Origin of the sequence: Streptomyces tritici, from assembly GCF_048500665.1 — a bacterium.
Classification (GTDB): domain Bacteria; phylum Actinomycetota; class Actinomycetes; order Streptomycetales; family Streptomycetaceae; genus Streptomyces; species Streptomyces tritici.
In genome coordinates this window covers 2,736,303-2,793,973 of the sequence record NZ_CP183183.1, presented here as the reverse complement: position 1 = coordinate 2,793,973, position 57,671 = coordinate 2,736,303, and the positions used below count along the sequence as shown (strand labels likewise).

Here is a 57,671-nt window from a genome sequence, read left to right as displayed (position 1 = left end):
CCACCAGGAACTCACCGCCCACCCCGGCCGGCTGATCGACCTCGACCCCGAACCCGGCCAGGACGAGGCCGCCGCGCTGCTCCGCGAGCTGCTCGTGCCCTGCGACGGCACACAGGACGAGGTCGCCCTGCGCGGCGGGCGGCGGCTCGTCAGCCGGCTCGTCCGGCCCGAGGGGCTGACCCGGCCGCTGGCGCCGCGGCTCCGCGCCGACGGGGCGTACCTCGTCACCGGGGCGTTCGGCGCGCTCGGCCGGCTGCTGTGCCGGGCGCTCGTCCGGCGCGGCGCCCGGCACCTGATCCTCGTCGGCCGGACCGGGCTGCCGGACCGGGCCACCTGGCGGGCCCTCGACCCGGACGCGCCGGCGAGCTCCGGAGCGCGGTTCGTCAAGGAGCTGGAGGCCCTCGGGGCGCACCCCGTGCACGCCGCGCTCGACATCGCCGACGAGGCGGCCCTCGCCGACTGGCTCGCCGGGCGCCGGGCCCAGGACGCCCCGCCCGTACGCGGCGTGTTCCATCTCGCCGGGCAGGTCCGGGACACCCCCGTACGCGCCATGGACCGCGCGGCCTTCGACGCCGCCTTCACCCCGAAGGCCGCCGGCGCCTGGCTGCTGCACCGCCTCCTGCGCGACGAACCCCTCGACCACTTCGTGCTGTTCGCCTCCGTCGGCTCCCTGCTCACCACCGCCGGCCAGACCAACTACGCCGCCGGCAACGCCTTCCTCGACGCCCTCGCCCACCACCGCCGGGCCCGCGGCCTGCCCGCGCTCAGCCTCGACTGGGGCCCCTGGGCGACCGGCATGATCGAGGAGCTCAGCCTGGTCGAGCACTACCGCACGGTCCGCGGCATGACCTCGCTGACCCCCGCCGCCGGCACGGCCGTCCTGGAGCGGGTCCTCGGCCAGGACCGCGCCCAGCTGCTGATCGCCACGATCAGCGACTGGAAGGCGTTCCTCGCCTGGTATCCGACCGCGCCCCCGCTGGTCGCCTCCCTCGCCGCCGAGGCCGCCCGCGCCGCCGCGGCCGGGGCGGACGGCGGCGAGGGCGCCGACGAGCCCGCCGCGTACCTGGCCCGGTTCCGCGCCGCCGCCGACGAGGAGGAGCGCGCCGCGCTGGTCGCCGCCCGGTTCACCGGGCCCGCCGCGTCCGTGCTGCGGGTCGCGGAGGACCGGATCGACCCCGGCACCGGCCTCGGCGCCCTCGGCCTGGACTCGCTGCTCGCGATGGAGCTGCGGGCCCGCGTCCAGGCGGCCACGGGCGTCGCCCTGCCGGTCGTGGCCCTGCTCAGCGGCGCGCCCGTGCGCGAGCTGATCGCCCAGCTGCACGAGGCCACCGAGGCCCTCGCGGCCGGCGCGTCCGGCCCCGGGGCACAGGTCGACGTCGAGGTGCACGAGGACCCCGACCGGTACCCGCTCACGCAGAACCAGAAGGCGCTGTGGTTCCTCAAGCAGCTCAACCCCGACGGCCACGCGTACAACATCGGCGGCGCGGTCGAGGTCCGCACCGCCCTGGAGCCGGAGCTGATGGCCGCCGCGGTCCGCGTGCTCGTCGACCGCCACCCGGTGCTGCGCGCCAACGTCGTCCTGGAGGACGGCCGGCCCGTCCAGCGGATCTCGGCCGGCCGGGAGCCCGACTTCGCGGTGTTCGACGTCGAGGGCCTGGAGTGGGAGGAGATCCGCGAGCTGATCGTCGCCGAGTACCGCAGGCCGTACGACCTCGCCGAGGACCCGCTGATGCGGTTCCGGCTGTTCCGGCGCGGCACCGACCGATGGGTGATCATGAAGGCCGTCCACCACATCGTCTCGGACGCCGTCTCCACGTTCACGTTCATCGAGGAACTCCTCGCCGTCTACGAGGGCCTGCGGGCCGGCCGCCCCGTCGGACTGCCGCCGGTTCCCGCCCGGTACCTCGACTTCCTCAACCGGCAGAACCGCTTCCTGGCGTCCCCGGAGGCCGACCGGATGCTGGAGTACTGGCGCGGCGCCCTGCCCGCCGAGCTGCCGCCGCTGGCCCTGCCCACCGACCGGCCGCGCCCGGCCGTGCAGACCCACAACGGCGCCTCGGAGTTCTTCGTCCTCGACGAGGAGCTGAGCGCCCGGGTGCACGCCCTGGCCCGCGCCCACGACGTCACCGTGTTCATGGTGCTGCTCGCCGCCTACCACCTGCTGCTGCACCGGCACTCCGGGCAGGACGACATCGTCGTCGGCAGCCCCGTCACCGGCCGCACCGACGAGGAACTGGCCTCCGTCTACGGCTACTTCGTCAACCCGCTGCCCCTGTACGCCGACCTGTCCGGCGACCCGACCGTCGCCGAGCTGCTCGACCGGGTCCGGCGGACCGTGCTCGGCGGGCTCGACCACCAGGAGTACCCGTTCGTGCTCCTCGTCGAGAAGCTGGGCCTGCCGCACGACCCGAGCCGCTCCGCGGTCTTCCAGGCGATGTTCATCCTGCTCGCCCACAAGGTGTCCTCGGAGCGGTACGGCTACCACCTCGACTACATCGAACTTCCCGAGGAGGAGGGCCAGTTCGACCTGACGCTGTCGGCGTACGAGGACGAGTCCGAGCACCGCTTCCACTGCGTCATGAAGTACAACACCGACCTGTTCGAGCCCCGGACCGTGCGGCGGTTCGCCCGCCACTACACGGCCCTGCTCGACGCCCTCACGCGCGCCGACGGCGCCGCGCCGGTCGCCGGGCTCGACATGCTCGGCGCGGACGAGCGGCGCGCCATCCTGCACGGCCCCGCCGCGCGCGGCCCCGTCGTCGCCCAGGACCGCCCGGCGCACGCGCTGTTCGCCGAGGCGGCCGCCCGCACCCCGGACGCGGTCGCGGTCACCGTCCCCGGCGCCGCGGCCCGCCACGTCACGTACGGGGAGCTGGACCGTGCCTCCGCGGCGCTCGCGGCCCGGCTGCGGGCCGGCGGCACGGGCCCCGGCGACGTCGTCGCGGTCTGCCTGCCGAAATCGCCGGAGCTGGTCGTGGCGCTCCTCGCGGTCTGGCGCGCCGGCGCCGCGTACCTGCCCCTGGACCCGGAGCACCCGGCGGACCGGCTGGCGTACATGGCCGGCAACGCGGGCGCGGGCCTGGTCGTCACCGACGCGGCGGGACGCGGGAAGCTGGCGGACCTGCGCGCGGAGTTCGTCACGGACGTCTCCCTCGACGCGCATGGGGACGCCCCGGCGGCCGGCGCCCCCTCGGCCGACGCGCCCCACGCCCCGGACGCCCCTTGCGACCCCGACGCCCTCGCCTACGTCATCCACACCTCCGGCTCCACCGGCCGCCCCAAGGCCGTCCGGATCGCCCACCGCTCCCTCGCCGCCCTGTACGGGGCCTGGCGGGAGGTGTACGGCCTGGACACCGACCCCGGCACACACCTGCAGATGGCCGCGGTCTCCTTCGACGTCTTCACCGGGGACCTCGTCCGCGCCCTGAGCTCCGGCGGCCGACTCGTGCTCGCCGACCGGGACCTGCTGCTCGACACTCCCCGCCTGTACGAGGCCATGACCGCCGAGGGCGTCGACTGCGCCGAGTTCGTGCCCGCCGTCGCCCGCACGCTCATCCGGCACTGCGAGGAGGACGGCCGCCGCCTCGACTTCATGCGACTGCTGATCGTCGGCTCCGACACCTGGAAGGTCGCCGAGTACGAGCGGCTGCGCCGCCTCGCCGGACCGCACACCCGCGTGGTCAACTCGTACGGACTGACCGAGGCCACCATCGACAGCGCCTGCTTCGAGGGCCCCGTCGACGGCCTCGACCCGAACGCCGCCGTCCCCATCGGCACCCCGCTGCCCAACTGCGTGCTGCACGTCCTCGACGCCCACCGGCGGCCCGTCCCGCCCGGCGTCGTCGGTGAGCTGTGGGCCGGCGGGCCCGGCCTCGCCCTCGGCTACGCGGGCGACCCGGAGCAGACCGCCGAGCGGTTCGTCGAGCTGACCCTCGACGACCGGCCCGGCGCCGCGCCCGAGCGGCTCTACCGCACCGGCGACCTGGCCCGCCGCGACGACCGCGGCCGCCTCCACCTCCTCGGCCGCGCCGACGCGCAGATCAAGCTGCGCGGCCACCGCATCGAGCCCGGCGAGATCGAGGCCCTGCTCGCCTCCGCCCCCGGCGTCGCCGACGCGTACGTCACCGTCCGCACCGGCACCGGGGGAGAGCCGGCGCTCTGCGGCTACGTCGTCGCCGACGACGGCGCCCGCCCCGACCCCCGGGCGCTGCGCCGCCACCTCGCCACCCAGCTGCCCACGTACCTGATCCCCGCCCGGCTGACCGTGCTCGACGCGCTGCCGCTCACCCCGAACGGCAAGGTCGACCCGGCCGCCCTGCCCGCGCCGGCCGACGAGCCCGCCGCCGACGAGGAGCACGAACCGCCCGTCACGCTCTACGAGGAGCGGGTCGCCGCCCACTGGAAGGCCGTCCTCGGCGTCGAGCGGATCGGCCTGCGCTCCGACTTCTTCGCCGCCGGAGGCAGCTCCATCACCCTCATCGAGCTGATCCACCTCCTGCAGAAGGAGTTCGGCATCGCCCTGCCGGTGGGCCTGCTGTTCAAGGTGACCACGCTGCACGGCATGGCCCGCACGGTCGAGGACGTCGTCACCGGCCGCACCGAGGGCGCCCTGTCCCACCTCACGTTCAACTCCGGAGCGCCGACCCCGCTGTTCTGCTTCCCGCCGGCCGGCGGCCACGGCCTGGTGTACCGGCACTTCGCGGCCCGCCTGCCCGAGTACGAGCTGCACGCCTTCAACCACGTCGACGGCGACAAGGCCCTGCGCTACGCCGACCTCGTCGAACGGCTCCGCCCCGAGGGCCCGTGCCTCCTGCTCGGCTACTCCCTCGGCGGGAACCTCGCGTTCGAGGTCGCCAAGGAGCTGGAGCGGCGCGGCCGGCGCGTCCCGCACGTCGTGATCCTGGACTCGTACCGGATCACCGAGACGTACGGGCTCGCCTCCGAGCACATCGAGGCCTTCGAGCACGAGCTGCGCGACCACCTGCGCCGCCACACCCGCTCGGAGACCGTCACCGAACAGACCCTCGCGCAGGCCAGGGACTACCTGGAGTACTGCGGCCGCACCCCGAACCACGGCACGGTCGACGCCGCCGTCACCGTCATCTCCGACGAGGCGAAGGCCGAGCTGTACGGGGCCGGGCAGCGCGGCAGCTGGCACGCCGCCTCCACGACCGCCGCGCGGCTGGTCCGCGGCCGGGGGCTGCACGCGGAGATGCTCGACGAGAAACCCGCCGAGCGGAATGCGGCCCTGGTCCGGATCGCGCTCGACGGCGACACCGGCCACCTCGCCGGCGCGGGGGGTGCGGCGCATGTCGCGTGAGCACCGCCCCGTCTGGGAGCGGCGGCCCGGGCGCGCCCCGGGCGAGCCGCCGCGGGTGATCGTCGTCGGCGCGGGCATCGGCGGCCTGTCCACGGGCGCGTACGCGCAGATGAGCGGCGCCGAGACCCGGATCTTCGAGCGGCACGTGCTGCCCGGCGGCTGCTGCACGGCCTGGTCCCGGCAGGACTACGTCTTCGACTACTGCATCGAGTGGCTCACCGGCACCGGGCGGAACAACGACGCCGCCCGGCTGTGGCGGGAGCTGGGCGCGCTCGACGGCAAGACCGTCGCCCACTTCGAGATGTTCAACACCGTCACGGACGAGACGGGCCGCTCGGTCACCTTCTACAACGATCCCGACCGCCTCGAAGCGCACCTGCTGGAGCTGTCCCCGGCCGACGCCCGCCCGATCCGGGCGTTCTGCCGGGACCTGCGGCGCTTCATCGGCATCAACCTGTACCCGTTTCTCACCCCGCCGCCGCTGCAGTCCCCGCGCGAGAAGCTGCGGACGCTGCGGGCCGTGCTGCCGTCGTTCGTCACCTTGTGGCGGACGGCCGCGACCCGGATGGAGACGTTCTGCGCCCGGTTCCAGGATCCGCTGCTGCGGCGCGCCTTCCCGTTCATCTTCTTCCAGGACCACGAGGTCTTCCCGCTGCTGCCGTACCTGTTCAACATGGCCAGCGCCTACCACCACAACGCCGGCTTCCCGCAAGGCGGTTCGCTGGGCCTGGCCCGCTCGGTGGAGGAGCGGTACCTCGGTCTCGGCGGGCGGATCGACTACCGGTCCCGGGTGGAGCGCGTCCTCGTGGAGGACGACCGCGCGGTCGGCGTGGAACTGCGCGGCGGGGAACGGCACTACGCCGACCACGTGGTCTCCGCCTGCGACGGCGCGACGACCCTGCAGGGCCTTCTCGGCGGCCGGTACGCGAGCCCGCGCACCGACCGGCTGTTCACGGAGCTGGCCGAGGAGCCGGACCAGCTCTACCCGGGCGTGGTCTCCGCGTTCGTCGGCCTGAAGGACGAACTCGACCCGGCCGCCCGGCACAGCACCACGTACCTGCTCTCCGAGGCGGACGCCCGGGCGCTGCCCGGGTGCATGCAGAACAGCCTGGTCGTGCAGCTGCGTTCGCGCTACTCCGACGGCTTCGCCCCGCCGGGCAAGTCGGTGGTCCACTGCACGTACTTCTCGGACTACGCCTCCTGGAAGCAGCTGCGGCGCACCGACCGCAAGGCGTACTGGGCGCGCAAGCAGGAGGTCGCGGACTTCGTCCGCGGCTTCCTGGAGCGGCACCACCCGGGGATCGGGCGGGCGATCGAGGTGGTCGACGTGGCCTCGCCGACGACCACCGAGCGGTACACGGGGGTGCGCGGCGGCAGCATCCTCGGCTGGAAGTCCTTCACCCCCGCCGACGACGTGATCACCGGCCTGATCAACAAGGACCGGCTGCGACTGCCCGGCCTGGACGGCTTCACGCTGGCCGGCCAGTGGTTCGGCGGCGGCAGCCTGATCCGGGCCGCGGCGAGCGGCCGGTTCGCCGTCCAGTACCTGTGCCGGGACCTGGGGCTGGAGTTCCGGGCCTGGGAGAGCGGTGGGACCGAGCCGTGGCATCCGGGGAAGCTGGGGCGGCTGCCGCAGCTGGAGAAGCGGAGGGTGACATGAGGCGGGCGCGGGCGCGCGGCCCGCGCCGCAGGTCCATGATCATCGTCGGGGGCGGTCTCGGCGGCCTGTCCACCGGCGCGTACGCCCGGATGAACGGCTACCGCACCCACGTCTTCGAGATGCACGAGCTCCCCGGCGGCTGCTGCACCGGCTGGGACCGCGGCGACTTCACCTTCGACGCCTGCATCAGCTGGCTCCTCGGCAACGGACCCGGCAACGAGATGCACCGCATCTGGCTCGAACTCGGGGCGCTGCAGGGCAAGGAGATGCGGCACTTCGACGTCTTCAACACGATCCGCGGCCGGGACGGCCGGGTCGTCCACTTCTACTGCGACCCGGACCGCCTGGAGGCGCACCTCCTGGACCTGTCCCCGGCCGACGCCCGCGCGATCCGCTCCTTCTGCGCTGGTCTGCGGCGGTTCGTCACCGTGCTGCCCAGGTACCCGTTCCTGAAGCCGGTGGCGCTGATGTCGAGGCGCGAGAGGTGGCGGATGCTGGCCGGGTTCGTCCCGTACTTCAACCTCTTCCGCACGTCGATGTCGGTCCTGATGCGCGACTACTCCGCCCGCTTCCAGGACCCGCTGCTGCGGGAGGCGTTCAACTACATCCTGTACGAGAAGCAGCCCAACTTCCCGGTGCTGCCGTTCTACTTCCAGATGGCCGCTCAGCACCTGCGCACGGCCGGCGTGCCCGAGGGCGGTTCGCTGGGCCTGGCCACGTCGATCGAGCAGCGCTACCTGCGGCTGGGCGGTGACATCACGTACAACGCCATGGTCGAGGAAATCCTCGTCAAGGACGACCGGGCCGTCGGAGTCCGGCTCTCCGACGGCAGCGAGCACCACGCCGACGTCGTCGTCTCCGCCTGCGACGGCCCGACGACGTTCCTGAAGCTGCTGGACGGCCGCTACCTGGAGGGCGGGTACGAGAAGCTGTACCGGCGGACCCTGCACGAACCCGGCATGGTCTTCCCCGGCTACGTCAGCGTCTTCCTCGGCCTGCGCCGCCCGTACCCCGACGCCGTGCCGACCACGACGCACCTGCTGGACGAGGTGACGGCGTCCCGGCTCACCGGCCTGAAGCACCCCAGCTTGAACGTCCAGTTCCGCAGCCGCCACTACCCCGAGCTGTCCCCCCGCGGCACCAGCGTCGTCTACGCCACGTACTACTCCGACACCGCCCCCTGGCGAGACCTCGCCGAGGGCCCGGACCGCCTGACCCGGCAGCGGCGCGGCACGGAGCTGCACACGCTGCCGGTGAAGCGCGGCAAGGCGTACACGCTGGCGAAACGGGGGGTGAGGGACGCGGTCGTGGACTTCCTGGAGGAGCTCCACCCGGGCCTGCGGGCCTCCATCGCGGTCAAGGACGTCGCCACCCCCCTGACCCAGATCCGCTACACCGGCAGCTGGGAGGGCACGTTCCTCGGCTGGCAGCCCTTCGTGGAGAGCGGCGAGGCGATGGAGGAACTGGTCAAGAAGCACGGCCCGGTGCTGCCCGGCCTGGAGAACTTCTACCTCTCCGGGGTGTGGGCCACCACCGGCGGCCTGATCCGCGCGGCGGCGGCGGGCCGGCAGGTCATGCAGTTCATCTGCCGCGACGACGGCATCGACTTCCGGGCCGAGATCGACACGAGCGCGCCGCCGCCGACGCACGTGGACATCGCGGTCGGCCCGTACGCACGAGAGGAACCGGGACAGCAATGACGACGCAGCAACGCCAGGCGGAGCGGGCACAGGACCCACGGCATCAGGACCCCCTGCCCTACCCCTTCTGGACGAAGGAGGGCCTGGGGCTCCCGGAGGACTACCGCCCCCTGCACGGCCGCCCGCCGGTCCGGGTCCGCCTGCCGTACGGCGACGAGGCGTGGCTCGCGACCCGGTACGAGGACGTCCGCGCGGTCCTTTCGGACCCCCGCTTCAGCCTGGCCGAGGCGGTCCGGCGCGACCAGCCGCGGATCGGCCCGATGCCGCGGGCCGGCGGCGGCCTGATCGCGCTCGACGCCCCGGACCACACGCGGCTGCGGTCGCTGCTGGCCAGGGAGTTCACGGCCCGCCGGATCGAGCGTCTGCGGGAGCGGGTGCGGGAGGTCGCGGACGCCCTGCTGGACGCGATGGAGGTGACGGGGCCCCCGGCGGACCTGGTGGAGTCCCTGGCGTTTCCCCTCCCCATGACCCTGATCTGCGAACTGGTCGGCGTCCCGCAGGAGGACCGCCCGGCGGTCCGCGCCTGGGCGGACACGGTGTGCTCGGGGACGGTGACGCCGGAGGCGCTGAGCAAGCGGGCGGCGGACTTCTTCGGCCGCATGGAGGGCTGGATCGAGGCCCGTCGCGAGGAACCGCGGAAGGACCTCCTCACCGTCCTGACGAAGGGCGTCCCGGACGAGGAGGAACTGACCGGCCTCCTCAACGAACTGCTCATCGGCGGCTTCGTCACCACGACCAACCAGATCGCGAACTTCTTCGCGGTCCTGCTGCTCCCGGGCGACACGGCGGCGGACGGCGCGCGGATCCTGCGGGCCGTGCGCGAGGACCCGGCCCGCGTCCCCAGGGCGGTGGAGGAACTCCTGCGCTACGTCCCGCTCCTGAACGGCCTGACCCTGCCGAGGTACGCGCGGGAGGACGTGGACCTGGGCGGCGTCCTGGTCAGGGCCGGCGAGCCGGTCGTCGTCTCCCAGGCTGCCGCCAACCACGACCCCGACGCCTTCCCCTCCCCGCACCGCCTCCTCCTCGACCGCCCCGGCACCCCCCACATCAGCTTCGGCCACGGCATCCACTACTGCCTCGGCGCCCACCTGGCCCGCCTCGAACTCCAAGTCACCCTCGAACGCACCACAACCCGCCTCCCACGCCTCCGCCTGGCGGTCCCGGAGAGCGAACTCCAGTGGCGCGACCGGGAGTTCTTCACCGGCCTGAGAAAACTCCCGGTGGAATGGTGACCCCCGGCCTCACCACTTGTCCCGCTCGTACGGCGTAGGCAACGCCTCCAGCGCCCCGGCGGCCCGCAGCGCGCGATTGACGTCCAGGATCACCTCGATCCCCGGCTCCCGCGTCCCCCCGTAGGTCAGTGCCGCCCCGCCTGCCCGTCACCCCGTCGTCAGCATCAACCCGATGCCGATCGCCATGAGGGTGGCGGCCGCGATCCGCGGGGTGCCGAAGCGTTCCTTGAAGAAGACGGTGCCGATGGCCGCGCCGACGATGACGGAGGATTCGCGGAGGGCGGCGACGGGGGCCAACGGGGCCTGCGTCTGGGCCCAGAGGACCAGGGCGTAGGCCGCGACGGAGAGGGCGGCGCCCAGGAGGCCGCGGGTGGCGTGCGGGGGCAGGTCGGCGGCGAGGGACGACGGGCCCCGGCGGCAGAGCGCGTACGCGGGGATCACCAGGCCCTGCAGGACCATCAGCCACGCGATGTAGCCGAGCGGCGAGCCCGAGGCGCGGGCGCCCATGCCGTCGACGACGGTGTACGCCGCGATCGCCAGGCCCGTGCCGAGCGCCGCCAGCAGGGCCGGCCAGTCGGGGCGCCGGCCCGAGCCGCGGATGCCCCACAGGGCCAGGCCCGTCAGCCCCGCGCACGCCACCGCGACGCCCGCGAGCTGCGGCGCCGCCGGGATCTCGTCCAGGAACAGCGCCGCCAGGAGGGTCACCGCCAGCGGGGCGGTGCCCCGGGCGATCGGGTACATCTGCCCGAAGTCGCCCAGCGCGAACGACCGCATCAGCAGGGCGTAGTACCCGATGTGCAGCGCCGCCGAGGCGATCAGGTACGGCCACGCCCCCGCCGCCGGCACCGGGACGAACAGCGCCGCCACCCCGCCGATCACCGCCCCGCCGCCGGATATGAGCGTGAAGGAGAGCAGCTGGTCCTTGATGTGGTGCGCGATCGCGTTCCACGTGGCGTGCGTGACCGCCGCGACGAGGACCGCGGCGACGACCAGCGGCGTCACGCGGTCCGTTCCCGGACGTCCACCAGCGTGCCGCCCGCGTGGGCGATCAGCGTCTTGGGCTCCATCGGGAACACCGTGTACGGGGTGCCCGCCGCCGCCCACACCACGTCGTGGTCGAGCAGGCCCCGGTCGGCCAGGACGCGGGTCCTCGTCCGGTGCCCGAACGGCGGGACGCCGCCGATCGCGTACCCCGTCGCCTCCCGGACCACCGCCGCGTCCGGCCGCGTCACCTTGCCCGCGCCCAGCTCCGCCCGCACCCGCTCGACGTCGACCCGCGACGAGCCGTCCATGAGGACGAGCACCGGCACGCCGTCCGCCGCGAAGATCAGCGACTTGACGATCTCGGACGTGGCGCAGCCGATCGCCGCGGCCGCCTCCGCGGCGGTGCGGGTGGCGTCCGGGAAGCGCCGTACCTCGACCTCGATGCCGAGGTCCTGCAGCGCGGCGGCGAACTGGGGGTGTGCGAGCGATTCCGTCATGGCCGCACGCTAGCGGTACGTGTACGGGCCATGCGAGCGCGTTTCACCCCCGTGCGCCACCGCCCCCGAACCCCGCAACTGCCACCGCTGTCACCGTCGCTACCATTACCGCGCGTTCAGCACCCGCGCCACGACCGGGCCCGCCGCGTCGCCGCCGTGGCCGCCCGACTGGACGACCGCCGCTGCGGCGAGGTCGCCGGCGTAGCCGGTGAACCAACTGTTGGACGTGGCCTGGTTGTCGACCTCCGCGGAGCCCGTCTTCGCGCCCTTGTCGCCGCGCACGCCCGCCATCGCGTCGGCGCCGGTGCCGCTGACCGCGGTGCGCCGCATCATCGCGCGCAGCTGCTGGGCGACGGAGTCCGGCAGGGAGCGGGCGGCCTTGGCGATCGGCCGGTCGTCCAGGTCCTTCGCGACGAGGATCGGCTGCTTGAACGTGCCGTGCTTCGCGGTCGCCGTGATGGACGCGATGTTGAGCACGTTCATCTGCACCGTGCCCTGCCCGATGTACTGCGCGGCCGCGGTGCCGCCGGTGGCCTCGGGAACGGAGCCGTCGTACGTCGGGACGCCGGTCTGCCAGTCGAGCCCGATGCCGAACACGTCCGTGGCCACCTTGCCGAGCGCGGCGTCGTCGCCGACGTCGTCGATCAGCTTGATGAAGGCGGTGTTGCAGGACCGGGCGAAACTCTCCCCGAACGTCCGGCCGTTGAGCTCGAAGTGCTTGAGGTTGTGGAACGGCGTGCCGTAGTACGAGACGTTCTTCGGGCACTCCGCCACCCGGTCCGCCGCCACGAGCCCCTTCTCCAGGAGCAGCGCCGCGGTGACGATCTTCAGTGTGGAGCCGGGCGCCTGCTTGCCGAGGAAGGCGGTGTTGAAGCCGGCCGCCGGGCTGTTCGCGACCGCGCGGATCTCGCCGGTCGACGGCTTGATCGCGACGACGGACGCCTGCCCGTACTGCTTCACGGCGCGCTCCGCCGCGGCCTGCACGTCCGCGTCGATGGTCGTCCGCAGCGTGCCCGGCTCGCCCTTGACGAGGGTGAGCAGGGTGCTGTCGGGTACGCCGTCCTCGGTGGACTCCAGGACGGTCTCCACGCCGGCCCTGCCGCCGGTCTTCGCCCCGTACTTCGCGCGCAGTTCGTCGAGGACCGGGCCGAGCGAGGGGTACTTCTCGCGGCTCAGCTCGCGGCCTTCGCGGTCGACGGCCTTGATCTCGGCGGACGTGGCCGCGCCGGTCCGCAGGGAGGTCGTCTTCGTCAGCCGCGGGTGGACCACGGAGGGCTGCCAGTCGACCAGCGGCCGGCCCGTGCTCAGGCCGCGTACGACGGTGAGCTGGGAGGTGTACGTCCAGGGCTTCGAGGTGCCCTCGTAGGTGACCGTGGCCTGCACCGTGAAGGGCACCTTCGTGCCGACGGGCGTGCCGGGCGTGATCACGGCCTTCGAGACGGCCGCGTCCGCGGTGTAGGCGGCCAGGACGGGCCCGGCGTCGACCGGGTTGTTGGTCAGCTGGGCGGCGGCGTCCGGCGAACCGGACGCCCAGGCGTCCAGGAACTTCTTCGCGGTCTGCGACACCTCGTCCTGCGTGACGGGCCCGGATCTGCGTGTCTCGGGGGCGGACGCGGCGCCGATCCCGTCCGAGGCGCCTCCGCTGATCCCCTGCCAGAGGTTGTAGCCGCCGTACCCGACCCCGCCCGCCACGACGACGAAGACGCCCCCGACGATCGCGGTTCTCACTCCACTGCGCATCCCTGTGGTTCCCCTCCCCAGGAGCTCGCTTGAACGTGTTCAAGCGAATGGACAGGAGCACCCTACGTCAGACGCGTGACAGGAGTGACGGTTGTTATTCGAGCGTGGCCTGGTCATGCCTCCCGAGGCATAACGCCATAGCGATATTCGTCTTGGACGTGATGATCCGAGCGCCATAACGTCGGAGGCGTCGCACCAAGCAGCCTCAAGTGCGAGACAGCGCAAGGCAGTTCAATCGCGAGGGGATTCATCATGCTCATCAAGAGGTTCGCCGCCGTCACCCTGGCCGCCGCCACCCTCGGCGTCCTCGCCGTCGGCAGCGCCGGCGCCGCCGACACGTCGGCCCCGAAGAAGCGCGTCGAGGTCCTCGAGCTGAAGGTCGAGAACCTGCAGTACGAGTCGATCGACCTCGGCGCGGCCGGGCCGAGCCAGGGCGACATGAACGCCTTCTCCGGCACCACCTCGAAGGACGGCCGCGTGGTCGGACTCGGCGGCGGCACCTGCGAGGTCGTCCGCGTCGAGGGCGACCGGCAGACGTCGCAGTGCGTGATCACGGCCAAGCTCGAGAAGGGCTCCCTGACCATGCAGGCCCTCTGGGAGCGCGGGGCGCCGGAGCTCGAGATGGCCATCACCGGCGGCACCGGCGCCTACAAGGGCGCGAGCGGCACCGCCTACTACTGGGACATCGCCACCCCCGACGAGCGCATCCGCGCCGAGATCACCCGCTGACCCGACCACCCACGGGGGTACGAAAAAGGGCGCAGCCACCCGGCCGCGCCCTTTTTCGCGTGTCCGCCTAGACCCAGGTGTCCAGCCACATCCGCGCGCGCCAGTCGTCCATCGGGATCGGGCTGCCCGTGTAGAGCGGCCAGAAGTAGATGAAGTTCCAGATGATGAGGAGGACCAGGACGCCGGCGCCGACCGCGCCCAAGGTGCGGCGGCGTTCCGTGGAGCCCGGGGGGCCGATCAGGGCGCCGATCATCATCGTCACCGCCAGGCACAGGAACGGGACGAAGACCACCGCGTAGAAGAGGAAGATCGTGCGCTCCTGGTAGAAGAACCAGGGCACCCAGCCCGCCGCGATCCCGCAGGCGATCGCCCCGGCGCGCCAGTCGCGGCGGAAGAACCAGCGCCACAGCACGTACAGGACCGCGAAGCAGGCCGCCCACCACAGCAGCGGCGTGCCGAGCGCCAGCACCTCGCGGGCGCACTTCTCCGTCAGGTCCGCCGGGCAGCCGTCCTTGCCGGGCGCGGGGTCCTCGTAGAAGTACGAGACCGGGCGGCCCAGGACGATCCAGCTCCACGGGTTCGACTCGTACGTGTGGCCCGACGTCAGGTTGACGTGGAAGTGGTAGACCTCGGTCTCGTAGTGCCACAGGCTCCGCAGCCAGTCCGGGAGCCACGACCAGAGACCGGCGCCGTGCGCCTTGTCCTGCTCGGCCGCCCAGTTGCGGAAGTAGCCCTTGTCGGAGGCGATCCAGCCGGTCCACGAGGCGACGTACGTGACGAGGGCGACCGGCACCACCGAGACGAACGCCGGGACCAGGTCCTTGCGCAGCACCGCCCCGTACGGGTGCACCGCACCGGCCGTCCGCCGCGCGCCGACGTCCCACAGGACCGTCAGCAGACCGAACGCGGCCATGATGTACAGGCCGTTCCACTTCGTCGCGAACGCCAGGCCCAGCATCACGCCCGCCGCCAGCCGCCACGGCCGCCACCCGAGCCGCAGGCCCTCCGCCACCGCCGCGTCCGGGCGCAGCACCCCCTCGTCGTCCTCCGGGAGCGCCGCCGCGATCCGCTGCCGCGACCGGTCCCGGTCGATCAGGAGGCAGCCGAACGCGCCGACCACGAAGAACATCAGCACCTGGTCGAGCAGCGCCGTGCGGCTCATCACGAAGTGCAGGCCGTCCACCGCGAGCAGCGTGCCCGCCAGACAGCCCAGGAACGTCGAGCGGAACAGCCGCCGGCCGATCCGGCACAGCATCAGCACCGACAGCGTGCCGAGCACCGCGACCATGAACCGCCAGCCGAACGGCGTGAAGCCGAAGAACTGCTCGCCCAGGCCGATGACCCACTTGCCGACCGGCGGATGCACGACGTACCCCGGCTCCACCGGCACCGTGACCGCGTCCGGGTTCGCCAGGATCGACTTGTCGACGTCCTTCGGCCAGGACCCCTCGTAGCCCTGGTTGATCAGGGCCCAGGCGTCCTTCGCGTAGTACGTCTCGTCGAATATCACCGCCTTCGGGCTGCCCAGGTTCCAGAACCGCAGCAGCCCCGCGACCAGCGCCACGAGCAGCGGGCCGCCCCAGGCCGCCCAGCGCACCACGAAGTCGACGACGCCCCGCGGCAGCCCGAGCAGCGCCACCGCCGTCGCGGACGGCTTCGTGTACGGCGGCACCAGCCGCTCCCGCAGCCCGGCCCGCGCCGGGGCCGCATAGCCGAACCGGCGCAGACGCCGCTGCCACGGCGGCGGCTGCTGCCCGGCTTCCTGACCCTGCTGGGGGTGTGGTGCGGTACTGGTCACCGCGCCATCGTAGGGAACGCGCCTGTGCGAGGCGCGCGTCCGGGCTGCGAGGATGACCCATGTGACAGGAACGCTGGTACTCGCAGGGACCCCCATCGGCGACATCGCGGACGCGCCGCCCCGGCTCGCCGCCGAGCTGGAACGCGCCGACATCGTCGCCGCCGAGGACACCCGGCGGCTGCGGGGGCTGACCCGCGCCCTCGGTGTGCACACCACCGGCCGGGTCGTCTCCTACTTCGAGGGCAACGAGTCCGCCCGTACGCCCGAACTGGTCGAGGCGCTGGCCGGCGGCGCCCGGGTGCTGCTGGTCACCGACGCGGGCATGCCGTCCGTCTCCGACCCCGGGTACCGGCTGGTCGCCGCCGCCGTCGAGCAGGACATCAAGGTCACCGCCGTGCCCGGCCCCTCCGCCGTGCTCACCGCGCTCGCCCTGTCCGGACTCCCGGTCGACCGCTTCTGCTTCGAGGGCTTCCTGCCCCGCAAGGCCGGCGAGCGGCTCGGCCGGCTCCGCGAGGTCGCCGGCGAGCGCCGCACCCTCGTCTACTTCGAGGCCCCGCACCGTCTCGACGACACCCTCGCCGCCATGGCCGAGGTGTTCGGCGAGGACCGGCGCGCCGCCGTCTGCCGCGAGCTGACCAAGACGTACGAGGAGGTCAAGCGGGGCCCGCTCGGCGAACTGGCCGTCTGGGCGAAGGAGGGCGTGCGCGGCGAGATCACCGTGGTCGTCGAGGGCGCCCCGGAGACCGGGCCGGCCGAGCTCGACGCGGAGGAGCTGGTGCGCCGGGTCCGCGTGCGCGAGGAGGCGGGGGAGCGGCGCAAGGAGGCCATCGCCGCCGTCGCCGCGGAGACCGGACTGCCCAAGCGCGAGGTCTTCGACGCCGTCGTCGCCGCGAAGAACGCCGAATCGCAGCCGTAGAGCTGCCCCGGGCGGGCAGTCGCAGGGCTGAGCCACGCGGCGGTCGCGGGCCCGGCGGCGGTCGCGGCGGTCCCGAATCCCGCCGAAGGGCTAACCTGAAAGGCAAAGCCTCCGCCGTGTCGCGGACGGTCCCGGCACCCTCCGCTGATGCGCTCCGGCCGAAATGGGCGTCCACTGGTCAGTGGAGTGGAGAGGAGCTGGTATGAGCGAGATCACCGGCGCATCCGTCGGCCACGAGGAGTACTCCTTCGCCTGCGCCCGCTGCGGATACGGCTGGGAGCAGGCGTACGACATCGAGCACCGCCTCGACGCCGACGGCCGTCAGTTCGTCGTCTACCGGACCGAGGGCGCGCGGGTGCCCTCGCCGCTGTCCGATCTGGCCTGCCCCAACTGCGAGCGCCGCGGCGCGGTCCGGATCCTGAGGTCCGGGCAGGTGTCCACGGCCCTGCGGGTGCTGGAGGAGGTCGGACACATCCCGCCCGCCGCCGCGCCGGGGCCCGCGGGCGAGCACACCGCCGTGCACCGCGCGGAACCGACGGGCGCACGCACCGGGGAGCCCCCCGGCCCGGTCAAGGAACCCGGCTCCACCGAGGCGCGCCCGGCCAAGGAACAGGAACACCACCGGCACCTCTCCGACCTGCTCCACCCCTTCCGCGACCGCAAGTGACCACGGCGCCCCACCACGGCGGGTGACCCGGGCCCTCCGCGACGGCCGGGCGCGCCCGACCGGCCTCCCGGCCGTCCTCGTACGATCGGGTCATGACCTCCAAGGACGCCCCGCCGCCGCTGCCCGAGCCCCTGCTGGTGCCCGTGGCGGACTCGCACACCCACCTCGACATGCAGTCCGGCACCGTCGAGGAGGCCCTCGCGCGGGCCGCCGCCGTCGGCGTGACGACGGTGGTCCAGGTGGGCTGCGACGTGAAGGGCTCCCGGTGGGCCGCCGAGACGGCCGCCGCGCACCCCCAGGTGCACGCCGCCGTCGCCCTGCACCCCAACGAGGCCCCGCGCATCGTCCTCGGCGACCCCGACGGCTGGTCCCGGCAGGGCGCCCGGGAGGCCGGCGGGGACGCGGCGCTCGACGAGGCGCTGGCCGAGATCGAGCGGCTCGCCGCCCTGCCCGAGGTCAGGGGCGTCGGCGAGACCGGCCTCGACTTCTTCCGCACCGGCCCCGAGGGCATCGCCGCCCAGGAGCGCTCCTTCCGCGCCCACATCGAGATCGCCAAGCGGCAGGGCAAGGCGCTGGTCATCCACGACCGCGAGGCGCACGCCGACGTGCTGCGGATCCTCGACGAGGAGGGCGCGCCCGAGCGGACCGTCTTCCACTGCTACTCCGGCGACGCGGCCATGGCGGAGATCTGCGCGGCCAAGGGCTACTACATGTCCTTCGCCGGCAACGTCACCTTCAAGAACGCCCAGCCCCTGCGCGACGCCCTCGCCGTGGCCCCGCGCGAGCTGCTCCTGGTCGAGACCGACGCGCCGTTCCTGACGCCCGTGCCGTACCGGGGCCGGCCGAACGCGCCGTACCTGATCCCGCTCACCGTCCGCGCGATGGCCGAGGTCCGGGGCGAGGACGTGGACGAGCTGTGCGCGGCGCTCGCCGCGAACACCGCACTGGCCTTCGATTACTGATCCATAACTCTGACCGTCCGTAGTCGCGCTGCTTTGGAGAGTGACCGGCGCTCCGCTAAGGTCCCGGCCTCGTGAGCACCTCGCAGGGCAGTCACCGGGCCGCACGCCGCGGCGGCCGCCGCGCCGCGGCCGCCACGGTCGAGCCGCCGTCCGTCCCGCCGCCGGCGACCCCCTCGATCCACGAGTACGACACGCAGCCCTACGCGATCGAGGTCGCCCCGCCCGCCCCCTCGGGCCGGGCCGCGGCCCGGCGGGCCGCCCGCCGCCGCCGGGCCGCCCCCGCCGGCGAGGGCCTGCGCCGGCTCGTCCCGCAGGCCCTGGTCGTCGCCTTCCTGGCCGGCGGCACGACGGCCTTCGTCGCCGACGACAAGGCCGTCCGGCTCAGCGTCGACGGCGTCCCGCGCACCCTGCACACCTTCGCCGACGACGTCGGCGAACTGCTCGCCGACGAGGGCCTGGCCACCGGCGCGCACGACCTCGTCGCCCCCGGCCCCGGCACGGCCCTCGACGACGGCGACGAGGTCGTCGTCCGCTACGGCCGGCCCGTGCGGCTCACCCTCGACGGACAGCGCCGCCAGGTGTGGACCACCGCCCGCACCGTCGAGGGCGCGCTGCGCCAGCTCGGCGTGCGGGCGGAGGGCGCGTACCTGTCCGTGTCCCGTTCCGCGCCGATCGGCCGCGCCGGACTCGCCCTGGACGTGCGCACCGAACGCACCGTCACCCTGCTGGCCGACGGCCGGGAGCGGACCGTGCGGACCAACGCCGCCACCGTCCGCGAGGTCGTCGAGGAGGCCGGGATCACCCTCTCCGGCCAGGACACGACCTCCGTGCCGCCCGACTCCTTCCCGCACGACGGCCAGACCGTCACCGTGCTGCGGATCACCGGCACCCGGGAGGTCCGCGAGGAGCCCGTCCCGTACGCGGTCGAGCGGGTCCGCGACCCGGAGCTGTTCGCCGGCACCGAGGTCGTCGAACGGCAGGGCGTGCAGGGCGTGCGCCGGGTCACGTACGTGCTGCGCACCGTCAACGGGGTCCGGCAGAAGCCGCGCCGGACCTCCGAGGAGCTGGTGCGCGCGCCCGTCGCCCAGCGCGTCAAGGTGGGCACGAAGCCGCTGCCCCGCTCGGTCGCCGGCGCGGACGGCCTGAACTGGGGCGCGCTCGCCCAGTGCGAGTCCGGCGGCCGGCCGGACGCCGTCGATCCCTCCGGGACGTACGGCGGGCTGTACCAGTTCGACCCCGGCACCTGGCGGTCCCTCGGCGGCAGCGGGGTCGCGCAGGACGCGCCCGCTGCGGAGCAGACGTACCGGGCGAAGAAGCTGTACGTGCAGCGGGGCGCCAGTCCGTGGCCGCACTGCGGCCGAAGGCTGTACCGGTGAGCCGTAGGCTGTACCGGTGAGCACCACCGATCCCGCCGACGTCCTCCTCGGCCCCGCCGACATCCGCGAACTGGCCGCGGCGCTGGGCGTCCGGCCCACGAAGCAGCGCGGCCAGAACTTCGTCATCGACGCCAACACGGTGCGGCGGATCGTCCGCACCGCCGAGGTGCGCCCCGACGACGTGGTCGTGGAGGTCGGCCCGGGACTCGGGTCCCTGACGCTGGCCCTGCTCGAGGCCGCCGACCGGGTCACGGCCGTCGAGATCGACGACGTCCTCGCCGCGGCCCTGCCCGCGACGATCGAGGCCCGTCTCCCGGCGAAGAAGGACCGCTTCGCGCTCGTGCACTCCGACGCCATGCACGTCCGGGAGCTGCCCGGTCCGCCGCCGACGGCGCTGGTCGCGAACCTGCCGTACAACGTGGCCGTCCCGGTCCTGCTGCACATGCTGGACCGCTTCCCGAGCATTCAGCGGACGCTCGTGATGGTGCAGGCCGAGGTCGCCGACCGGCTCGCCGCGGGGCCCGGCAACAAGGTGTACGGCGTGCCGTCGGTCAAGGCCAACTGGTACGCCGAGGTCAAGCGCGCCGGGGCGATCGGCCGCAACGTGTTCTGGCCCGCGCCCAACGTCGACTCGGGCCTCGTCTCGCTGGTGCGCCGCTCCGAGCCGCTCGCCACGACGGCGACGAAGGACGAGGTCTTCGCGGTGGTGGACGCGGCCTTCGCGCAGCGCCGCAAGACGCTGCGGGCCGCGCTGGCCGGCTGGGCCGGTTCGCCGGCCGCGGCGGAGGAGGCCCTGGTCAGGGCAGGCATCTCGCCGCAGGCGCGCGGCGAGGCGCTGACGGTCGAGGAGTTCGCGCGGATCGCGGAGAACCGGGGGGAGAAGAAGGATGGCTGAGCCGAAGAGCGTGACCGTACGCGTGCCCGCGAAGGTCAACGTGCAGCTGGCGGTGGGCGGGGCGCGGCCGGACGGCTTCCACGACCTCGCCAACGTGTTCCTGGCGGTGTCGCTGTTCGACGAGGTGACGGTGCGTCCGGCGGACGCGCTGACCGTGACCTGCTCGGGCCCGGACGCCGGCCAGGTGCCGCTGGACCGGACGAACCTGGCGGCGCGGGCCGCCGAGCTGCTGGCCGCGCGGCACGGCATCGAGCCGCACGTCCACATCCACATCGCCAAGGACATCCCGGTCGCCGGCGGCATGGCCGGCGGCAGCGCGGACGGCGCCGGCGCGCTGCTGGCCTGCGACGCGCTGTGGGGCCTGGACTCCCCGCGCGCGGAGCTCCTGGAGATCTGCGCCGAGCTCGGCAGCGACGTGCCGTTCAGCCTCGCCGGCGGGGCGGCGCTCGGCGTCGGCCGCGGGGAGCGGCTGACGGAGCTGCCCGTCGGCGGCGCCTTCCACTGGGTGTTCGCGGTCGCCGACGGCGGCCTGTCGACCCCGGCCGTGTACCGCGAGTTCGACCGCCTCAACGAGGGCGTGACCGTCCCCGAGCCGGTCGCCGCGCCGGAGCTGCTCGACGCCCTGCGCACGGGCGACACGGCCGCGCTGGCCGCGACGCTCGCCAACGACCTCCAGCCCGCGGCCCTCTCCCTGCGCCCCTCCCTGGCCGCCACCCTGGAGACGGGCATGCAGGCCGGTGCCCTCGCGGCCCTGGTCTCCGGCTCGGGCCCGACGACGGCGTTCCTGACGAAGGACGAGGAGTCCGCCCGCGCGGTCGCCGAGGCCCTCACGGCCTCCGGCACCTGCCGCACCGCCCGCGTCGCGTCCTCCCCGGCGCCCGGGGCGACCGTGCTCTAGGAGCCGGCGGACGGCCGCTCGAGCACGCAGCCGTGCGTCTTCGCCGACGCCGCGGCGAAGCGCGCGAGGGCCGCGCGCAGGCCCGGGTGGTCCGGGACCGGCCGGGCGGCGCCCTCCGCGGGGGAGTCGATCTCGTAGACGGCGGTGTCGCCCGCGCCCGGGCAGCGGGCGGTCAGGTAGTAGTGGCCGTCCGCCCGGTCGCCCGGCCCCGCCTCGCGGGCGAAGGCCAGTTTGGTGCCCACGAACGGGCCGTACGTCGCCCGCAGCTCGTACAGCGGGCCCAGCGCCCCGCCGAGCGTGCAGCCCTCCACCGCCTTCGGGCCCGCCGCCGACTCGACGGCCGTCCGCACGCCCCAGCGCGCCGCCGTCGCGGCGTCCAGGACGCCCGCGCAGGCGCCGGACACCGCGGCGAAGGGCTTGGGGTCCGTCGCCGAGACCCCCGGGGCGACGACGGCCCCGCCGGGCTTCGCCGCGCAGCCGGTGCGGCGCGCGTACGACATCGCCGTCGTGGTCAGCAGCTCCGTGAGCCGGGCCCGGGCCGGGGCCTTGGTGAAGTCGGCCCGGTCCACCCGGGCGGAGACGTCGGCGATCAGGCCCTCGCCCGGCTCCTTCCCGCAGTCGAGCAGGATCGTCGCGGACGCCTCGCCGCGGCCGTCCTCGTCCGTGCCGGGGGTGAAGGAGAAGCCGCCGGTCCAGCCGTTCCCGAGCGGCGCGTCCGCCGGTTCCGCGTCGACGGCCACCGCCCGCCGGTCCGCCCGCTGCACCGACACCATGACGCGGGCGAGGCCGTCCTCGCGGTCGGCCTCGTACACCTTGCACCGCCAGGTCCGTGCGCCCGAGATGTGCTCGGTCGTGACCTCCGTGCCGTCGAGCAGCGCCCGCAGCGGCCCGGCCGCCAGGTCGCCGTCGCACGCCGAGTCCAGGGCCCGGTCGTGGCGCCAGGCGTCGTAGCCGCCGGACGCCCAGAACAGCCCGCCCGCGACGGCGACCGCCGCCGCCGTCCACACGGCCGTCAGCCGTATCCGCCGCTTCGCCAGCGCGCCCACTCCCCGCTCTCCCGAGCCCCGTCGCGCCGTGACGGGCCCGGCGATCTCCGCTTCCGTGCCCGTACGCGCGCTCGAACGATCACCGCACGCTATCCCACCCGCCGCGCCGTCTACCCTGGGACGTCGATCGATCCCCCGGTACAGGAGTCAAGGTGGCCGTCAACCTGGTCAATGTCGAGGCAGTCAGCAAGGTGTACGGCACCCGTGCCCTGCTCGACGGCGTGTCCCTCGGCGTCTCCGAAGGCGACCGGATCGGCGTCGTCGGCCGCAACGGCGACGGCAAGACGACCCTCGTCCGCATGCTCGCCAAGCTGGAGGAGGCCGACACCGGCCGCGTCACCCACAGCGGCGGGCTGCGTCTCGGCGTGCTCACCCAGCACGACTCGCTCGACCCGACGGCGACGATCCGCCACGAGGTCATCGGCGACCTGGCCGACCACGAGTGGGCCGGCAGCGCCAAGATCCGCGACGTGCTCACCGGCCTCTTCGGCGGCCTGGACCTGCCCGGCTTCGAGAAGGGTCTCGACACCGTCATCGGCCCGCTCTCCGGCGGCGAGCGCCGCCGCATCGCGCTCGCCAAGCTCCTCATCGAGGAGCAGGACCTGATCGTCCTGGACGAGCCCACCAACCACCTCGACGTCGAGGGCATCGCCTGGCTCGCCCGCCACCTGCAGACCCGCCGCTCCGCGCTGGTCTGCGTCACCCACGACCGCTGGTTCCTCGACCAGGTCTGCACCCGCATGTGGGACGTGCAGCGCGGCAGCGTGTACGAGTACGAGGGCGGCTACTCCGACTACGTCTTCGCCCGCGCCGAGCGCGAGCGCATCGCCGCCACCGAGGAGGTCAAGCGGCAGAACCTGGTCCGCAAGGAGCTGGCCTGGCTGCGCCGCGGCGCCCCCGCCCGCACCTCCAAGCCGCGTTTCCGGATCGAGGCGGCGAACGCGCTGATCGCCGACGTGCCGGAGCCCCGCGACAGGAGCGAACTGATGAAGTTCGCGAACGCGCGGCTCGGCAAGACCGTGTTCGACCTGGAGGACGTGAGCATCACCGCCGGCCCGAAGGAGCTGCTCAAGCACCTGACCTGGCAGCTCGGCCCGGGCGACCGCATCGGCCTGGTCGGCGTCAACGGCGCCGGCAAGACCTCGCTGCTGCGGGCCCTGGCGGATGCCGCGGTCACCCAGGGCGACATCCAGCCCGCCGCCGGGCGGATCGTCGTCGGCAAGACCGTGCGGCTCGCCTACCTCTCGCAGGACGTCACCGAACTGCCCGCCCAGCTGCGGGTCCTGGAGGCCGTGCAGCAGATCCGCGACCGGGTCGACCTCGGCAAGGGCCGCGAGATGACGGCCGGTCAGCTGTGCGAGCAGTTCGGCTTCGGCAAGGAGAAGCAGTGGACGCCGGTCGGCGACCTCTCCGGCGGCGAGCGGCGCCGGCTGCAGCTGCTGCGCCTGCTCATGGACGAGCCGAACGTGCTGTTCCTCGACGAGCCGACCAACGACCTCGACATCGAGACCCTGACCCAGCTGGAGGACCTCCTCGACGGCTGGCCCGGCTCCATGATCGTGATCTCGCACGACCGGTTCTTCATCGAGCGCACCACCGACCGCACCTTCGCGCTGCTCGGAGACCGGACCCTGCGGATGCTGCCGCGCGGCATCGACGAGTACCTGGAGCGGCGGCAGAGGATGATCGAGGCCGCCGCGCCCGCCCCGGCCCCGGCCCCCGTCAAGGAGAAGTCGGCCGCCGACGCCCGCGCCGCGAAGAAGGAGCTGCAGAAGGTCGAGCGGCAGCTCGACAAGGTCTCCGACAAGGAGAGCAAGCTGCACGCGCAGATCGCCGAAAACGCCACGGACTTCGAGAAGGTGGCAGAACTGGACGCACAGCTCCGGGAACTGGCGGCCGAGCGCGAGGAGTTGGAGATGCGCTGGCTGGAGCTCGCCGAAGACGCCTAACAGGGCTGTCCGGGAGGCGCGTAGAGAAGGCGTGCAGACCCGGTAACGAGGGCATCACGGGCCGGTCCTCCCTTGGGAACAGGGGCGGACCGGTCACTTTTGCGCCAGCGCGCGGGTGGTACAAAGAAAGCCCGCTCGACTCATGTGACAGTGCGCCATCCTTGCCCGATTCGCTCCATCCCGACGGCAGCCGACCGCCGGGATCGCGGGGGAGACCGGCCGGGCACCGGACCGCACGAAGGGGGAAGCGCTGATGACTCAGCCGCCCAGCAACCCGCCGCAGGGCGGCTTCGGCGCGCCGCAGGACGTGCCGCCGTCCCAGCCGCCGCAGGCTCCGCCCGCACAGCCGCCGATGCCGCCGGCCCAGCCGCCGCAGGCCCCGCCGGTCCCGCCGGCGGCGCCCCAGCAGGGCGCGCCGCAGCCCGGCTACGGCTACCCGCAGCAGCCGCAGCCCGGGTACGGCTACCCGCAGCAGCCCGGCCCGTACGCCCAGCAGCCCGGCCCCTACGGCCAGCCGCAGCCGGGCCCGTACGGCCAGCCGCAGCCCGGCCCGTACGGCGGCTACCCGACGCAGCCGCAATACCCCGGCCCCGGCATGCCCGGGCCCGCGCCCTCCGGCAACAACCCCTTCAAGGGCAAGCCCGGCGTGATCATCGCCGCGGCGGTGGCCGGCCTGCTGGTCGTCGGCGGCGTCGCCTGGTTCGCGCTGAGCGGCGACGACGAGCCCGACCCGGTCGTCAAGCCCTCCACCTCGCCGACCGCCTCCGCCTCCGTGGACCAGGGCGACGGCGAGGGAGACGGCCGCAACGTCGAGGACGACCTCAACGCCGGCCGCAAGCCCGGCGAGGCGAAGGTCAACTGGCTCGTCAAGAACACCGTCGACCTCCCGCGCAACGGCGCCGACGTGCACGGCCCCTGGATCGTCGGCGACACCGTCGTCAAGGGCATGTACAAGAGCCTCGTCGGCTACGGCCTGTCCGACGGCAAGGAGAAGTGGAACATCCCGCTTCCCTTCGAGATGTGCGCCGCGCCCCCGCAGGTCACGGCCGACGGCAAGATCGTCATCGGTGTCAACGACAAGGCCGGCGACAAGGCCGACTGCCTGGTGCTGCAGCAGGTCGACCTGAAGACCGGCAAGCCCGGCTGGAAGAAGACCCTGCCCAAGGGCACCGGCTTCGCCTCGCTGTCCGACATCACCCTCGCCATCAGCGGCAACACCGTCACCGCGGCCGGCACCAGCAACGCCTGGGGCTTCTCCGTCGCCGACGGCCGCCAGCTGTTCACCACGCCGTCCGGCACCTGCAAGCCGTACGCCTACGCCGGCGGCACCAAGCTGATCGGCGCGTACAGCTGCCGCACCGGCAACTACGAGACCAAGCAGGAACAGCTCAGCGAGGTCGACCCCACCACGGGCAAGCCCAAGTGGACGTACAAGCTGAAGCCCAACTGGGAGGTCGACAAGGTCTACTCGGTCGACCCGCTGGTCGTCTCCGCGAAGCAGCGCGGCGAGGGCGGCGCCGAGGACAAGTGGGGCATCCAGGCGTTCAACGCCAACGGCACCCCGCGCGCCATGCTCAACGGCGGCACCCACAAGTTCGCCCCCAGCTGCGGCGGCGCCTTCGTGATCTTCGGCAAGAACCTGCAGGGCTGCACCGGCATGGCGGCCGACGCCAACACCTTCTACATGGCGACGGCCGACGACACCTCCGGTCTGTCCCGCACCAACTCCGTGGTCGCCTTCGACCTCAACACCGGCAAGATCAAGTGGACCGCCCCGGCGCCCGCCGAGCGGACCGTGACGCCCCTGCAGATGCAGGACGGCAACGTGCTGCTCTACATGGACGCCAAGTACGACAAGGGCGGCGCGCTCGCGACCCTCGCCCCCACCGGCGGCACCCCGAAGATCATCCAGCAGCACCCCGCGTCGACGTCGGAGATCGAGAACGACTTCTACAGTGCGCGCTACGCGTACGGGAACGGCACGTTCGTGATCGCCAGCGGCCGCGTCAGCGCCCGCAACGACGCGGAGGAGAAGGAGACCAAGACGATGATGGCGTTCAGCAAGTGAGGTTCGCAGACCGATGACTCAGCCACCTCCCCCGCCGAACCAGCCCCCGGGCCCCCCGCAGGGCGGCTTCGGCGCCCCGCAGGACCCCCAGGGCGGCTACGGCGCGCCCCAGCAGCCCCAGGGCCAGCCGCAGTACGGCTACCCCCAGCAGCCGCCCACGCAGCCGCAGTACGGGTACCCGCAGCAGCCGCCGACGCAGCCGCAGGGCCAGCCGCAGTACGGCTACCTGCAGCAGCCGCCCACGCAGCCGCAGGGCCAGCCCCAGTACGGCTACCCGACGCAGCCTCAGTACGGGTACCAGCCCACCCCGCCGCCCGGCGGCGGCAAGAAGCTGACCACCCAGATGCAGATCGTCATCGCCGCCGTGGTCGCGGTCGTCCTCATCGTCGGCGGCGGCGTCTGGTACGCCGCCTCCGACGACGACACCGGCAACGAGGGCAAGGGCGGCCAGACCCAGGGTCAGAACGGCGGCGGCCAGGCCAAGGCCGCCCCTGACGGCCCCGGCAAGGAGAAGGCCCCGGCCAACACCCAGTCGAAGGTCTCCTTCCAGCTGCCGCACCCCAAGGTCACCGACGTGACCGACGTGGGCGGCTCCTGGCTGACCGACAAGGCGTACGTGAAGACCGGCGTCAACTCGATCGTCGGCTACGACCTCGCCAAGGGCACCCCGGTCTGGACGCTGCCGCTGCCCGGCCAGGTCTGCGCCACCTCCCGGCACACCACCGCGGACAACAAGACCGCGATCGTGTACGAGGCGGCCAAGCGCGTCCCGCCGCGCAACTACCAGCCCTGCACCGAGGTCGCGGTGCTCGACCTCATCACCGGCAAGCTGGTGTGGACGAAGTCGGTCACCAGCGCCAGCTCCGGCGACGACAAGGTGCGGTTCAGCGAGGTCACGCTGAGCGGGGCCACCGTCGCGGCCGGCGGCACCGACGGCGGCGCCGCCTTCGACCTCGCCAACGGCACCCCGCGCTGGAAGCCCGAGGCCAACGCGCAGAACTGCCGCGACATGGGCTACGGCGGCGGCGCCGGCCTCGTCGCGGTGCGCCGCTGCGGCCCGTACGACAGCGCCACCGTCGTCATCCAGAGCCTCAACCCGACGACGGGCCAGCCGATCTCGCAGTTCAAGATGCCGGCCGGCGTGAAGTACGCGTCGGTCGTCTCCACCAAGCCGCTGGTCGTCGCGGCCGACGTCGGCGACACCGCCGGCGACGGCTCCGGCATCTCGGACTTCTTCTCCATCGACGAGAAGACCGGCAAGCTCAAGGTGAAGATCGCCGCGGACGCGGACCGGTTCGCCGCCCGCTGCCGCTCCACCGAGGTCGAGACCTGCACCAAGGTCGTCGTGGGCAACAACCGGCTCTACCTGCCCACCGAGGACCACGAGGGCAGCGGCGAGTACGGCGACACCAACGAGATCGTGTCCTTCGACCTCACCACCGGAAAGCCGACCAGCGACAAGGCCGACGCCGGCGACCGGTACTCGATGTTCCCGCTGCGCATGGACGGCGGCAACGTGATCGCGTACAAGACGCCGCCGTACGACAAGGGCGGTCAGATCGTCTCCATCGACGGCGCGACCTTCCAGCAGACCGTGCTGCTCGAGAACCCGTCCGACGAGGCGGTCCGGGACGCCGAGTCCAGCTTCTCCTCGGACTACGCGGAGATCCTGTACGCGAAGGGCCGGATGTTCATCTCCGAGACGATGGTCTCCGAGCCCCGCAAGTCGTCCTTCGACGACAAGGAGTACCTGATCGTCGCGTACGCCACGAGCGGCTGACGGACGGCCGGCACCCGGCGCGGAACGCCACGGCCCGGCGCATCGGTTCACACCGGTGCGCCGGGCCGTTTGCGCGTTCACCGGAAGGCGCAGAATTCGGCAGTCCGGGGGGCTTCTGGCACGTAAGGGACGCGCCTGGTCGAACAAGCGTGTAGCTTGCCGGGTCAAGTGGCGGGCCGGGGGGCCGGCTCCAGGGGGGAGTGGGGTTTTCGCGATGGGCGTGCGGCTCATGGTGGTCGACGACCACCGACTGCTGGCGGAGGCGCTCGCCTCGGCCCTGAAACTGCGCGGGCACCGGGTGCTCGCGGCGGCCGCGCCCGCGGCGGGCGCCGCCGACCTGGTGGTGGCCCGGGCGCCCGAGGTGTGCCTGCTCGGCACCGCCGCGCCCGCGGAGCCCGGGGCCTTCGAGCCGATCGTGCGGATCAAGCGGGAGCGGCCGCAGGTGGCCGTCGTGGTGCTCGGCCCGGTGCCCTCGCCGCGCGGGATCGCGGCGGCCTTCGCCGCCGGCGCCTCCGGCTACGTGCGGCACGACGAGCGGATCGAGGGCGTGGAGCGGGCGCTGCTGAAGGCCAGGGCGGGGGAGGCGGCCGTCGCGCCGCAGCTGCTGCAGGGCGCGTTCGCGGAGCTGCTCGACCCCTCGGAGCCGCCGGACGACGAGGGGCAGCGGCTGCTGCGGATGCTCACCCCGCGGGAGGTCGAGGTGCTGGTCCGCGTCGCGGAGGGGGAGGACACCCGGCTGATCGCCCGGGGCATGGCGATCGCGCCGAGCACCGCCCGGACGCATGTGCAGCGGGTGCTGATGAAGCTGGGCGTCGGCTCGCGCCTGGAGGCGGCGGCGCTCGCCGCGCGCACCGGCCTCCTCGACCGCGCGCCGCGCCCCCGCGGCCCGCACGACGACTGAGACGCGCCGCCCACGGCCGGCGCAGGGGCCCGGGAATCTCCCGGGCTCCTTTTCATTGACGTACCGTGTTGGAACATGGTTCTTTGTGTGCGGTCCTGTTCGATCAGTCGGAGGCCCCGTGAAGAAGACCGTGACCACGCTCGCCGACGGGCGTGAGCTCATCTACTACGACAGCGCCGACGACGCCGTCCGCGACGCCGTCGACGAGCGCCCCCTCGACCCGCCCGCCTCCGCCTCCGAACTCCGCCGCGACCCCCTGCTCGGCGACACCGTCGCCATCGCCTCGCACCGCCAGGCCCGCACCTACCACCCCCCGGCCGACGAGTGCCCCCTCTGCCCCTCCCGCGACGGCCGGCACAGCGAGATCCCCGCCCCCGACTACGAGGTCGCCGTCTTCGAGAACCGCTTCCCCTCCCTCGCCGGCCCCACCGGCCGCTGCGAGGTCGTCTGCTTCACCGCCGACCACGACGCCTCCTTCGCCGCCCTCACCGAGGAACGCGCCGCCCTCGTCCTCGACGCCTGGACCGACCGCACCGCCGAACTCGCCGGACTCCCCGAGGTCCGCCAGGTCTACTGCTTCGAGAACCGCGGCGCGGAGATCGGCGTCACCCTCGGCCACCCCCACGGCCAGATCTACGCCTTCCCCTTCACCACCCCCCGCACCGCCCTCATGCAGCGCCGCGCCGCCGCACACCGCGCCGCCACCGGCCGCAACCTCTTCGACGACGTCCTCGCCCGCGAACGCGCCGGCGAGCGGGTCGTCCTCGCCGGCGAGCACTGGACCGCCTTCGTCCCGTACGCCGCCCACTGGCCCTACGAGGTCCACCTCTTCCCGCACCGCCGGGTACCCGACCTGCGGGCCCTCGACGACGCGGCCCGCACGGAATTCCCCCAGGTCTATCTGGAACTGTTGAGACGCTTCGACCGGATCTTCGGCCCGGACGAGCCGCCGACGCCGTACATCGCCGCCTGGCACCAGGCGCCGTTCGACGACGCCGCGCGGGAGGAGTTCGGGCTCCATCTCGAGCTTTTCACCGTCCGCCGCACCTCCGGCAAGCTGAAGTACCTCGCCGGGACGGAATCCGGTATGAGCGTGTTCATCAACGACGTGCCGCCGGAGGCCGCGGCCCGTCGACTCCGAGAGGTGGCGAGCAAGTGAGCAAGGCGAAGTACCTGGTGACCGGCGGCGCGGGCTACGTGGGCGGCGTCGTCGCCGCGCACCTGCTGGAGGCCGGACACGCGGTGACGGTCCTGGACGACCTGTCCACGGGCTTCGCCGAGAGCGTCCCGGCCGGCGCCGAGTTCATCGAGGGCCGCGTCCACGACGCCGCCCGCTGGCTCGACGGCTCCTACGACGCCGTGCTGCACTTCGCCGCCTTCTCCCAGGTCGGCGAGTCCGTGCAACAGCCCCAGAAGTACTACGAGAACAACATCGCCGGCAGCGAGGCGCTGCTCGCCGCCATGCGCGAGGCCGGCGTGCGCCGCCTGGTGTTCTCCTCCACCGCCGCCGTCTACGGCGAACCCGCCGTCGTCCCCATCCCCGAGTCCGCGCCCACCGAGCCGGGCAACCCCTACGGCGTCTCCAAACTGGCCGTCGACCGGCTGATCGCCGAGGAGTCCCGCACGCACGGCCTGGCCGCCGCCTCGCTGCGGTACTTCAACGTGGCCGGCGCGCACGGCGAGCAGGGCGAACGCCACGACCCCGAGTCCCACCTCATCCCGCTGGTCCTCCAGGTGGCCCTCGGCCGCCGCGAGTCCATCGCCGTGTACGGCGACGACTACCCGACCCCCGACGGCACCTGCGTCCGCGACTACATCCACGTCGCCGACCTTGCCGAGGCCCACCTGCTCGCCCTCGACGCCCTCACCCCCGGCGAGCACCTCGTCTGCAACCTCGGCAACGGCAACGGCTTCTCCGTCCGCGAGGTCGTCGAGACCGTCCGCAAGGTCACCGGCCACCCCGTCCCCGAGGTCGCCGCCCCCCGCCGGCCCGGCGACCCGGCCGTCCTCGTCGCCTCCGCCGAGACCGCCCGGGAGCGGCTCGGCTGGGTCCCCGCCCGGCCCGAACTCGCCGACATCGTCGCGGACGCCTGGGAGTTCGCCCGCCGCCACGCCGGCCGGGAGGCCACCGCATGAGCACCGCCGAGCGGACCGCCCGCCGCGTCGCCGAGGAGTTCACCGCCCTGTACGGGACCGCGCCCGAGGGCGTCTGGGCGGCCCCCGGCCGGGTCAACCTGATCGGCGAGTACACCGACTTCAACGAGGGCTTCGTCCTGCCGCTGGCGCTGCCGCACACCACCGTCGCCGCCGTCGCCCGCCGCGACGACGGGCTGCTGCGGCTGCACTCGGCCGACCGGCCCGGCGGCGTCACCGTCCTGGAGACGGCCGCGCTCGCCCCCGGCGACGGCCACGGCTGGGCCGCGTACCCCGCCGGCGTCGTCTGGGCGCTGCGGGAGGCCGGGCACCCGGTCGGCGGCGCGGACGTGCACCTCGCCTCCACCGTGCCCACCGGCGCGGGCCTGTCCTCCTCCGCCGCCCTGGAGGTCGTCACCGCCCTCGCCCTGGACGAGCTGTACGGACTCGGGCTCGCCCGCCCCGAACTGGCGAGGCTCGCCCAGCGCGCCGAGAACGCCTTCGTCGGCGTCCCCTGCGGGGTGATGGACCAGATGGCCTCCGCCTGCGCCGCCGAGGGCCACGCCCTGTTCCTCGACACCCGCGACCTGGCGTACCGGCAGGTCCCGTTCGACCTCGACGCGCTCGGGCTGCGGCTGCTCGTCGTCGACACCCGCGTGCAGCACGTCCTCGGCGACGGCGCGTACGCGGAGCGGCGCGCCGGCTGCGAGGCCGGCGCGCGGGCGCTCGGCGTACGCGCCCTGCGCGACGTCCCCCACGAGCAACTGCCCACCGCACTCGGCCGACTGACGGATGAGAAGGTCCGCCGGTACGTGCGGCACGTCGTCTCGGACCACGCGCGGGTGCTCCGCGTCGTCGAACGGCTCGACGCCGGCGACGTCCGCGCGGTCGGCCCGCTGCTCACCGAGGGCCACACCTCGCTCCGCGACGATCTGCGCGTCTCCTGCGCCGAGTTGGACCTCGCCGTCGAGGCCGCGCTGGCGGCCGGAGCCCTGGGCGCGCGGATGACCGGCGGCGGCTTCGGCGGCTCGGCCGTGGTCCTCGCCGAGGCGTCCGGCCCGCACGGCGCGGACGAGGTGGCGGCGGCCGTCGGGAAGGCGTTCGCGCGGGCCGGAGCCGGGGCGCCCGGGATCTTCGAGGCGGTGCCCTCGGCGGGCGCCCGCCGCCTCTGAGCCGCAGGACCCGACTACCACAAGAGGGGCGCGGATCGGCCGACTTGAGCGAAAACTGCGCTACGGGAGGCCCCCGCCCGTACTCTGATGCACAGCACCGGTGGGGGCCGGTGCTGATCAGGGGGCGAGAACCGTCGGGTACGACGCCCGGGGCGGGGGTAACAGTCACTGCACGGCGGCGGCCGTGCGCTGCGTGGCGGACCCGCCCCCGGCGTCGTACCCGCCGCCGGGCCTCGCTCCGAGACTTGGGGGTTCCGTGGTCCGTATCCGGGTCCTGGTGGTGGACGACCACCGCATCTTCGCCGAGTCGCTCGCCGCGGCCCTCGCGGCCGAGCCCGACGTCGACGTCGCCGCCGCGGGCAGCGGCCCTGCGGCGCTGCGCTGTCTGGACCGGGCGGCCGCCGAGGGCCGCCGGTTCGACGTCGCGCTCGTCGACGCCGACCTCGGCGTCACGGGCCCGCCCGCCGTCGCCCGCGCCGTCCCCGACGACGGCGAGGCCGTCGTCGACGGGATCTCGCTGGTGCGTGGCGTGCGCGCGGCCCAGCCCGGGGTGCGCACGGTGGTCCTCGCCGAGAAGGACGATCCGCGCCGGGCCGCGCTCGCCCTGCAGGCCGGGGCCTGCGGCTGGGTCGCCAAGGACTGCTCGCTGCAGCGGCTGCTCGCGGTGATCCGGGGCGTGCTGCGCGACGAGACACACCTGCCGCCGGCGCTGCTCACCGGCGTGCTGCGGGAGCTGACGGCGGCCCGCAAGCACCGCACGGAGAGCGAGCGCCTGGTGGAGTCGCTGACCCCGCGCGAGCGGGAGGTGCTGCGCTGCATGGTGGCGGGCCTGGGCCGCAAGGCGGTCGCGGAGCGGCTGTTCCTGTCCCCGCACACCGTCCGGACCCACATGCAGAACGTGCTGGGCAAGCTGGGCGTGCACTCCACGCTCGCGGCCGTCGCGCTGGCCCGCCGGGCCGGCGTCGGACCGGCCGAGCCGGCGGCTGTCCCGACGCTAGCCGGGGATGTTGTCGAACGGGGCGGTCAGCTGGCGTAGCAGGGCGGCCAGATCGCCGCGCTGGGCGCGGGAGAGCTGGGCGAGGATCGCGCGCTCCTGGGCCAGCAGCCCGGCCAGCGCCTCGTCGGCCCGGTCGCGGCCCTCGGCGGTCAGCCGGACGAGCACCCCGCGCCGGTCGCTCGGGTCCGGGAGCCGCTCGACGAGGCCCTTCTTCGCGAGCCGGTCGATGCGGTTGGTCATGGTGCCGGAGGTGACCAGGGTCTGGGTGAGCAGCTGCCCGGGGGAGAGCTGGTACGGGGCCCCTGCCCGGCGCAGCGACGTCAGGACGTCGAACTCCCAGGGCTCCAGGTTGTGCTCGGAGAAGGCGAGCCGGCGGGCGCGGTCGAGATGGCGGGCGAGCCGCGAGACGCGGCTGAGCACCTCGAGCGGTTCCACGTCGAGGTCGGGGCGCTCGCGGCGCCATGCAGCGACCAGACGGTCGACCTCGTCCTCCATGACGATCAGTGTAGAGGGTCTGTTGACATAAAGTCTCTTGATGTCGAGAGACTCTCGGGGGAGGATGGGACCGACCACGGCCGCGACGACGGCAGGACCGGCTCGGCGGACCCCTCCGCCCCGGCCCGCCGGTGAGGAGCCAGCTCCATGCCACCCGCAACGCCGACCTGGGACCCCCGGCAGTACCTGCGCCACGCCGGGCACCGCACCCGCCCCTTCCTCGACCTCCTGGCCCGCGTCCCCGCGCTCCCGGACACCGGCCGCCCCGCCCGCATCGCCGACCTCGGCTGCGGCCCCGGCAACGTCACCGCCCTGCTCGCCGACCGCTGGCCCGACGCGCGGATCACCGGCTTCGACCACTCGCCCGAGATGCTCGACCGCGCCGTCACGCAGTACGCCGGCGCCACCGCAGGCGGCGGGCGGCTCGACTTCCGGGCCGCCGACCTCGCCGACTGGACGCCCCCGGAGCCGTACGACCTGATCGTCTCCAACGCCGCCCTCCAGTGGGTCCCCGGCCACGCCGACGCCTTCCCCGGCTGGCTCGACGCGCTCGCCCCCGGCGGGGTGTTCGCCTTCCAGGTCCCCGGCAACTTCGCCGCGCCCAGCCACGTCCTGCTCCGCGAGCTGTGCGGCCGCCCCCGCTGGCGCGACCGGCTCGGCGACTACCTGCGCGGCCCGGCGCCCGTCCTGGAGCCCGCCGAGTACCTCACCCGGCTCCTCGGCCACGGCTGCGCCGCCGACGTCTGGGAGACCACCTACCTCCAGGTGCTGACCGGCGAGGACCCCGTCCTCGACTGGGTCAAGGGCACCGGCCTGCGCCCCGTCCTCACGCGCCTGGAGGACGACCCGGACGCCGCCGACGCCTTCCTGGCCGAGTACCGCGACCTCCTGCGCGCCGCCTACCCGCCCGGCCCGCACGGCACCGTCTTCCCGTTCCGCCGCGTCTTCGCCGTCGCCCGCAGGCCCGACTGACCGGCGCACCGGACCCGCGTCGCCCGCAGGCCCGACTGACCGCCGCACCGGACCCGGACGGCCGAACGATCCCCCGGACGGCCGGCCGGCCACCCGGACGGCCGAGCCGCGGACGACGCGGAGGGGCCGGCCGCACCCTTTCCGGTGCGCCGGCCCCTCCGCCGTTCCGCTCAGGCCTTGCGATGCCCTATCAGCCGGGGCTTCTGCTCCATGCCGTCCAGGCCGTGCCACGCCAGGTTCACCAGATGCGCGGCCACCTCCGCCTTCTTCGGCTTGCGCACGTCCAGCCACCACTGGCCGGTCAGCGCCACCATGCCCACCAGCGCCTGCGCGTACAGCGGCGCCAGCTTCGGGTCGAAGCCGCGGGCCTTGAACTCCAGGCCCAGGATGTCCTCCACCTGCGTGGCGATGTCGCTGATCAGCGACGCGAACGTACCCGTCGACTGGGCCACCGGCGAATCCCGCACCAGGATCCGGAAGCCGTCCGTGTACCGCTCGATGTAGTCCAGCAGCGCGAACGCCGCCTGCTCCAGGAGCTCCCGCGGATGCCCCGCGGTCAGCGCCCCCGTCACCATGTCGAGCAGCTGGCGCATCTCCCGGTCCACGACGACCGCGTACAGGCCCTCCTTGCCGCCGAAGTGCTCGTACACCACCGGCTTGGAGACGCCGGCCTTCGCCGCGATCTCCTCCACCGACGTGCCCTCGAAACCCTTCGCCGCGAACAAGGTGCGACCGATGTCCAGCAGCTGTTCCCGGCGCTCCGCGCCGGTCATGCGGACCCTGCGCCCCCGACGGGGCTTGTCGCTGCTGCTGGAACTGCCGTCGATCGCCACATCCTCCATCATGCCGAATCGGCGGACACGGCCTTGCGGCGGGCTTCGATGCGGGACTCCGCCGGCCAGCGCACGTCGTACGCCCAGCCCAGCTGCTCGAACCAGCGGATGAGCCGCGCGCTGGAGTCGATCTGCCCGCGCAGCACCCCGTGCCGCGCCGACGTCGGGTCCGCGTGGTGCAGGTTGTGCCACGACTCGCCGCACGACAGCACCGCCAGCCACCACACGTTGCCCGAACGGTCCCGCGACTTGAACGGACGCTTGCCCATCGCGTGGCAGATCGAGTTGATCGACCACGTCACGTGGTGCAGCAGCGCGACCCGCACCAGCGAACCCCAGAAGAACGCGGTGAACGCGCCCCACCACGACATCGTCACCAGACCGCCCACCACCGGCGGGATCGCCAGCGACACGACCGTCCACAGCACGAACTGCCGCGAGATCGCCCGAAGGGCCGGATCCTTGATCAGATCGGGCGCGTACTTGTGCTGCGGAGTCCGCTCCTCGTCGAACATCCAGCCGATGTGCGCCCACCACAGGCCCTTCATCAGCGCCGGCACGGACTCCCCGTACCGCCACGGCGAGTGCGGGTCGCCCTCCGCGTCGGAGTACTTGTGGTGCTTGCGGTGATCCGCCACCCAGCGCACCAGCGGACCCTCCACCGCCAGCGACCCCATGATCGCCAGCGCGATCCGCAGCGGCCGCTTCGCCTTGAAGGAACCATGGGTGAAATAACGGTGGAAACCGATCGTGATGCCATGGCAGCCGATGTAGTACATCGCCGTCATCAGGCCCAGATCGAGCCAGCTCACCCCCCACCCCCAGGCCAGCGGCACCGCCGCCAGCAGGGCGAGGAAGGGCACCACGATGAACAGCGACAGCGTGATCTGCTCGATCGAACCCTTGCTGTCCCCGCCGAGGGTGGCGGAGGGCGTATCCGGTGCGGTTTCGAGCACCTCGGGGCTAGAGGTCATGTAGAGGTCCCTCTGGGGGGTGAAGGAGGAAGAGCCGGACGCCTGGCCACGGCCCTGGCTACGGGTCCGTAACCTACGGCGACGTAAGTATGGCAGCGCCGAGGCGCGCGGCAAGAGGGCACAAGCGGGCCCGTGCGCCGCGCGGGGGGACGGCACACCTATCCTGGGTGCGTCGGACAGCGCGGTCCGCAGCCTGTAGGAAACCCTCCAGACGTGCTCAAACACTGCAAGGAGCCGCACCTGTGAGCAGTGCCGACCAGACCTCCCCCGCCCGCACCGAGCTGCGCGCCGACATCCGCCGACTGGGCGACCTGCTGGGCGAGACCCTCGTCCGGCAGGAGGGCCGCGAGATCCTCGACCTCGTCGAGAAGGTCCGCCGCCTCACCCGCGAGGACGGCGACGCCGCCGCGTCCCTCCTCGGCGACACCGACCTGGAGACCGCCGCCAAGCTGGTACGCGCCTTCTCCACGTACTTCCACCTCGCCAACGTCACCGAGCAGGTGCACCGCGGCCGCGAACTGCGCGAGCGGCGCGCCGGCGAGGGCGGCCTGCTCGCCCGCACCGCCGACATGCTCAAGGACGGCGACCCCGAGCACGTCCGCGCGACGGTCAAGAACCTCAACGTGCGCCCCGTCTTCACCGCGCACCCCACCGAGGCCGCCCGCCGCTCCGTGCTCAACAAGCTGCGCCGGATCGCGGCCCTCCTGGAGACCCCGGTCATCGAGGCCGACCGGCGCCGGCACGACCAGCGGCTCGCCGAGAACATCGACCTCATCTGGCAGACCGACGAACTGCGGGTCGTCCGCCCCGAGCCCGCCGACGAGGCCCGCAACGCGATCTACTACCTCGACGAGCTGCACGCCGGCGCCGTCGGCGCCGTCCTGGAGGACCTCGCCGCCGAACTCGAACGCGTCGGCATCGAACTGCCCGCCGGCACCCGCCCGCTCACCTTCGGCACCTGGATCGGCGGCGACCGCGACGGCAACCCCAACGTCACCCCCCAGGTGACCTGGGACGTCCTCATCCTCCAGCACGAGCACGGCATCCGCGACGCCCTCGAACTCATCGACGAACTGCGCGCCCTGCTCTCCAACTCCATCCGCTACGCCGGCGCCACCGAGGAACTCCTCGGCTCCCTGCAGGCCGACCTCGACCGGCTCCCCGAGATCAGCCCCCGGTACAAGCGGCTCAACGCCGAGGAGCCCTACCGGCTCAAGGCCACCTGCATCCGGCAGAAGCTCATCAACACCCGCGAGCGGCTCGCCCAGGGCACCCCGCACCAGCCCGGCCGCGACTACCTGGGCACCGCCGAGCTCCTCGCCGACCTCACCCTGATCCAGGAGTCGCTGCGCGCCCACCGCGGCGGCCTGCTCGCCGACGGCCGCCTCGACCGGGTCATCCGCACCCTGTCCGCGTTCGGCCTCCAGCTCGCCACCATGGACGTCCGCGAGCACGCCGACGCCCACCACCACGCCCTCGGCCAGCTCTTCGACCGGCTCGGCGAGGAGTCCTGGCGGTACGCCGACATGCCGCGCGACTACCGGCAGAAGCTCCTCGCCAAGGAACTGCGCTCGCGCCGCCCCCTGGCCCCCACGCCCGCCCCGCTCGACGCGGCCGGGCAGAAGACCCTCGGTGTCTTCCACACCGTCAAGGAAGCCTTCGAGCGCTTCGGCCCCGAGGTCATCGAGTCGTACATCATCTCGATGTGCCAGGGCGCCGACGACGTCTTCGCCGCCGCCGTCCTCGCCCGCGAGGCCGGACTGATCGACCTGCACGCCGGCTGGGCCAAGATCGGCATCGTGCCGCTCCTGGAGACCACCGACGAACTCCGGGCCGCCGACGTCATCCTCAACGACATGCTCGCCGACCCCTCCTACCGCCGCCTCGTCTCGCTGCGCGGCGACGTCCAGGAGGTCATGCTCGGCTACTCCGACTCCTCCAAGTTCGGCGGCATCACCACCAGCCAGTGGGAGATCCACCGCGCCCAGCGCAGGCTGAGGGACGTCGCCCACCGCTACGGGGTCCGGCTGAGGCTGTTCCACGGCCGCGGCGGCACCGTCGGCCGCGGCGGCGGCCCCTCCCACGACGCGATCCTCGCCCAGCCCTGGGGCACCCTGGAGGGCGAGATCAAGGTCACCGAGCAGGGCGAGGTCATCTCCGACAAGTACCTCATCCCCTCGCTGGCCCGCGAGAACCTCGAACTGACCGTGGCCGCCACCCTGCAGGCCTCCGCCCTGCACACCGCGCCGCGCCAGTCCGACGAGGCCCTCGCCCGCTGGGACGCGGCCATGGACACCGCCTCCGAGGCCGCCCACACCGCGTACCGCCGGCTCGTCGAGGACCCCGACCTGCCCGCCTACTTCTTCGCCTCCACCCCCGTCGACCAGCTCGCCGACCTGCACCTCGGCTCCCGGCCCTCCCGCCGGCCCGACTCCGGCGCCGGCCTCGACGGACTGCGCGCCATCCCGTGGGTGTTCGGCTGGACCCAGTCCCGCCAGATCGTCCCCGGCTGGTACGGCGTCGGCTCGGGCCTCAAGGCCCTGCGCGAGGCCGGACTCGACGCGGTCCTCGGCGAGATGTACGAGAAGTGGCACTTCTTCCGCAACTTCCTCTCCAACGTCGAGATGACGCTGGCCAAGACGGACCTGCGGATCGCCCGCCACTACGTCGACACCCTCGTCCCCGACGAGCTCAAGCACGTCTTCGCCACCATCGAGGCGGAGCACGCGCTGACCGTGGAGGAGGTCCTGAAGGTGACGGGCGGCGAGAAGCTGCTCGACTCCAACCCGGTGCTCCAGCAGACCTTCGCCATCCGCGACGCCTACCTGGACCCGATCTCCTACCTCCAGGTGTCCCTGCTCGCCCGCCAGCGGGCCGCCGCCGAGCGCGGCGAGGAGCCGGACCCGCTGCTCTCCCGCGCCCTCCTGCTGACCGTCAACGGCGTCGCGGCGGGCCTGCGCAACACCGGCTGACGCCGCGCGACACACGAAGTGCCCCCACCGGCATGGCCGGTGGGGGCACCGTCGTACTGCGGGTACTGCGGGTACTGCGTGCTGCTACGAGGCTCAGCCCTGCGCGGCCTTGCGGCGGCGCGTCACCAGGAAGCCACCGACACCCGCGAGGACCACGGCGACCGCGGCGATGATGCCGACGGGCGCGGACGAACCGGTCTCGGCGAGGTCACCCTCGGCGTCCTTGCCACCCTGGTCGCCCTTGTCGCCGGGCGCGCCGGGGTTCTCGGAGGAACCGGGGGTCGGCTCCTCGCCGGGCTTCGTGGGCTCCTCGCCCGGCTTGGTGGGCTCCTCACCGGGCTTGGTGGGCTCCTCGCCCGGCTTCGTCGGCTCCTCGCCCGGCTTGGTGGGCTCCTCGCCCGGCTCGCAGTCGGTCTTGAAGACCTTGTGCTTGGCGCGGCCGTTCTCGCCCTCGAAGTTCCAGAACAGCTTGTACTGGCCGTCCGGAAGGGTCATGTCCGCGGTGCGCTCGTGGCCGTCCGCGTCCAGGACGAGGATGCCGTCCTTGACCGTGGTGCCCTTGTCCTGGTCGTTGTTCGCCCAGGCCTCGATGTGCCACGTGACCTTCTGACCGGCGTCGAAGCCGAAGGCGTCGACGTAGAACTCGCAGACCTTGGGCTCGTTCTGGCGGAGCTCCTCACCGGTCTTCGAGTCGTGGATCTTCACGGTGCCGTTGTCGCCCTTGGGCTTCGGCGTCGCGGCAGCCGTGGGTGCCAGCAGCGCGGTCGCCGAGAGGGCGGCGACGACGGCACAGGCGGGAATGAGGGTTCGTCGCATATGGGTGTCCATCTGGGATGAGATGAGAAGTGCCGTGGGAGGTGGCGGGGGCAGCCTACCGACTTCTTTAAGTCACTCTTAACCCAAGGGTTCATAACAATCCAGCCAGGTCAACCGACCTGACCGCACGTCAGAGCGCGAAGAACGTCCCCAGCAACAACGCCCCGCCCAGCGCCGCCGACGACCACGCCGTCCGCGTCATCCGCAGACCGCCCCCGATCACCAACGACGCCAACAGCAACGCCCCGCCCAACGGCAGCCACGCGTGCAGGCCCCCCGCCCAGCCCGTACGCACCGCCTCATCCGTACCCGGCTTCACCACCACCGGCAGCGTCCGCCCCTTCGCCACCGCCACCGACCGCGCGATCACCACCGTGCTCCGCGACGAACCCCGGTCCTCCGGAACGAACCGGCCGCTGCACATCTCCTCCGTGCAGCCCGTCACCGTCAACGTGCCGTGCTCCCGCCCCTTCGACAGCAGCACGTGCTGCGCCGACGCCCACGACGACCACACCCCCGCCACCACGAGCAGCACGGCCACCGCCCCCATGGCGGCGACACGGGCGTTCCGGACGAGGACGGTGCGCTTCATGGGGCGCGATCGTACAGGCGTACGCCTACGAGCCGTACCCCTGTGAGACGTCCCCCACGCGCCGAACCCCCACGCACCGCACCCCTACGCGTTGTACGCCGACTGCGCCCGCTCCAGACCCTCCGCCACCAGGCACTCCACCGCGTCCGCCGCCCGGTCCACGAAGTAGTCCAGCTCCTTGCGCTCCGCCGACGAGAAGTCCTTCAGCACGAAATCCGCCACCTGCATCCGCCCCGGCGGCCGCCCGATCCCGAACCGCAGCCGGTGGTACTCGGCACCCATCGCCTTCGTCATCGACTTCAGACCGTTGTGCCCGTTGTCACCGCCGCCGATCTTCAGCCGCAGCACCCCGTAGTCGATGTCCAGCTCGTCATGGACCGCCACCACATGCGCCACCGGCACCTTGTAGAAGTCCCGCAGCGCCGACACCGGACCGCCCGACAGATTCATGTACGACATCGGCTTCGCCAGCACCACACGCCGGTTCGCCGGCCCCGGCGGGCCCATCCGGCCCTCCACCACCTGCGCCTGCGCCTTCTGCGCCCGCTTGAACTTCCCGCCGATCCGCTCCGCCAGCAGGTCCACCACCATGAACCCCGCGTTGTGACGGTTCCCCGCGTACTCGGGGCCCGGATTGCCGAGGCCGACGATCAGCCAGGGGGCGTTCGCGTCGTCCGTCGTCATCTGCGTCTCGTCTCCTCGAACCGAACAAAGAGAAACGGGGTGACGGGCCGGTGGGCCCGTCACCCCGCCAGGTCAGGCAGAGCCTACGGCTCAGGCCTCGGCGCCCTCGGCGGCCTCGCCCTCGCCCTCGGCGGCCGGCTCCTCGGCCTGCGCGGCCAGAACCTGCAGCACGACGGCGTCCTCCTCGGTCACCAGGGTGGCACCCTTCGGCAGCGCCAGGTCCTTCGCCAGGATCGAGTCGCCGGCCGACAGGCCCTCGACGGAAACCGTCACGGCCTCCGGCAGGTGGGTGGCCTCGGCCTCCAGGGAGATGGTGTTCAGCACGTGCTCCAGCAGGTTGCCGCCGGCGGCCAGCTCACCCTCGGCCTGGACCGGAACCTCGACGGTGACCTTCTCGCCGCGCTTCACCAGCAGCAGGTCGACGTGCTCCAGGAAACCCTTCAGCGGGTCGCGCTGCGCGGCCTTCGGGATCGCCAGCTCCTGGCCCTTGCCGTCGATGTCCAGCGTCAGCAGGACGTTCGGCGTACGCAGGGCGAGCAGCAGGTCGTGACCCGGCAGGGTCAGGTGGATCGGGTCCGAGCCGTGACCGTACAGAACACCGGGGACCTGGCCGGCGCGACGGATCTTGCGGGCCGCGCCCTTGCCGAACTCGGTGCGGACGGTGGCGGCGAGCTTCACCTCGGACATGTGCACTCCTCGTAGAAGGTGACGGAAACAGATGGGTCACCCGGCCACGACTGGCGATGGCCTGCTACGAAGAGCGCGTCGATAACGGACCGCCGAACCGCGTACGCGGACGGCCTCCCTCGCCGAGCAACTACGGCAGTCTACCGGCCCCGGCCCGAGGCACCCAATTGGATCAACACGGAGCAACCTGTGGACACGCGTAAGGGCCGCCCTCCGAAGAGAGCGGCCCTTACCAAGCTCACAGCAGTGGCCGAAAACACCCCTGCCTCAGGAGACGGCTCAGTGCTCCTCGAACAGGCTCGTCACCGAACCGTCCTCGAACACCTCACGCACCGCACGCGCGATCGTCGGCGCGATCGACAGCACCGTGATCTTGTCGATGTCCAGCGAACCCGGCACCGGCAGCGTGTCCGTGAACACGAACTCGCTCACCTTCGAGTTCTTCAGACGGTCCGCCGCCGGACCCGACAGAATGCCGTGCGTCGCCGTCACGATCACGTCCTCCGCACCGTGCGCGAACAGCGCCTCGGCCGCGGCGCAGATCGTGCCGCCCGTGTCGACCATGTCGTCGACCAGGACACACACCCGGCCCTTCACGTCACCCACGACCTCGTGCACCGTCACCTGGTTCGCGACGTCCTTGTCACGCCGCTTGTGCACGATCGCCAGCGGCGCGTCCAGACGGTCGCACCAACGGTCCGCCACCCGCACACGACCCGCGTCCGGCGACACGATCGTCAGCTTCTCGCGGTCGACCTTCCCGCCCACGTAGTCCGCCAGCACCGGCAGCGCCGACAGGTGGTCCACCGGACCGTCGAAGAAGCCCTGGATCTGGTCCGTGTGCAGGTCCACCGTCAGAATCCGGTCCGCACCCGCCGTCTTCATCAGGTCCGCCACCAGACGGGCCGAGATCGGCTCACGACCACGGTGCTTCTTGTCCTGACGGGCATAGCCGTACGACGGGACGATCACGGTGATGCTCCGCGCGGAAGCCCGCTTCAGAGCATCGATCATGATCAGCTGCTCCATGATCCACTTGTTGATCGGAGCCGTGTGGCTCTGGATCAGGAAGCAGTCCGCGCCACGCGCCGACTCCTGGAAGCGGACGTAGATCTCTCCGTTCGCGAAGTCGAAGGCCTTGGTCGGAACGAGACCGACACCCAGCTGGTGCGCGACCTCCTCGGCCAGCTCGGGGTGGGCGCGGCCGGAGAAGAGCATCAACTTCTTCTCGCCGGTCGTCTTGATCCCGGTCACAGCACTGTCTCCTCAGACGTGTTCACCGGCCGCGAACACGAGCGTCCCATGCGCGTGAGCGAGCCAGCCGAATTTGTGTGCACGTATCACGGTACGCCGAGTTCGACGTACCCGTTTCCGGTCAGCTTTCGCCGTCGGACTCCTCCACGGCCGCCTGAGCGGCCTGCGCGGCGGCGCTCCCCGGACGCTTCCGGGCCACCCAACCCTCGATATTCCGCTGCTGGCCACGGGCGACGGCCAGCGCACCCGCCGGCACATCCTTCGTGATCACCGAGCCGGCAGCGGTGTACGCGCCGTCCCCGACCGTGACAGGAGCCACAAACATGTTGTCCGAACCGGTACGGCAGTGAGAGCCGATCGTCGTGTGGTGCTTCTTCTCACCGTCGTAGTTCACGAACACACTCGCGGCGCCGATGTTCGAGTACTCGCCGATCGTCGCGTCCCCCACGTACGAGAGATGCGGCACCTTCGTGCCCTCACCGATCGACGCGTTCTTCGTCTCGACGTAAGTGCCGATCTTCCCCTTCGCGCCGAGGCTCGTCCCCGGACGCAGGTACGCGAACGGCCCCACGGAAGCGTTCTCACCGATCACCGCCGAATCGGCGACCGTGTTGTCCACCCGGGCGCCCGCGCCCACCCTCGTGTCCTTCAGCCGCGTGTTCGGCCCCACCTCGGCGTCCTCACCGATGTGCGTCGCGCCGGTGAGCTGCGTACCGGGGTGCACGACGGCATCCCGCTCGAAGGTCACGGTCACGTCCACGAACACGGACGACGGATCGACGATCGTGACACCCGCCGTCATCGCCCGCTCCAGCAGCCGCCGGTTCAGCAGACCCCGCGCCTCCGCCAGCTGCACCCGGTTGTTGATCCCCAGGATCTCCCGGTGATCACCCGCGACGGACGCGCCGACACGGTGACCCGCCTCCCGCAGGATCGACAGCACGTCGGTGAGGTACTCCTCGCCCTGACTGTTGTCCGTCCGCAGCTGCTTGATCGCCTCGGCGAGCAGGGCGCCGTCGAACGCGAACACCCCGGAGTTGATCTCCCGGATGGCGAGCTGCTCGGGGGAGGCGTCCTTGTGCTCCACGATCGCCGTCACGGCGCCGGTCTCCGCGTCCCGCACGATCCGCCCGTAACCGGTGGAGTCCGGCACCTCGGCCGTCAGCACGGTCACGGCGTTGCCGTCCGCGGCGTGCGTCGCGGCCAGCGCCTGAAGCGTCTCCCCGGACAGCAGCGGAGTGTCGCCGCACACGACGACGACGGTCCCCTCCGGCGCCTGGCCCAGCTCCTGCAGCGCCATGCGCACGGCGTGCCCGGTGCCGTTCTGCTCGTACTGCACGGCGGTCCGCGTCCCCGCGTAGTGCGCGTCCAGATGCGCGGTGACCTGCTCGCGGGCGTGCCCCACCACGACGACCAGATGCTCGGGGTCCAGCTCCCGGGCGGCGGAGACGACGTGTCCGACGAGCGAACGCCCGCAGATCTCGTGGAGGACCTTGGGAGTCTTCGACTTCATGCGGGTGCCCTCACCCGCTGCGAGTACGACGACGGCGGCCGGGCGGTTGGCGCTCACGGGAATGCCCTTCGGCTTCGGGTGGTGGACATCCGAAGGATACCGGGGGGTACTCACCCGGAAATGAGCGCGGGTCCCGACCACGGAGGCCGGGACCCGTACCAGCTTGCTCCCGGGGCAGGAGTCGAACCTGCGTCGTACCTGGATTCAAAGTCCAGTCGCCCCTACCGACAGAGCAACCCGGGATGGCGGGGTCAGCCTACGCGGTTAGGCGTTTGGCCTCCACCACCATGCCAGACCACCAGCCCTCGATGCGCTGATACAGGTCAGCTCCCCGTGACACCGTGACCGTGAGACAACCCCGGTAATCCTCCCCGACGTTCTTGCGGACCGTCTTCGGGTTGTGCTTCTTCAGCGTGGTCTTTCCGAGCGTGGCCACGTCGACCTCGACCAGGTCGGCCCAGTACTGCTCGGCAGCGGCGACGTCGGCCGATTCGTGGATCATGACTCGGAAGCGCAGACGGTCGCGCTCGATGCCCAGCACGTCGAGCCAGGCGAGGTAGAGCGCGATCATGTCTGGGTCGCTGTTGACGAAGATGACAGCCTCACGGCGGGCGTACGGCTTGCTCTTCGAGCCTTCTGCCCAGTAGAGGCCGACTCCGACGAGGAAGAGCTCACGTTCGGTCATGGTGCCGATCTCACCGTAGGCGGTGCGCTTCCGTTCCTGCCGGGCAGCCTCGCGTCGAGGGCGCTCGTGTTCCCAGCGCTTTCGCCCGGCCTCCCGACCCTGCTCCTCAGGCGTTCGCTTGTCGACCTTCGGCAGGTCCCGGACCCACAGGGATATCGAGCTCTTCGAGCAGCCCAGCTCCAGTTGGATCTGGTCGTAGGTGAGGCCCTGGAGGCGGAGCTCCCTCGCCTTGGCCCTGAGGTCGTCCTTGGCGTTGGGGCGCTTCGTCCAGGCCGGCGGGGGTTCGCCCTTCACCAGGCGGTGGAGGAGGTCGTTGTTGAAGATCTTCAGTCGGTCGCGGATCTGGCGCAGGCTGAGGCCCTCGCGGCGGAGCGCGACGGCCTGCTCGCGCAGGGCGTCGAAGTCGGCGGCGTACCGACTCGTCTCGGTGCTCATGTCGGACAGATTCGTCCGGAATGCGGACGTCCGGATCGAAAACGTGGGCGATTCACCAGTTCGAGTGAGTGTGGAGTCCCCGAAAACGGCCGGCGGTCGCCCGTAGGCTGGGCGCATGACCGCAACGGGGGCACACCAGGACGCGGCGGGCGGGCCCGCGCGGGGCTGGTGGTGGGGGAGACGTCGGAGCGCGGTGCTCGACATCGGGCTGGGCCTGGTGTCGGCGCTGGAGTGCGGGCTGGAGGGTGTCGGCTTCGCCGGGGAGGCGGGTGTGCCGGTGCCGGTGGGTGTGCTGTTCGGGCTGGCCGCCGGTTCCGTGCTGACCCTGCGCCGGCGGTGGCCGATCGTCGTGGTGCTGGTGTCGATCGCGACGACGCCCGCCGAGATGGGTTTCCTGCTGGGCATCGTCGGGCTGTACACGCTCGCCGCCTCCGAGGTGCCGCGGCGGATCACGGCGCTGCTGGCGGGGATGTCGTCGGCCGCGGTGTTCCTGGTGACCGTGGTGCGGTTCCGGCAGGAGATGCAGCGGGCGGAGGAGTTCGAGCCGCTCGGCTGGTACGTCCCGCTGGTGGCGTTGATCATGACGCTCGGTCTGAACGCCCCGCCGCTGCTCTTCGGCCTCTACATCGGCGCCCGGCGCCGGCTCATGGAGAGCCTGCGGGAGCGGGCGGACAGTCTGGAGCAGGAGCTGTCGCTGCTCGCGGACCGTGCCGAGGAGCGGGCGCAGTGGGCGCGGCAGGAGGAGCGGACGCGGATCGCCCGCGAGATGCACGACGTGGTGGCGCACCGGGTGTCGCTGATGGTGGTGCACGCGGCGGCGTTGCAGGCGGTGGCGTTGAAGGATCCGCAGAAGGCGGTGAAGAACGCGGCGCTGGTGGGTGACATGGGCCGGCAGGCGCTGACGGAGCTGCGGAGCATGCTGGGCGTGCTCCGTGAGGAGGCTCCGGCGGCGGGGCCGGAGCCCGTGCCGCTGGCGGCGGTGGGGCGGGCGGCCGCGGCGGCCGCGGCGGAGGCGGCGTCCGAGGACGGGCCGTGTCTGGACGCCCTGGAGGAGTTGGTGGAGCAGTCGCGGCAGGCGGGGGCGGTCGTGGAGCTGACGGTGCTGGGGGAGCCGTGCCGGTACGCGGCGGAGGTGGAGCGTACGGCGTACCGGGTGGTGCAGGAGGCGTTGACGAACGTGCACAAGCACGCGGCGGGCGCGAAGGTCGTGGTGCGGCTGGCCCATCGGGAGGGCGAGGTCGCGATGCAGGTGGAGAACGGTCCGTCGGACGCGGGCGCGGCGGACGCGCAGCTGCCGAGCGGGGGCAACGGGCTGGTGGGGATGCGGGAGCGGGTGAACCGGCTGGGCGGGGTGTTCGTGTCGGGCCCCACAGACGCGGGCGGTTTCCGCGTCTCGGCGGTCCTGCCGGCGGAGTCCCGGGACGCGGCGGCGTAGGTCCTGGGCCGGCGGGGATCCGCCGGTTCTGTCGCGCACGCGTGTGCCCCCTGTACGCGTGTGCCCGTGTGCCCGTGTGCCCGTGTGCCTGTGTGTCCGCGTGCCTGTGTGTCTGTGTGCCCGTGTCCCGGCGTGCCCGCTTACGGGCCCGGCATCCGGCGCCTCCGCATGCGCCGCCCCTTCGTCAGCCGCTCGCGGCCAGGCGTACGGGCTGGGTGCCGGTGATGAGGCTGGTCAGGGCGGTGTCGATGTCGCGGCCGAGGTACCAGTCGCCGGTGTGGTCGAGGCTGTACACGCGGCCCTCGCTGTCGATGGCGAGCGTCGCCCGGTGTTCGCCCTCCTCGCCGAGGGGCGCGAGTTCCGTCTCCAGGGCGCGGCCGAGGTCGCCGAGGGTGCGGGCGAGGTGGAGGCCGGCGAGGGGGTCGAGGTGGACGGGTGCGGGGGCGATGTGCCGGCCGGGTCCGGGGCCGGTGAGCCGCAGGCCGCCGAACTCCGCCCAGGCCTCGACGGCGGCCGGGAAGACGGCGTGCCGGTGTCCGGCGGGGGAGACGTGGGCGCGCAGGGCGTCGGCCCATTCCTCGGCCTGTTTGATGTCCCACCGGCCGGGCTGCCAGCCCGCCTCGCGGAGGACCGCGTCGACGTTGACGGGGAAGCGGGTGGTGTTCAGGTCGGGCATGCGGTGCGGGTCAGCCGTTCTGGGCGGTGGGGTCGACGGGGCGTACGCCGAAGTGGGCGAGCATCGCCGTGCAGGAGCGGCAGGGCGCCGCGTAGCTGCCGTGCAGGGGGTCGCCGTCCTCGCGGATGCGGCGGGCGGTGAGTTTGGCGTGTTTGAGGGAGCGCCGGGCCTCGGAGTGGGTGAGGGGCTTGCGCTGGGCGCGTTTGGAGCGGGCGCTCTCGGCGGCGGTGAGGTGCCGGGAGAGCAGGATGGCTTCCGGGCAGCGGCCGGTGAAGCGTTCTCGCTGGCCGCTGGTGAGGGTGTCGAGGAAGTCCTGCACGAGCGGGTGGAGGACGGGTGCGCGGTCGCCGCGTCCGGCGGTGCACGTGAGGGTTTCGCCGCGTACCGAGAGTGCGGCGCCGACGGTCGGCAGGATGCCGTCGCGGCGGTGTCGCAGGACGGGTGCGCGGGCGGTGTCGGTGGCGCTCCAGCTGAGGCGTGGGTCACCCTGTGTGGGCACCGGCGCCGGTGGTCGTGCGGTCTGCATCGTCGTTCGTCTTCCCCTCCTGCAATCCCCCGAGTTGCGTGAACAGCCTGCCAAATGGGTTGCCGAGTGTGGAAGCTGGGTGGACAAAAGCGCCGTTCGGTGTGTCGCCGTCATGACGGCTTGGTCATGCGGTCGTGACAGTTGGTCACGGTGGGGTGCGGTGGCGGTTGCGGCCCGGGCGGTGGGCTGGTGGCACCGCATAGGCTGTGCGGAATCAGCCAGCAGCCAGCGCAGGGGGCAACCGCCATGACGACAGGTCGGCTCGGGCAGGATGCCGCGCCACCGAACGCGGCCTACGCCGGGCAGGTCGTGCATTTTCCGGATCCGGTCCGGGCTTCCCGGCATCCTCGTGGGGTGCGGGTGGACGAGCACGGCTACCCGGACTTCTCACCGTACGCCCGGGCGGCCGCGGAGATCGCGGAGCCGCCGGAGGGCTTCGGCGTGGACGAGCTGCGGCTGACGGACTACGTGTCCGCGAACGCGGCGCTGGCGGCGTCGGGGCACGAGCTGTGGGACACGATCCCGGCGGTGGCGACGCCGCACGGCTGGACGTGGCACCACGTGACGGGGACGCGGCGGCTTGAGCTGGTCCCGGTGGAGGTGAAGGCGCTGCTGCGGCACCACGGGGGTGTGGCGACGGCGTCGGTGGACCACGGCAAGCGCGGGACGCGGCCGTTGCAGGAGACCCGGCCGGCGCATTTCGGGCTGCCGAAGGCGCGGGTGTCGGTGTCGGAGCAGCAGCTGCAGGGCGTGGAGGAGGACCTGGGGTACCGCCTGCCGGGCGCGTACCGGTCGTTCCTGAAGGCCGCGGGCGGGTGCGCGCCGGTGGGCGCGGCGCTGGACGCGGAGCTGGGTGTGCTGGTGGACCAGCCGTTCTTCACGGTGCGTGAGGAGGCGGCGGTCAACGACCTGGTGTACGTGAACAAGTGTCTGCGGGACCATCTGACGAAGGACTTCCTGGGCGTGGCGTTCGTGCAGGGCGGTCTGCTCGCGGTGAAGGTGCGCGGGGAGGGTGTCGGTTCGGTCTGGTTCTGCGCGTACGACGACGCCCGGGACCGTGACGGTCTGGGTGTGCAGGAGCGGGTGGAGCGGCTGTTGATGCCGTGCGGCGCCGATTTCGACGATTTCCTGCAGCGGCTGGCGGGCAATCCGCCGGAGCTGGAGACGGTGGCGAACCTGATGGTCGACGGCGGCTTCGCGCGGGCCGTCGCGGTGGGGGAGTGAGCTCGATGGTGACGTTCGCGCAGGCGCAGGAGCGCGCCGAGGAGTGGATCAACGGCGACGTGCCCGCGTACCAGCACCGTGAGGTGCGGGTGCGGGAGTTCGAGCTGGGGTTCGTGGCGTGGGCGGAGGACCGTGAGGACGGTCCGACGTCGGACGGCGGCCGGCAGCGGCTGGTCATCGCCCGGGACAGCGGTGAGGCGACGCTGTGGCCGGGGCTGCCGGTGGGTGAGGTGATCCGCCGGTACGAGGAGGAGTACGGCGGTCCGGACGCGGTGCCGGAGGAGGCGCCGGCTCCGCCGCAGCGGGTCGATCTGAACCAGACGTCGTTCCTGCTCACTCCGCCGGAGTGGCTGCAGGAGGCGGCGGACCGGGCGGGGATCCCGAACGCGCGGAGCACGGGCGGCGGGGCGGAGCCGGCGGAGTCGGGGTCGGCCTCGGAGTCGGGGTCCTCGGCGTTCTCGTCGGCGTCGTCGGGGCTGTCCGGGTCGTCGGCGTCTTCGGTGCCGTCGGGGTCGGGGGCGGTGCCCGCGCCGGCTCCCGTACCGGAGTCCGCTCCGGCACCCGCGCCCGTATCCGCGCCTGCTTCCGCGACGCCGCCTCCCGTGCCGTCCGTGTCCGCGCCGTCGTCCGGCGGCAGCGGTGCGTGGGCGGACGTGAGCCCGGTCGGGGACGACGACGTGTCGGTGCCGCTGCCCGCGACGGTGTTCGCGCCGCCGCTGTCGGGTGCGGACGACGAGGACACCCCGCCGCCCGTGACGGGCGCGGACGCGCCGACGGCGCTGATGTCGGGCGGCAGCCAGCTGCCGAGGACCCAGATCGCCACGCCGGCGCTGCAGGCCGACGGGGCCGGGCCGGGCATGCCCGGTGCGCCCGGTGCTCCGGGTGCGCCCGGGGTTCCCGGGGCGCCTGCCGCGCCCGCCGCTCCTCCCGCTCCGGCTCCCGGTGCGGCGGGCGGCGGGGCGTACGTACCGACGCAGCTGGTGTCGCAGCTCGGGCCCGACGGCCCGACGCCGTCCGGCCCGGTGCCGCCCGGCCCGCCGGCGCCTCCCGGTCCGGCGACCCCGCCGCAGCCGGTGCACCACGCGGCGACGATGCTGGCGCATCCGAACCAGAGCCTGGGTGGTGGGGCGATGCCGCCTCCGCCGCCGGGTCCTCCGGGTGCTCCCGGTGCGCCGGGTACGCCTCCGCCGCCCGCGCCTCCGGGCGCTCCGGGCGGTGGCGCGACCCCGGCCCAGCCGGTGCACCATGCCGCGACGATGCTGGCGCATCCGAACCAGAGCCTGGGTGGTGGGGCGATGCCGCCTCCGCCGCCGGGTCCTCCGGGTGCTCCCGGTGCGCCGGGTACGCCTCCGCCGCCCGCGCCTCCGGGCGCTCCGGGTGGCGGCGCGACCCCGCCGCAGCCGGTGCATCACGCCGCGACGATGCTGGCGAGCCCGAGCCAGGGCGGCCCTGGCACGCCCCCGCCGCCCGGCCCGCCGCCGGGCGTCCCCGGCGCCCCGGGCGCGCCCGGCATGCCCGGCGCCCCCGCGGCTCCCGGCATGCCCGGGCCGGCCGGCGCCGCGCCGTTCCCGCCGCAGCCGAGCGGTCAGCCGACCGTGGGCCCCGGCTACCAGGCGGTGCTGCGCTACCGCGCGCCGGACGGTTCGGAGGCGCAGATCATCCGGCGTTCGGCGCCGGGTACGCCGCACCCGGAGTGGCAGATCCTGCACGAGCTGCGGGCGATGAACGTGCCGCCGCAGCAGGTGCTGGAGCTGCACACGGAGCTGGAGTCCTGCGAGCTGCCCGGCGGTTACTGCGCGCGGATGATCCGCGAGACCTGGCCGCAGGCGCGGATCACGAACATCGCCCCGTACGGCCGCGACCACGCGGGTCGGCAGCAGGGCATGCAGCAGCTGCTGACCCATCAGGGCGAGTTGCACCAAGTGGCGGACGGTCCGGCGCGCCCCGCGCCGGTGCGCGCGCCGCTGCCGCAGGTGCAGCCCGCGCCGCCGATCCCGCCGGAGGGCGTGGCGCAGGAGCTGGCGGGTGCGTTCGGGCCGGCGATCTGCCGGTTCGACCAGCGGGCGGTGTCCCGGCAGGGCGTGCCCGAGGTGGTCGCGCTGACGCTGGTGTGGGCGGGTCTGCCGGCGGACTTCGGTCCGTTCTTCTGGGCGCAGCCGGCGCAGCCGGTGGTGCCCACGCTGGCGGAGCTGGCGGCGCAGCGGCAGATCCAGCCGCCGTCGGACGCGGGCTCGTACCTGGTGCTCGGTTCGGACTTCGGCAAGGCGATCTGCGTCCAGTACGGCACGGCGCACATCGTGGCGGTGCCGGTGGAGCCGGGTCCGGACGGGCGGTGCCTGCCGCCGCAGTTCGTGAACACGGGGCTGCCGGAGTTCACCCGCTGCATGGCGCTCCTCGGCCGGATGTGGCGGCTGCGGTTCGGGCTGACGCCGGAGCAGGCGGGCCGGTGGACGGTCGATTTCCAGGCGCAGCTGGCGATGCTGGACCCGGCGGCGCTGGCGTCGCCGGAGAACTGGTGGTCGGTGCTGCTGGAGCAGATGTGGGACGGGCTCCTCTGAGTCCGCTTCCGTGAGTCTCGCGTGCACGTGAAGGGCCCGGTCCGGGTACGGACCGGGCCCTTCGGGTTCGGCAGGCGGGTGGTGCCCGGAGTGTCGGGTTGGCGGTGCCGTGCGATCGCGGAAGATCGGGGGAGGGGGTCTTCCGCGTACGAGAGGGGCTCCGCCGATGAGGAAGCCGCACGTCTTCACCGTCGTACGAGGGGCGCGCGGCTATCGCCCCGCGCAGGTGGACCGTTTCCTCGCCGAGCTCTCCCAGGAGCGTGACTCCGCCTGGGCGCGCGCCACGCGACTGGCGTCGCTGGCCCGGGAGCTGGAGGAGGAGACCGGGCAGCTGCGGGAGCGCGTCGACGGTCTCGCGCCGCACCGGTACGACGCGCTCGGCGAGCGGGCCCGCCTGCTGCTGGAGCTCGCGGAGGCGGAGGCGGACGAGCTGGTCGCGGCCGCGACCGAGGAGGCGCGGGCGCTGCGGGACGAGACCGGGGCCGCGGCGGAGCGGTCCGCGGAGGCCGCCCGTACGGAGGCGGACGCGGCGGTCGCGGCGGCGGAACGGGACGCGGAGGCGCTGCTGCGGGCCGCGCGCGCCGAGGCGGAGGCGGTACGGGCGGCGGCCCGCGTCGACGCGGCGGCGCTGCGGGAGGAGTTCCGTACCGCGGTCGACGACGCGCGGGTGCGGGCCGCGGAGCTGGTGGACGCCCGCGAACGGGAGCAGGCGCTCCGGCGGGCGGAGGAGGAACGGGCGGCGGTCGCGCGCGAGGAGGAGTGGGAGGCCCGGTACGCGGAGCGGGTCGCGGCGGCGGAGGCGGGGCTCGCCGAGGCGGAACGTGTCTTCGCGGAGGCGGAGCGGAGCGCCCGGCAGCGGCAGGAGGCGGCCGAGGCCCGTGCCGAGGAACTCCTCGCGGGGGCGCGGGCGACGTGCGCGCGGGTGGAGCGGGAGACGGACCGCATCCTCGCCGAACACGCCACCGCCCGCGAGGCCACCCAGGCGCACATGACCCACGTCCGCAACAGCCTGGCGAGCCTGACGGGCCGGCCGGCGGGGACGGACGCGGTCGCGGCGGCGGGGGAGGCCGGGGAGGCCGGGGAGGCCGGGCCGGAGGGCGAGGCGGCAAAGGGCGAGGGGTCGGAGGAGGGCGAGGGGTCGGAGTAGGGCGGGGGCCGGCGGCGTAGCCGTACGCGCGTACGCGGCCGTACGAGCGTGTGCGGCCGTAGGAGCGTACGGAGCCGTACGCGCCTATGCGGCCGTACGAGCGTGGGCGGCCGTAGGACCGTACGGGGCCCGTGCGCGCCTACGCGGCTGTACGTGCACCGGTGCCGTACCCGCGCCCGCCTCGCCCCGTACCCGCGCCCGCCTCGCCCCGCCCCGTACCCCCCGCGTCGCGGCTACGCCGCCGCCTCCTCCGCCGGTTTCTCCGGCGCGGGCCCCTCCGCGGCCTCCTTCAGGACGGGGAAGCGGCGCGGGGCGAGGGTGAGGAGGGCGAGCAGGGACAGGGCGGCGGCCACGGCGGCGCCGAGGTGGACGTAGTCGACGGCCGCGTCGACCGCGCGCCGCAGGTGGTCCGCGGCGGAGGCGGTCAGCGCCCCGGGGGTGTCGAGGGCGCGGGCGAGGGAGTCGAGGTCTCCGGTGCCGCCGAGGCGGGCGGAGAGGACCCCGTTCGCGATCGCGCCGAACAGCGCGGCGCCCACGCTCTGCCCGACCTGGCGGCAGAACAGGACGGACGCGGTGGTCGTGCCGCGTTCCTCGTACGGGACCGTCGACTGCACGCCCACGATCAGCGGCAGCTGGAAGAAGCCGAGCGAGGCGCCGAGCAGCAGCATGAGCAGCGCGGGCTGCCACGGTTCGCCGGGGAACGGCAGGAACGGGAAGGCGAGCAGTACGAGCAGTGCGCCGGTCATGCCGAAGACGGCGGTGAGGCGGAAGCCGATGCGGCTGTAGACGCGGTTGGCGAAGGCGGCGGTGACGGGCCAGCTCAGGGTCATCGCGGAGAGCACGAACCCGGCGGCGATGGGGCCGAGCCCGAGGACGGCCTGCGCGTATGTCGGGAGGAAGACGGTCGGGGCGACCATGAGCAGCCCGAGCGCGCCGAGCGCCAGGTTGACGGCGGCGATGGTGCGGCGGCGCCAGACCCAGCCGGGGATGATCGGCTCGGCGGCGCGGCGTTCGACGACGACGGTGACCGCGCCGAGGACGAGCGCGCCGCCGAACAGGGCGAGGGAGGGCGCGGAGAGCCAGGGCCAGGCGACGCCGCCCTGGACGAGGGCGGTGAGCAGCAGCGCGCCGGTGGCGAAGACGGCGAGGGCGCCGGGCCAGTCGACGGGTCGGCGGGCGGCGGGGTCGGCCGGGCCGGCGGTGGCGGGGTCGGTGGCCTCGTCGTTCGCCGGGCGCGTGGCGCGGGCGGGTTCGACGAGGTGGCGGGCGACGAGCCAGAGCGCGAGCAGGCCGATGGGGATGTTGACGAGGAAGATCCACCGCCAGTCGGCGTACCCGGCGAGCAGGCCGCCGGCCGCCGGTCCCGCGACGGAGGAGGCGGCCCAGACGGAGGAGAGCCGTGCCTGGATCCTGGGGCGTTCCTTCAGCGGGTACAGGTCGGCGGCGATGGTCTGGACGGTGCCCTGCAGCGCGCCGCCGCCGAGGCCCTGCACGATGCGGAAGGCGATGAGGGAGGCCATGTTCCAGGCGGCGGCGCAGAGCAGGGAGCCGAGGAGGAAGAGGACGATGCCGGCGACGAGGACCGGTTTGCGGCCGAAGGTGTCGGAGAGCTTTCCGTACACGGGCAGGGTGACGGTGACGGCGAGCAGGTAGCCGGAGAACAGCCAGGAGAAGACGGACAGTCCGCCGAGGTCGCCGACGATCTGCGGGACGGCGGTGGCGACGACGGTGCCGTCGAGGGCGGCCAGGCCCATGCCGAGCATGAGCGCGGCGACGACGGGGCGGCGGCCGGGCGGTGCGGCCGCGGTCGTGGTGCTCGTCGCGCTCACTGGAAGTCCTCCCCTGGCTGCCGCCGACATGCTTTCCCTATGCATCTATTTCTTCGGGGGACACCTTCTCACTTGCACCTCACCCTGCGGGAGGGGGCAGAGTCGGGGAAACGGCCCGGGGTGCTCTCCGCCCAGGGGTGGAGAACCCCTAGGGGGACCTCCCCCCTTGCGCCCAGGGGGCGTTCGTCCGGGCGGAGGACGTGCCGGGGAGCCGTCGGTCCTTAGCTTGTTCTTACTGAGGAAAACCGCAGGAGGGGTCTGCGGGGAACCCCAATGACCGGCCTCCCGGGCGCCAACAGACTTGAGCCATCGCGCCTCTTCGGCATTCGTGTACCCGACATAGGAGACATACCGTGACTTCGGCTGTGACCGTTCCCCGGCACCGGGGCACTGAAGGAAGTACGGCCGTGGCCGCGCGGGCGCGGCAGGTCGTCAAGGCGTACGGGCAGGGCGAGACCCGGGTCGTGGCGCTGGACCACGTCGACGTCGACATCCACCGGGGGCGCTTCACCGCGATCATGGGCCCGTCCGGGTCCGGCAAGTCGACCCTGATGCACTGCCTCGCCGGGCTCGACACGGTGACGAGCGGTCAGATCTTCCTGGACGAGACCGAGATCACCGGTCTGAAGGAGAAGAAGCTGACCCAGCTGCGCCGGGACCGGATCGGCTTCATCTTCCAGGCGTTCAACCTGCTGCCCACGCTGGACGCGCTGGAGAACATCACGCTGCCCATGGACATAGCGGGCCGCCGGCCGGACCGGGAGTGGCTCGACCGGGTCGTCTCCACGGTGGGCCTCGCGGGCCGGCTCAAGCACCGGCCCAACCAGCTCTCCGGCGGCCAGCAGCAGCGTGTCGCCGTGGCCCGCGCCCTCGCGGCCCGACCGGAGATCATCTTCGGCGACGAGCCGACCGGGAACCTGGACTCGCGGGCCGGTGCCGAGGTGCTGGGCTTCCTGCGGCAGTCGGTGGACGAGCTGGGCCAGACGATCGTCATGGTCACGCACGACCCCGTGGCCGCCTCGTACGCGGACCGGGTGCTGTACCTGGCGGACGGCCGGATCGTCGACGAGATGCACCGGCCGACCGCGGAGGCCGTCCTCGACAGAATGAAGGACTTCGACGCCCGGGGCCGCACGTCATGACCGTCCTGAAGACGTCCCTGCGCAACTTCTTCGCGCACAAGGGCCGCATGGCGCTGTCCGCCGTGGCCGTCCTGCTGTCGGTCGCGTTCGTCAGCGGCACGCTGGTGCTCACGGACACCATGAACACCACCTTCGACCGGCTGTTCGCCTCGACCGTCTCCGACGTCACGCTCACCGCCAAGGGGGCCGACGCCGACGAGATACCCGGCACCGGCCGGCCCGAGGGCTTCCCGGCCTCGCTGGTGGACACGGTGCGCCGGACCGAGGGCGTCGCGGAGGCGACGGGCTCGGTGGTCTCTCTCGGCGTGACCGTCGTCGACGCCCGCAACAAGGACCTGGGCCCGACCAGCGGCGCTCCGACCATCGCCGTCAGCTGGAACCGCAACGAGCTGCGGTCGATGCACATCACCTCCGGCCGGGCGCCGAGCGGACCCGGCGACGTGCTCGTCGACGCCACCACCGCGGAGCGCAACGGGCTGAAGATCGGCGACGAGCTGCGCACCATCGCCGTCACCGGCGACTTCCGGACGAGGATCTCCGGCATCGTCGACTTCAAGGTCACCAACCCCGGGGCGACCGTCCTCTACTTCGACCCGGCCACCGCACAGCGCGAACTGCTCGGCAAGGAGGGGATGTTCACGCAGATCGCCGCCGAGGCGAAGCCGGGCGTCTCCGACGAACGGCTGAAGCGGAACATCGCCGCGGCCGTCGGCGGCGGGTACAAGCTGCAGACCGCGGCCGAGGCCGCCGACGAGGGCCGCAAGGAGATCTCCGGCTTCCTCGACGTGATGAAGTACGCCAT

45 protein-coding genes and 1 tRNA gene (2 of these 46 cut by a window edge) are annotated in these 57,671 nt (G+C 73.1%); 27 read left to right on the top strand and 19 right to left on the bottom strand.

What is annotated here, in order from left to right:
- The 4 genes in view from ACNJ93_RS12760 to ACNJ93_RS12745 are tightly spaced (each overlapping or abutting the next) and all read left to right on the top strand, a layout consistent with a single transcriptional unit that may run on beyond the window.
- Positions 1-5,320: the 3' portion of an amino acid adenylation domain-containing protein gene (locus ACNJ93_RS12760; RefSeq protein ID WP_418957515.1), read on the top strand. 4,094 nt of this gene lie to the left of the window's left edge; 5,320 of the gene's 9,414 nt are visible here — the last part of the coding sequence; the start codon falls outside the window, past its left edge; its stop codon occupies positions 5,318-5,320.
- On the top strand, positions 5,310-6,980 hold the full coding sequence (locus tag ACNJ93_RS12755; protein WP_418957514.1) for a phytoene desaturase family protein: 1,671 nt from the start codon (positions 5,310-5,312) through the stop codon (positions 6,978-6,980). The genes ACNJ93_RS12760 and ACNJ93_RS12755 overlap by 11 nt, the downstream gene beginning before the upstream one ends.
- Positions 6,977-8,680 carry a phytoene desaturase family protein gene (locus ACNJ93_RS12750; RefSeq protein WP_418957513.1) on the top strand — a complete coding sequence of 568 codons (1,704 nt, stop codon included), beginning with the start codon at positions 6,977-6,979 and terminating at the stop codon, positions 8,678-8,680. The genes ACNJ93_RS12755 and ACNJ93_RS12750 overlap by 4 nt, the downstream gene beginning before the upstream one ends.
- Positions 8,677-9,912, top strand: coding sequence for a cytochrome P450 (locus ACNJ93_RS12745; RefSeq protein ID WP_418957512.1), 1,236 nt, complete (start codon positions 8,677-8,679; stop codon positions 9,910-9,912). Before ACNJ93_RS12750 ends, ACNJ93_RS12745 begins: the two co-directional genes overlap by 4 nt.
- Positions 9,913-10,059: 147 nt before the next feature.
- On the opposite strand, the gene ACNJ93_RS12740 is transcribed toward ACNJ93_RS12745, so the two are convergent.
- From ACNJ93_RS12740 to ACNJ93_RS12730, 3 genes are all read right to left on the bottom strand, one after another.
- Positions 10,060-10,914 carry an EamA family transporter gene (locus ACNJ93_RS12740; RefSeq protein ID WP_418957511.1) on the bottom strand — a complete coding sequence of 285 codons (855 nt, stop codon included), beginning with the start codon at positions 10,912-10,914 and terminating at the stop codon, positions 10,060-10,062.
- Positions 10,911-11,393: a YbaK/EbsC family protein gene (locus tag ACNJ93_RS12735; RefSeq protein WP_418957510.1), complete on the bottom strand. Its 483-nt coding sequence runs from the start codon at positions 11,391-11,393 to the stop codon at positions 10,911-10,913. The genes ACNJ93_RS12740 and ACNJ93_RS12735 overlap by 4 nt, the downstream gene beginning before the upstream one ends.
- A 105-nt stretch (positions 11,394-11,498) precedes the next feature.
- Complete coding sequence (locus ACNJ93_RS12730; protein WP_418957509.1) at positions 11,499-13,133, bottom strand: penicillin-binding transpeptidase domain-containing protein; 1,635 nt, start codon at positions 13,131-13,133, stop codon at positions 11,499-11,501.
- Between the two features lie 252 nt (positions 13,134-13,385).
- Between ACNJ93_RS12730 and ACNJ93_RS12725 the strand changes: the two genes are divergently transcribed.
- Entirely contained in the window at positions 13,386-13,862 is a 477-nt protein-coding gene (locus ACNJ93_RS12725; RefSeq protein WP_418957508.1) for an allene oxide cyclase barrel-like domain-containing protein, read from the top strand.
- 67 nt (positions 13,863-13,929) lie between these two features.
- Here ACNJ93_RS12725 and ACNJ93_RS12720 read toward each other — a convergent pair whose 3' ends face one another.
- Positions 13,930-15,660, bottom strand: a complete 1,731-nt coding sequence (locus ACNJ93_RS12720; protein WP_418957507.1) for a dolichyl-phosphate-mannose--protein mannosyltransferase — start codon at positions 15,658-15,660, stop codon at positions 13,930-13,932.
- Positions 15,661-15,712: 52 nt separating this feature from the next.
- Between ACNJ93_RS12720 and rsmI the strand changes: the two genes are divergently transcribed.
- The 6 genes from rsmI (at position 15,713) to ACNJ93_RS12690 (ending at position 21,374) form a co-directional block, all read left to right on the top strand.
- Positions 15,713-16,576: a 16S rRNA (cytidine(1402)-2'-O)-methyltransferase gene (gene rsmI, locus ACNJ93_RS12715; RefSeq protein WP_418957506.1), complete on the top strand. Its 864-nt coding sequence runs from the start codon at positions 15,713-15,715 to the stop codon at positions 16,574-16,576.
- A 202-nt stretch (positions 16,577-16,778) separates the two neighbouring features.
- Positions 16,779-17,243, top strand: coding sequence for a hypothetical protein (locus ACNJ93_RS12710; RefSeq protein WP_418957505.1), 465 nt, complete (start codon positions 16,779-16,781; stop codon positions 17,241-17,243).
- 92 nt (positions 17,244-17,335) lie between these two features.
- The gene (locus ACNJ93_RS12705) at positions 17,336-18,205 is read left to right on the top strand and encodes a TatD family hydrolase (RefSeq protein WP_418957504.1); all 870 of its coding nucleotides are present in this window, start codon (positions 17,336-17,338) and stop codon (positions 18,203-18,205) included.
- Between the two features lie 71 nt (positions 18,206-18,276).
- A complete protein-coding gene (locus ACNJ93_RS12700; protein WP_418957503.1) occupies positions 18,277-19,581 on the top strand; it encodes a ubiquitin-like domain-containing protein in 1,305 nt (434 codons plus the stop codon).
- Positions 19,582-19,597: 16 nt separating this feature from the next.
- A complete protein-coding gene (rsmA, locus tag ACNJ93_RS12695; protein ID WP_418957502.1) occupies positions 19,598-20,476 on the top strand; it encodes a 16S rRNA (adenine(1518)-N(6)/adenine(1519)-N(6))-dimethyltransferase RsmA in 879 nt (292 codons plus the stop codon).
- Positions 20,469-21,374: a 4-(cytidine 5'-diphospho)-2-C-methyl-D-erythritol kinase gene (locus ACNJ93_RS12690; RefSeq protein WP_418957501.1), complete on the top strand. Its 906-nt coding sequence runs from the start codon at positions 20,469-20,471 to the stop codon at positions 21,372-21,374. The genes rsmA and ACNJ93_RS12690 overlap by 8 nt, the downstream gene beginning before the upstream one ends.
- Here the strand turns inward: ACNJ93_RS12690 and ACNJ93_RS12685 are convergent.
- A complete protein-coding gene (locus tag ACNJ93_RS12685) occupies positions 21,371-22,420 on the bottom strand; it encodes a hypothetical protein (RefSeq protein ID WP_418957500.1) in 1,050 nt (349 codons plus the stop codon). The genes ACNJ93_RS12690 and ACNJ93_RS12685 overlap by 4 nt on opposite strands.
- Positions 22,421-22,572: 152 nt before the next feature.
- Here ACNJ93_RS12685 and ACNJ93_RS12680 point away from each other — a divergent pair, with 152 nt between their 5' ends.
- From ACNJ93_RS12680 to ACNJ93_RS12645, 8 genes are all read left to right on the top strand, one after another.
- The gene (locus ACNJ93_RS12680; RefSeq protein ID WP_418957499.1) at positions 22,573-24,369 is read left to right on the top strand and encodes an ABC-F family ATP-binding cassette domain-containing protein; all 1,797 of its coding nucleotides are present in this window, start codon (positions 22,573-22,575) and stop codon (positions 24,367-24,369) included.
- A 253-nt stretch (positions 24,370-24,622) separates the two neighbouring features.
- A complete protein-coding gene (locus ACNJ93_RS12675; protein ID WP_418957498.1) occupies positions 24,623-26,437 on the top strand; it encodes a PQQ-binding-like beta-propeller repeat protein in 1,815 nt (604 codons plus the stop codon).
- 13 nt (positions 26,438-26,450) lie between these two features.
- Positions 26,451-28,217 (top strand): PQQ-binding-like beta-propeller repeat protein, encoded by a 1,767-nt coding sequence (locus ACNJ93_RS12670; protein WP_418957497.1) that lies wholly within the window; start codon positions 26,451-26,453, stop codon positions 28,215-28,217.
- 214 nt (positions 28,218-28,431) lie between these two features.
- Entirely contained in the window at positions 28,432-29,118 is a 687-nt protein-coding gene (locus tag ACNJ93_RS12665; protein WP_418957496.1) for a response regulator transcription factor, read from the top strand.
- A gap of 118 nt (positions 29,119-29,236) precedes the next feature.
- On the top strand, positions 29,237-30,277 hold the full coding sequence (galT, locus tag ACNJ93_RS12660) for a galactose-1-phosphate uridylyltransferase (RefSeq protein WP_418957495.1): 1,041 nt from the start codon (positions 29,237-29,239) through the stop codon (positions 30,275-30,277).
- On the top strand, positions 30,274-31,254 hold the full coding sequence (galE, locus tag ACNJ93_RS12655; protein ID WP_418957494.1) for a UDP-glucose 4-epimerase GalE: 981 nt from the start codon (positions 30,274-30,276) through the stop codon (positions 31,252-31,254). Before galT ends, galE begins: the two co-directional genes overlap by 4 nt.
- Entirely contained in the window at positions 31,251-32,423 is a 1,173-nt protein-coding gene (gene galK / locus ACNJ93_RS12650; protein WP_418957493.1) for a galactokinase, read from the top strand. Before galE ends, galK begins: the two co-directional genes overlap by 4 nt.
- Positions 32,424-32,679: 256 nt before the next feature.
- A complete protein-coding gene (locus ACNJ93_RS12645) occupies positions 32,680-33,459 on the top strand; it encodes a LuxR C-terminal-related transcriptional regulator (protein WP_418957492.1) in 780 nt (259 codons plus the stop codon).
- Here ACNJ93_RS12645 and tamR read toward each other — a convergent pair.
- On the bottom strand, positions 33,418-33,915 hold the full coding sequence (gene tamR, locus ACNJ93_RS12640; RefSeq protein ID WP_418957491.1) for a MarR family transcriptional regulator TamR: 498 nt from the start codon (positions 33,913-33,915) through the stop codon (positions 33,418-33,420). The genes ACNJ93_RS12645 and tamR overlap by 42 nt on opposite strands.
- A gap of 147 nt (positions 33,916-34,062) precedes the next feature.
- Between tamR and ACNJ93_RS12635 the strand changes: the two genes are divergently transcribed.
- Entirely contained in the window at positions 34,063-34,887 is an 825-nt protein-coding gene (locus ACNJ93_RS12635; RefSeq protein WP_418957490.1) for a trans-aconitate 2-methyltransferase, read from the top strand.
- Positions 34,888-35,057: 170 nt separating this feature from the next.
- On the opposite strand, the gene ACNJ93_RS12630 is transcribed toward ACNJ93_RS12635, so the two are convergent.
- Both ACNJ93_RS12630 and ACNJ93_RS12625 read right to left on the bottom strand, forming a co-directional pair.
- Positions 35,058-35,732 carry a TetR family transcriptional regulator gene (locus ACNJ93_RS12630; protein WP_418957489.1) on the bottom strand — a complete coding sequence of 225 codons (675 nt, stop codon included), beginning with the start codon at positions 35,730-35,732 and terminating at the stop codon, positions 35,058-35,060.
- Positions 35,729-36,694 (bottom strand): acyl-CoA desaturase, encoded by a 966-nt coding sequence (locus ACNJ93_RS12625; RefSeq protein WP_418957488.1) that lies wholly within the window; start codon positions 36,692-36,694, stop codon positions 35,729-35,731. Before ACNJ93_RS12625 ends, ACNJ93_RS12630 begins: the two co-directional genes overlap by 4 nt.
- 242 nt (positions 36,695-36,936) lie before the next feature.
- Between ACNJ93_RS12625 and ppc the strand changes: the two genes are divergently transcribed.
- Positions 36,937-39,666: a phosphoenolpyruvate carboxylase gene (gene ppc / locus ACNJ93_RS12620; protein WP_418957487.1), complete on the top strand. Its 2,730-nt coding sequence runs from the start codon at positions 36,937-36,939 to the stop codon at positions 39,664-39,666.
- Positions 39,667-39,759: 93 nt separating this feature from the next.
- Here the strand turns inward: ppc and ACNJ93_RS12615 are convergent, their stop codons facing one another.
- The 8 genes from ACNJ93_RS12615 to ACNJ93_RS12580 form a co-directional block, all read right to left on the bottom strand.
- A complete protein-coding gene (locus tag ACNJ93_RS12615) occupies positions 39,760-40,482 on the bottom strand; it encodes an LPXTG cell wall anchor domain-containing protein (RefSeq protein ID WP_418957486.1) in 723 nt (240 codons plus the stop codon).
- A 130-nt stretch (positions 40,483-40,612) separates the two neighbouring features.
- Positions 40,613-41,074 (bottom strand): hypothetical protein, encoded by a 462-nt coding sequence (locus tag ACNJ93_RS12610; RefSeq protein WP_418957485.1) that lies wholly within the window; start codon positions 41,072-41,074, stop codon positions 40,613-40,615.
- An 84-nt stretch (positions 41,075-41,158) separates the two neighbouring features.
- Positions 41,159-41,758, bottom strand: coding sequence for an aminoacyl-tRNA hydrolase (gene pth / locus ACNJ93_RS12605; protein WP_418957484.1), 600 nt, complete (start codon positions 41,756-41,758; stop codon positions 41,159-41,161).
- A 90-nt stretch (positions 41,759-41,848) separates the two neighbouring features.
- Positions 41,849-42,445 carry a 50S ribosomal protein L25/general stress protein Ctc gene (locus ACNJ93_RS12600; RefSeq protein WP_418957483.1) on the bottom strand — a complete coding sequence of 199 codons (597 nt, stop codon included), beginning with the start codon at positions 42,443-42,445 and terminating at the stop codon, positions 41,849-41,851.
- 279 nt (positions 42,446-42,724) lie between these two features.
- Entirely contained in the window at positions 42,725-43,699 is a 975-nt protein-coding gene (locus tag ACNJ93_RS12595) for a ribose-phosphate diphosphokinase (protein ID WP_393643950.1), read from the bottom strand.
- A gap of 121 nt (positions 43,700-43,820) precedes the next feature.
- Positions 43,821-45,269 carry a bifunctional UDP-N-acetylglucosamine diphosphorylase/glucosamine-1-phosphate N-acetyltransferase GlmU gene (glmU, locus tag ACNJ93_RS12590; RefSeq protein ID WP_418957482.1) on the bottom strand — a complete coding sequence of 483 codons (1,449 nt, stop codon included), beginning with the start codon at positions 45,267-45,269 and terminating at the stop codon, positions 43,821-43,823.
- A gap of 109 nt (positions 45,270-45,378) precedes the next feature.
- Positions 45,379-45,455, bottom strand: a tRNA-Gln gene (locus tag ACNJ93_RS12585).
- A 13-nt stretch (positions 45,456-45,468) separates the two neighbouring features.
- Entirely contained in the window at positions 45,469-46,332 is an 864-nt protein-coding gene (locus ACNJ93_RS12580) for a hypothetical protein (RefSeq protein WP_418957481.1), read from the bottom strand.
- A gap of 115 nt (positions 46,333-46,447) precedes the next feature.
- Between ACNJ93_RS12580 and ACNJ93_RS12575 the strand changes: the two genes are divergently transcribed.
- A complete protein-coding gene (locus ACNJ93_RS12575) occupies positions 46,448-47,767 on the top strand; it encodes a sensor histidine kinase (RefSeq protein WP_418957480.1) in 1,320 nt (439 codons plus the stop codon).
- Between the two features lie 184 nt (positions 47,768-47,951).
- On the opposite strand, the gene ACNJ93_RS12570 is transcribed toward ACNJ93_RS12575, so the two are convergent.
- Complete coding sequence (locus tag ACNJ93_RS12570) at positions 47,952-48,443, bottom strand: SUKH-3 domain-containing protein (RefSeq protein ID WP_418957479.1); 492 nt, start codon at positions 48,441-48,443, stop codon at positions 47,952-47,954.
- A 10-nt stretch (positions 48,444-48,453) separates the two neighbouring features.
- Positions 48,454-48,969, bottom strand: a complete 516-nt coding sequence (locus tag ACNJ93_RS12565) for a YwqJ-related putative deaminase (protein WP_418957478.1) — start codon at positions 48,967-48,969, stop codon at positions 48,454-48,456.
- A 246-nt stretch (positions 48,970-49,215) separates the two neighbouring features.
- On the opposite strand from ACNJ93_RS12565, the gene ACNJ93_RS12560 reads away from it, so the two are divergent.
- The 3 genes from ACNJ93_RS12560 to ACNJ93_RS12550 all read left to right on the top strand — a co-directional run bounded on the left by ACNJ93_RS12560 (position 49,216) and on the right by ACNJ93_RS12550 (position 53,898).
- A complete protein-coding gene (locus ACNJ93_RS12560) occupies positions 49,216-50,193 on the top strand; it encodes an SMI1/KNR4 family protein (RefSeq protein WP_418957477.1) in 978 nt (325 codons plus the stop codon).
- A gap of 5 nt (positions 50,194-50,198) precedes the next feature.
- Entirely contained in the window at positions 50,199-52,751 is a 2,553-nt protein-coding gene (locus tag ACNJ93_RS12555) for an SUKH-4 family immunity protein (protein WP_418957476.1), read from the top strand.
- A gap of 166 nt (positions 52,752-52,917) precedes the next feature.
- Positions 52,918-53,898, top strand: coding sequence for a DivIVA domain-containing protein (locus ACNJ93_RS12550; protein WP_418957475.1), 981 nt, complete (start codon positions 52,918-52,920; stop codon positions 53,896-53,898).
- Between the two features lie 233 nt (positions 53,899-54,131).
- On the opposite strand, the gene ACNJ93_RS12545 is transcribed toward ACNJ93_RS12550, so the two are convergent.
- On the bottom strand, positions 54,132-55,757 hold the full coding sequence (locus tag ACNJ93_RS12545; RefSeq protein ID WP_418957474.1) for an MFS transporter: 1,626 nt from the start codon (positions 55,755-55,757) through the stop codon (positions 54,132-54,134).
- Between the two features lie 323 nt (positions 55,758-56,080).
- On the opposite strand from ACNJ93_RS12545, the gene ACNJ93_RS12540 reads away from it, so the two are divergent.
- Positions 56,081-56,869, top strand: coding sequence for an ABC transporter ATP-binding protein (locus ACNJ93_RS12540; protein WP_418957473.1), 789 nt, complete (start codon positions 56,081-56,083; stop codon positions 56,867-56,869).
- Positions 56,866-57,671 carry the 5' end (the start) of an ABC transporter permease gene (locus tag ACNJ93_RS12535; RefSeq protein WP_418957472.1) on the top strand. 1,765 nt of this gene lie beyond the right edge of the window, so the window shows 806 of its 2,571 coding nt (coding positions 1-806); the start codon lies at positions 56,866-56,868; its stop codon lies beyond the right edge, outside the window. The genes ACNJ93_RS12540 and ACNJ93_RS12535 overlap by 4 nt, the downstream gene beginning before the upstream one ends.

Coding starts and splice junctions, on each gene's coding strand:
- ACNJ93_RS12755 (WP_418957514.1), top strand. CDS start 5,310: ATGTCGCGTGAGCACCGCCCCGTCTGGGAGCGGCGGCCCGGGCGCGCC.
- ACNJ93_RS12750 (WP_418957513.1), top strand. CDS start 6,977: ATGAGGCGGGCGCGGGCGCGCGGCCCGCGCCGCAGGTCCATGATCATC.
- ACNJ93_RS12745 (WP_418957512.1), top strand. CDS start 8,677: ATGACGACGCAGCAACGCCAGGCGGAGCGGGCACAGGACCCACGGCAT.
- ACNJ93_RS12735 (WP_418957510.1), bottom strand. CDS start 11,393: ATGACGGAATCGCTCGCACACCCCCAGTTCGCCGCCGCGCTGCAGGAC.
- ACNJ93_RS12730 (WP_418957509.1), bottom strand. CDS start 13,133: ATGCGCAGTGGAGTGAGAACCGCGATCGTCGGGGGCGTCTTCGTCGTC.
- ACNJ93_RS12725 (WP_418957508.1), top strand. CDS start 13,386: ATGCTCATCAAGAGGTTCGCCGCCGTCACCCTGGCCGCCGCCACCCTC.
- rsmI (WP_418957506.1), top strand. CDS start 15,713: ATGACCCATGTGACAGGAACGCTGGTACTCGCAGGGACCCCCATCGGC.
- ACNJ93_RS12710 (WP_418957505.1), top strand. CDS start 16,779: ATGAGCGAGATCACCGGCGCATCCGTCGGCCACGAGGAGTACTCCTTC.
- ACNJ93_RS12705 (WP_418957504.1), top strand. CDS start 17,336: ATGACCTCCAAGGACGCCCCGCCGCCGCTGCCCGAGCCCCTGCTGGTG.
- ACNJ93_RS12690 (WP_418957501.1), top strand. CDS start 20,469: ATGGCTGAGCCGAAGAGCGTGACCGTACGCGTGCCCGCGAAGGTCAAC.
- ACNJ93_RS12675 (WP_418957498.1), top strand. CDS start 24,623: ATGACTCAGCCGCCCAGCAACCCGCCGCAGGGCGGCTTCGGCGCGCCG.
- ACNJ93_RS12670 (WP_418957497.1), top strand. CDS start 26,451: ATGACTCAGCCACCTCCCCCGCCGAACCAGCCCCCGGGCCCCCCGCAG.
- ACNJ93_RS12665 (WP_418957496.1), top strand. CDS start 28,432: ATGGGCGTGCGGCTCATGGTGGTCGACGACCACCGACTGCTGGCGGAG.
- galK (WP_418957493.1), top strand. CDS start 31,251: ATGAGCACCGCCGAGCGGACCGCCCGCCGCGTCGCCGAGGAGTTCACC.
- tamR (WP_418957491.1), bottom strand. CDS start 33,915: ATGGAGGACGAGGTCGACCGTCTGGTCGCTGCATGGCGCCGCGAGCGC.
- ACNJ93_RS12635 (WP_418957490.1), top strand. CDS start 34,063: ATGCCACCCGCAACGCCGACCTGGGACCCCCGGCAGTACCTGCGCCAC.
- ACNJ93_RS12630 (WP_418957489.1), bottom strand. CDS start 35,732: ATGATGGAGGATGTGGCGATCGACGGCAGTTCCAGCAGCAGCGACAAG.
- ACNJ93_RS12625 (WP_418957488.1), bottom strand. CDS start 36,694: ATGACCTCTAGCCCCGAGGTGCTCGAAACCGCACCGGATACGCCCTCC.
- ACNJ93_RS12615 (WP_418957486.1), bottom strand. CDS start 40,482: ATGCGACGAACCCTCATTCCCGCCTGTGCCGTCGTCGCCGCCCTCTCG.
- ACNJ93_RS12610 (WP_418957485.1), bottom strand. CDS start 41,074: ATGAAGCGCACCGTCCTCGTCCGGAACGCCCGTGTCGCCGCCATGGGG.
- pth (WP_418957484.1), bottom strand. CDS start 41,758: ATGACGACGGACGACGCGAACGCCCCCTGGCTGATCGTCGGCCTCGGC.
- ACNJ93_RS12600 (WP_418957483.1), bottom strand. CDS start 42,445: ATGTCCGAGGTGAAGCTCGCCGCCACCGTCCGCACCGAGTTCGGCAAG.
- ACNJ93_RS12580 (WP_418957481.1), bottom strand. CDS start 46,332: ATGAGCACCGAGACGAGTCGGTACGCCGCCGACTTCGACGCCCTGCGC.
- ACNJ93_RS12575 (WP_418957480.1), top strand. CDS start 46,448: ATGACCGCAACGGGGGCACACCAGGACGCGGCGGGCGGGCCCGCGCGG.
- ACNJ93_RS12570 (WP_418957479.1), bottom strand. CDS start 48,443: ATGCCCGACCTGAACACCACCCGCTTCCCCGTCAACGTCGACGCGGTC.
- ACNJ93_RS12565 (WP_418957478.1), bottom strand. CDS start 48,969: ATGCAGACCGCACGACCACCGGCGCCGGTGCCCACACAGGGTGACCCA.
- ACNJ93_RS12560 (WP_418957477.1), top strand. CDS start 49,216: ATGACGACAGGTCGGCTCGGGCAGGATGCCGCGCCACCGAACGCGGCC.
- ACNJ93_RS12555 (WP_418957476.1), top strand. CDS start 50,199: ATGGTGACGTTCGCGCAGGCGCAGGAGCGCGCCGAGGAGTGGATCAAC.
- ACNJ93_RS12550 (WP_418957475.1), top strand. CDS start 52,918: ATGAGGAAGCCGCACGTCTTCACCGTCGTACGAGGGGCGCGCGGCTAT.
- ACNJ93_RS12545 (WP_418957474.1), bottom strand. CDS start 55,757: ATGTCGGCGGCAGCCAGGGGAGGACTTCCAGTGAGCGCGACGAGCACC.